Genomic DNA, 51,050 nt, shown 5'->3' on the forward strand with positions numbered 1-51,050 from the left:
TTTCCAGCGTAATGTCCCCATTCCAGATGTAAGTGCAATATTATTAAAAAACCAATAAATTAATTTTGAATTAAGAACTGCAAGAATGTATTTTAAATTTTATCCTGCCATCATAAATGTAGTTGCTTCACAATATACACCACTATTATCATAAAAAAACGGGCGTTATTAACTAATTCAATCCATATGACTTTATCTTTAGAAAATTGCATATTAAACTCATCACTAAGACTGGCTTGTAATTCGTACCATTGATTGGTTCCAGCTTTTTTAGATAAACTTTCTTTGTGAAGTAATAAATGCTGATAAACAGCTAAGTATCGTTCTATTTGAATACCTTTTCTTGCATATGTCAACCATAATTTGTTCCATTCTACTTGATAGCGCTTAACTTAAGAATTGGCTTACATAATCTCGGTAGATTTTGGGTCGGCCTTGCATAATGCTTGTTTAGTATCATTATCAATGATAAATGCTTTGTTAAACCCTGTTGTTACTCCTCGATAAATACTAATATTCCAATCTATTAATGGTGTACCGGCTATTTCCATTTTTTGCATAATTAATTGTTCAATAGTTGACAAAATACTCTAAGGTTTTTCATTTTTTGCATGCAATTTTCCCACAATTTATCTAACGGTGGAAATGTTTTGACAGGCAAGCGATCTATATCTACTGCTTTAGTAATATTGTTACCATGTTCATTGTGCAAGAATAAAATACTTGAGTCAACAATAGCATTCTCAAAACCATCTTTAACCCCGAACATCCATTCTGGATCAAACCGATCAGATTGCAAATTTTGATTGTATAAATCCCAATCAACCACCTTCTTCATACTCACTTCTACTACTGGACCAATGCCTGATTCTTGTAATCTTTTTAGGGCTTGTTGTCGTAGCTCTTTACCCCTCTTCTTTATGTTTGCGTTTAGTTGTTAAGGTTTTGGCAGAAAAATAGTGGTGTCTAACTTCAAATAACTTCTTCTGTAAACCTTGAATACCCATATCAAATAAACCCATTTTCGGCAACTCTATTTCACCCAAAGGCAATAAAGTATCTGCCACAATAAACTTAGTTTCTAAATTTGGCAGAGCTTTGACGCCATAATTGCTGTCTTTATTGTTATTTGGTTTTTGTTCAATGGTGAGGCTGATAAAAAAGCGTAGTTTACAAATTTGAATGGCGTAATCGTCCACTTGATGAAATGTAATACCCCAAAAAACCACCATTCTAAAGTAGAAAATTCTATAATAAAAAATAAGGAGTTTTCACATGAAAAAATCAAGATATACAGAGTTATAAATAGTCAACATACTCAAACAAAACCAATCAGGCATATCTGTGGCTGATCTATGCCGTGAATACGCAATGTCTCAAGCCACATTTTACAAATGGAGATCTAAATACGGTGATACAGATTTTGTCTCTATGGTTAAACGCTTAAAAGAGCTAGAATCAGAAAATGCTCAATTCAAGCGTATGTATGCTGAGAGTGAGTTGAAACTGCAAATTACAAAGGATGCCTTAGCAAAAAAGTTCTAAAGCCATCCCAGTGGCGTGAGGATGGCTTTAAACATCAATGAACAAAATAAGAACACAAGTATCAAACTTATTTACGAAGTTTGTAGCATTAGTAAAAGCACTTATTATTATCAACCAAAACTCAGTGATGACAATGCTTTAATTGCCGATTGTCTACTGCGCTTAACCGCAACGCACAAGCGTTGGGGTTTTAAACTGTGCTATTTATATCTACGTAATGTTAAAGACTACAAATTTAACCATAAACGAGTGTATCGCATTTACCAAGAACTGGAGCTCAATCTAAGAATCAAGCCAAGAAGAAGAATCAAAAGAGATAAACCCGAAGCACTGAGTGTGCCAACAACTATTAACCAAACTTGGTCAATGGATTTTATGTCAGACTCACTCACTGATGGCAGGCACATTAGAACTTTTAATGTTGTCGATGATTACAATCGGGAAGGCTTGAATATTGATGTGGACTTGTCCATGCCAGCAAGACGAGTTATTCAATCATTAGAACGTTTGATTCAGTGGCGGATCTTCACAATGAAGGCATGATTTAGGGAAATGTAGGGTTTCGGTGAGTGTGCAATGCTCTAACCTACTTGGACACAAAGATAGCCTTATAATACAAACCATAAGGAGGTCAGTAATGACACAATATAAATCAAGAAAACAACGAGTGACTTTTACCGTTGAACATTCTGTTCAATACCCCCTTGAGGGGGGAACACTAGATTATGCCAAACTCATGGTGCATGAGAATTACACCAATAAAAAAAATCATGATAATATCAGGAGCTTGCTCCTCAGCAGTTAGCAGATGGAGAAAACAATACCTAGCAGAGCTTGGTGGACAAACACCAGAGTCAGGCAAAGCGCTGACTTCTGAACAACAAACAATACAACTGCTTGAGAAACAACTTTGGCGCGCACAAAGGGACAATGAAATCTTAAAAAAGGCAACAGCCTTGTTCGCTGTGGACAATCACCAAGTGATATGATTATCAAGATAAACAAGGCTTGCCAACAATACAATACTAAAGAATTATGAGCATTACTCAAACTTCCTCACAGTAGTTATTACTATCAAGTCAAAGATAAGCGAGTAAACAACAACACCAACGCTATGATTAAATTAATCAAACAAACTGCTATTGAAGTTGGATACACCTATGGCAAACGCAGAATGCGAGTAGTTTTGAATAACCAAGGTTATAACATTGGTATTTACCAAACTGCAACGCTAATGAAAAAAGCCAATGTAGTTGCCATACGCCCAAGAAAGCGTCATTATTACCCTAATACTAGATTGATGTTTAAAAAGGCAAAAAACCTATTAAATCGTGTGTTTGAGCAGCAATCAATTAATACGCATTGGGTTGGTGATATTACCTATATCAAAACCTATCAAGGTGAAAGATTAATAGACCAATAAACAACGCTCAAGATAATCATAGATTTAAGTAAATTGAACTGCGTCATCCAAGAATCTTCTGCAAAAGCATAAAAGCCAAAACTGGATGTGTGAAATTTTTATAAACCTCAAAATGAGACATTTGCACCAATACTGGTAATACTATTAATACAAGGACAATATTTTTACTAGCGCTAGATTTTGTAATGAGAGGTTTTAAAATAAACAACAGTGATAGCATCGTCAAAGACGACAAGCCAAAGTTAACCACAACGCGTTTAATATCCCAATTATCCATTTCACGAACAACAAAAAGATCTAGTAATACTAAAACTAACCAAACAAATAAGGTTGTCATTATTTGATTTGATTTAGCCATTCTGACACCGTATCAATCTCATTATATTTAGTCAGATCAATTTGCAAAGGGGTGACTGACACATAATGATTAGCAATGGCATGAAAATCTGTGCCTACGCCATTATCGGCCTCTTTACCGTTTTCACCAATCCAGTACAGGGCTGGGTCGTCTTTATCAGCAACACTTTGCTCTGACATATGGCGTTTTCCTAAGCGCGTTGTTTGAAACCCTTTAATATCATTCAAAGCCACATCCGGTACATTGACATTCAGCACAGTATCGTGTGACAACTGAGCATGAGATATTTGGCTAATTAATTGTTTGGCGATAACACCTGCCGTCTCAAAATGCCGACCTTCCCAACTTGCTAGTGATATCGCCACTGATGGTAAGCCTAAAAATCGCCCCTCTATCGCGCCAGCAACGGTGCCTGAATAAATCACATCATCACCCAAATTAGCGCCAAAATTAATCCCTGTCACCACCAAATCAATTTTTTCATTTAAAAAACCACATAAAGCCAAATGCACACAATCACTTGGCGTTGCGTCAATACTATAAACATTATTTGATATCTGAATTGGTCTTAAAGGCTTATCAAGTGTAAGCGAACTACTGGCAGCTGATTTATTTTCACTAGGTGCAACTACAATAACGTCGTGTTCTTGCGCTAAAGATTGGGCGAGTTGCACAATACCTTGGGCTTGGTAACCATCGTCATTACTAATTAAAATCCTCATCTTTAATTAGAAAATATTTTGCATCACGATTGTATTGCAAGGGTAATTTTATCTTTTTTAACACCAACTTTCACCAAGCCACCATTGATTAATTTACCAAACAGTAGCTCATCTGCTAGCGGCTTACGGACTTCTTTTTCAATCAGGCGTGCCATAGGTCGTGCACCTATCTTGGCATCATAACCATGCTTTGCAAACCATTTTCGAGCAGTGTCAGACACAATGAGTGAAACTTGTTTATTCCCTAATGCTTCTCCTAATTCAAATAAGAATTTGTTCACCACATAAACAATAGTTTGCTCGTTAAGTGCATTAAAATAAATAACTTCTGATAAGCGATTTCTAAATTCTGGTGTGCATAATTTCTTCAATTCAGTTTCATAATCCAGTGAATGGTCTTGCTCACTAAAACCCATTGACGTACGTTGAATACTTTGTGCACCAGCATTTGATGTCATCACCAAAATTATATTTCTAAAGTCAATCTCTCGACCATTAGCATCAGTCATCTTGCCGTTATCCATGGCTTGCAGTAATAGATTAAAAATATCCATGTGGGCTTTTTCAATCTCATCAGGCAGTAGCACAGCATACGGATTGGCATTAACTGCTTCAGTCAACAAGCCACCTTCATCATAGCCCACATAGCCTGGTGGCGAGCCAATGAGTTTGGAAATTGAGTGACGCTCTCCATACTCGCTCATATCAAAACACAACAACTTAACGCCCATAATTCGAGCCAATTGCTTGCAAATTTCTGTTTTACCCACTCCTGTTGGACCTGCAAAAAGAAAAGACCCCATTGGCTTATCAACTTGCGCCAAACCTGAGCGTAACAACTTAATCGCCGTAGACAAGCTACTCAGTGCACGATCTTGTCCAAACACGCCCAATTTAAGTTCTGATTCTAAGTTTTTAAGTAAAGATTTATCATCATTAGTCACTTGTTTAGACGGAATACGTGCTAATTTAGCAATAATATTTTCAATATCACCCGCGCCAATATTAATTTTACGTTTTGATTTAGGCTGAATCTGTTGATAAGCATCTGCTTCATCAATCACATCAATGGCTTTATCTGGCAAGCGACGAGACGATCATTCATATAACGATGGGACAATTTAGCAGCAGAGCTTAATGCTGCTGCTGAATATTTAACCTTATGATGCTTTTGGTAATATTTTTTAAGACCTTGTAAAATTTTGACAGTATCTGCCACCGAAGGCTTATCAATATCAATTTTTTGAAAACGACGTGACAGCGCATGATCTTTCTCAAACACTTTCCGATATTCTTCATAAGTGGTTGGCCCCATGCACCTAAGTGTGCCGTCAGCCAAAGCAGGTTTTAACAAATTAGAGGCATCTAATGAGCCACCAGAAACACTATCTGCACCAATTAATGTATGAATTTCGTCAATAAACAAAATAGCCTGAGGAATTTTTTCTAAATCTGTTAGTGCTGCTTTAAGGCGTTTTTCAAAATCACCTCGATATTTTGTACCTGCAATAAGCACGCCAATATCTAATGAATAAATACTAGCTTTCTTTAAAACGTCTGGCACTTTTCCTTCAACAATTTTCAAAGCAATGCCTTGTGCAACGGCTGTTTTACCAACACCAGCAAGACCAACAAACAATGGATTATTTTTACGGCGTCTGGATAACACTTGCACTGTGCGAATAACTCCCTCCTCTCTGCCAAGTAGGGGGTCTATTTGCCCAGATTTAGCTTTTTCACATAGGTTTATTGTATAAGTTGCCAATGAGGATTGTTTGGGTTTTTTCTTGTCTAGTTCAATTTTTGGCTCACTTGTAATAGATTCTGGCACTCTATTTAAAATGCCTCCCATGGCATCTAGGCGTGAAATACTATTAAGTTTTAGCAAATAAACCGCATGAGACTCCTTTTCAGAAAAAATACTCACCAATACATTCATTGCATATACCGTATTTCTTTGTGCGGATTGCGCCTGATAAACACTGCGTTGTAAAACACGTTGAAAGCCTACTGTTGGCACAATATCAATATTAGAATCAAGCGCAATGAGTGATGTATGTGAATCAATATAACCTTCTAATTCATTTTTAAATTCATCGATATCAACCTGCTTATTTCTTAAAAACGTGACCACTTCATCAATATTAAGTAATGCTAAAAGAAAATGCTCAACCGTTACAAACTCCAAGCGATTATTGCGCGCTTGAGTCATAACATAATTAATCTCTTGTTGTAATCCTGTCTCAATCATGGTTTTATTATATCTCCAACTCACGCAATACGCACATTAATGGTTGTTCATTTTTACGTGCAAATTCCCTCTCCCCCTCCCTCTATGTGAATTTTAAGCATAATTGCTTGAGTCGCCTCTTCGCTTTTGGAAAAAAATTGCACAAGCACATCAATCACAAATTCCATGGTTGTGTAATCATCATTTAGCAACAATACTTGAAATTTATTTGGTTTTTTAACTTTGGTTTTGAAGTTTGTACTAGTGTCTTGGTCATAACTAAGTTGCTGATTTTTTCTTTAATAATGCCCACACAAGAACCAACACCACTAATGTTGGTATTGAGGCACTCAAGAAGTGATTATAGTCAAACCTAAGTGATAATACACCGCCAATACGCGAGGCTAACTCAAAAAACAAGCTCATCATCAAGCCTAAGGAAATCTTTTTACCAAGTGATGCATCGCGCAGTGAACCAAAAACGAACAACATTGAAAATAATATCATCGCAATCAAAGTAATGGGCTTCATAAGACGCTTATATATTTCGACCTCAAAAACATCAGCAGTAAGATGATTAATTGTTAAAAAACGTATTTGTTGATAAAGATGCCAAGTGGATAGTTCACGTGGGTCTTTTTTAAGGCTTTCTATCAATTTTTGATTAAACGACACCTGGACACTATATTTCTCAAAATGATTTTCAGAAAACGTTATCAAGTTACCATTCTTACCTAACTGATAACGGACTGACTGACCAAGTTCTAAGTTATCCCCATTAGAAGTAGCGCTATCAGAATGTACGATAGAATCCAACGTATCTGGCGTTCGTAATTTAATAAGGGTGACATCTTGGAACGATTTACCATCAAAATTTTTCTTAACATGGATAAAAAGCCCACTGTCTTTCAGCCAAAATCCTTGTTGATTCTTAAACGTCGTATTTTGCCCTAGTGCTCTAGCGCGCGAACCTTCTGCATACTCAGTCGTTATTGGTGCAATCAGCTCACCTATAACAATAACAATTGCAATAAACACCAGCGCAGCCCGAACAACAATATTTGAAATTTGCATGATTGATACACCTGCACTTCTAATAACAACCAACTGAGAAGTAGATGCCAGATGGCCTAATGCCAAAAGCGAACCTAGTAAAATAATAACTGATGAATGCGAATACATCACTGCAGGGATATCTGAAATCACGTATTTTGTCGCTTCGAATACCGTGTAATCAGCTTGTCCTATAAACTTAACTTCTTCAAGAAAGTTAAAAAACGCATAAATACCTAGCCAAACCAGCATAACGGCTAATGTGTAAAAGGCCATGGTTTTAACAATGTAGCGGTCTAAAATTTTCATTAAAATAGTCGTCTTAAAATAGAATTATTTAGCGTTGACACCATGATGAACAATATTCACTTTGATAGAATCCTTATTCTTGATTTTGGCTCTCAATATACCCAACTTATTGCCCGTCGTGTGCGTGAAATTGGCGTTTATTGTGAATTATTTCCCTATGATGTAGGTAGTGGCTTTATTAAAAAATTCAATCCTAAAGGCATCATTCTTTCAGGCGGACCTGACACAGTAACACTTGATAACTCTGCCAGAGCGCCAAGTATTGTATTTGATCTCAACGTACCGATACTGGGCATTTGTTATGGCATGCAAACCATGGCGATACAACTTGGTGGTCGTGCCACTTCAGCCAACAAACATGAGTATGGTTTTGCCAAAGTTCGTGTTCGAAACCACTCGCCACTACTCAGTGGTATTAGTGATGAAGGTCATGGTTTATTAGATGTATGGATGAGCCACGGAATTGAAGTAGAACAATTACCAGATGGATTTAAACTGATTGCTTCTACAGATAACTGTGATATAGCAGGATTTGCCAATGTAGAAAAACATTATTATGGCTTACAATTTCATCCAGAGGTTACTCATACCAAACAGGGTGAACACATTTTAGAACGCTTTATCAGCGGTATTTGTCAGTGTGAAAAAAACTGGACAACGGATAATATCATCACTGAATTAGTACAAAGCCTTAAAGATCAAATTGGTGATGCTAATGTCTTATTAGGGCTATCTGGTGGTGTGGATTCCTCAGTAGTTGCCATACTTTTGCAACAAGCGGTGGGTGAACAGCTTACTTGTGTATTTGTTGATAATGGTCTCTTACGCCTCAACGAAGGGGATGAAGTTATGCAAACCTTTGCGCAAAATATGGGTGTGAAAGTCATACGTGCTAATGCTCAGGAAAAATTCTATAATGCCCTATCAAATGAAGATGAGCCTGAGGTAAAACGCAAAATTATCGGCCGTGCATTTATTGAAGTGTTTGAAGAAGAAGCTAAAAAACTCGACAACATTCAATTTTTAGCCCAAGGTACGATTTACCCTGATGTTATTGAATCAGCAGGCGCAAAATCTGGCAAAGCCAAAGTCATTAAATCACACCATAATGTTGGTGGCTTACCAGACGATTTACAATTCAAATTGGTGGAGCCTCTTAAAGAATTGTTCAAAGACGAAGTGCGCAAAATTGGCGTTAAGCTCGGTATTCCGCCACATATGCTTTATCGCCATCCATTCCCAGGCCCTGGGCTAGGTGTGCGTATCCTAGGGCAAGTGAAACAAGAATACGCCGATATTTTAAGGCAAGCTGATGCTATTTTCATAGATGAGTTGTATAAAAACGATTTATACGACACAGTCAACCAAGCCTTTGCTGTATTCCTACCCATTAAATCAGTCGGCGTTACTGGGGATGAACGTCGTTATGACTACGTTATTGCACTACGTGCTGTTAAAACCATTGATTTTATGACAGCTCGCTGGGCAAGATTGCCGTATGATTTTCTAGATTTGGTGTCTAACCGAATCATGAATGAAATTTCTCGTATTTCACGTGTGGTTTATGATGTTTCTGGTAAGCCACCAGCAACCATTGAATGGGAATAAACACATCGACTGATATACAGTGGATGATGCTTGCTATTGAACAAGCAAAACAAGCACAAGAAGTAGGTGAGGTGCCTGTTGGTGCGATTTTAATACAAAACAATCAATTAATTGTTAGTGCACACAACCAACCTATTTCAAACAACGACCCAACTGCCCATGCAGAAATACAATTATTACGCGCTGCAGGCAAGCAATTAAACAACTATCGACTGTCTAATACAACCTTATATGTTACCTTGGAGCCTTGTGCTATGTGCTTAGGTGCTATAGTGCATGCGCGTGTATCACGTATCGTGTTTGGTGCTTATGATCAAAAATCAGGTGTTTGCGGGTCGTGTATAGATTTGTCAAGCAGTCAATGTTTTAACCATTCAATTAGTATTCAAGGCGGCATTTTCGCTGACCGATGCAAAGATCTATTACAACAATTTTTTAAGAGTCGCAGAACAAATATCTAATTCCATTTACAAAAAAAAAATGACAGTAAAGTTTCTTTTCATTTTTAGACAATCATAATTTATAACTCAATCGTTGAGTTTTTTATTTTAATAAGTTCATTATCTATTGCTTGTTTGATATTTTTCTGCTATTTCTTTTTGTTTGTTTATATCAAAACTACCATCATTATTTACAGGCATTTTTATTCTTATATCGTAACTAGCAATCTTATTGAAATATAACTTAGTTCGATAGTTAACATCTGTCTTTAATATTTCCTTTTCTAGTTGTATTTTTAAAAAATCTAAGTCTATGCAAGAAACTTGAGGCACAACTTAAGCAACCACATCAATAAAACTAAACTCTTTAGCATCTCTTATAAAGCAATATCCAACACTACCATCTAAATTAAAAAGAACAGATTTTTCAGTACAATACCTTAACTTTTCTGCAATTAAAAAATCTTTATCAATAAACCCCATTACACTACCCTCATCTTTTGAAGATGAATAAACAGGCACATTTCCTTTATGTGAATTGATGGTTGATTTTGTAATTCTTTTCCCTCTAATCAATTGCCCAACTCAAACAAGGCTCATCGTAATCAAAAGTCTTTTTTTGCAAAAATTCCTGAAGTATTTCCAGAGAATAAAGGATATGAACCTTGATTGACATGAGCATAATTTTTTGTATATTTTCCGTTGCCTCTTTGGATATAAAAAATATCAGAAATTAAAAATTTCTTATATGTTATTTCTTCTTTGAGGTTGCTACTACCACTAGTGACATAAGGTGGATTGGTTAAGATTAAATCGTATTCATTTTTAACTGGCTCACTAAGAGTGCCTAAAATAGGATTGGTTTTAAGATTAAAAGTTTCGTTAAATAACTTAGAAAACTCTTTAGTCAAATGTGGGTTTTCTTTAATTAAATCAGAAAATAAATCAGCATATTAGCTTTTGCCAAAATAATAGTTTTCTGTTCATCTTTATCAAAAACCCCTACCCTAATAGTAATTTTAGGAATAACTTCTGTATCGGTAATTTGATATAAATCAGGTAATTTACTTTTAACTGGTTCTAATAAAAATTTTCCAACACCACACGCTGGATCACAAATTACAGCTCCTTCCTTGATTTCATTAGTAGCCATTTTCTCAATACCTCTAATAACCTTAAGCGGTGTAAAAAACTGCCCCAGTTTTTTTGCTAATACTTGCTTTTAAAAAACTTTCAAAAAATTGTGATTTAAAATCATGATTGATATTTTCTAATTTCCAATACTTTTTTAAAAACTGTACTGTATCCAGAAATTGATTTTTGGTCTTTGCTAACAAAAATAGTGCCATTAGTAATTGTTGTGTTGTCTATTGGATTATGAGGGAATAAGTCTTTGATATTTTTTCTAATATTATCTGCGTAATATTGCAAAACCTTATCATCAGTATTATTTTCAACATACATTAGCATTAAAGAATCAAAACTGTAACGATTTTTTAACACTTTTAAATCACTTAAATATTTAAAAATAAACAATTCAACAAAGGTATATAAGCAATTTTTAGGTGTCGCACCCGATACACTCCAAATATCTTGCCAAATTTGTTTGGCTTAATCTGTAGGATTAACAAACTTTAAAGGGGTAATTTGATTATTATTCTCATCAATTGAACTAATAATTTTTTCAATCAATTTAACCAAATTACTGTCTGTTGTTACTTCTATTGGATTCCAATTGTCTGTGACTTCGCTTTTATCTTCATTTAGGATTTCCTGACCTGTTCCTAACATTAACCCGAATGGTTTGCAAAGTGTCAGTAGCAATAATAATTGGTTAATCTAATTTTCTAGCAACCACCACAATTCCTGTTTTATTGCTTTGTTTTGTTTGACTTTTGTATTAAATTCTTTGGGTGTTTTATTTTCAATAATTGCAATTACTTCTTTTTGACAGACGATAATACCATCTACTTTTTTACGCTCAAATATCTTGCCGTAATCAATATTGCGAATAATAATATTTTCTTTTAATGCTCTAATTGAGGTTGCACCAATATTATAAAAATCCCATTTGCCTATTTTTCCAGGTTTTTTATTTAGCCCTCTTTGTAGTAATTCTTCACTCATATTATTAAGTCTTTAATTCCTTATAATCTCTTGTTATTATCAATTACCTTGAGCAATGATACCAATTTTAAACCGTGTACATGCCGCCATTCACATGCAATGTTTGTGCTGTGATATAGGCACCACCATCACTTGCTAAAAACAATACTGCATTGGCAACTTCATCAACTGTACCTAAACGACTCATTGGAATTTGCTGAGATAAAGCTACTCTTTGCTCTTCAGGTAATGCATTAGTCATATCTGTTTCAATAAAACCAGGCGCAACTGCATTAACAGTAATGCCACGAGAACCCACTTCACGAGCCAATGACTTAGTAAAGCCCATGATGCCTGCCTTAGCAGCAGCATAGTTAGTTTGGCCTGCATTGCCCATAGCACCTACAACAGAAGCAATAGAAATAATGCGACCTGCTTTTTTCTTCATCATGCCACGCAATACGGCTTTTGACATTTTATAAACAGAAGTCAAGTTGGTGCTCATAATATCATCCCATTCATCTTCTTTCATACGCATGAGTAGATTATCACGAGTAATACCTGCATTATTAACTAAGATATCGATAGCACCATAAGTGCCAACAATAGACTTTATTACCTCAGCAATTTGATCATTATTAGTCACATTAAGTGTCATGCCTATACCTATCATCCCATTGTCTTTTAATGTGGTACTAATTGCACTTGCGCCTTTATCGCTAGTTGCTGTGCCAATGACGGTTGCACCTGCTGCACCTAAAACCAAAGCAATTGCTTGACCAATACCGCGACTTGCGCCTGTTACTAATACGGTTTTTCCTTTCAAATTATTCATGATAAGATTTCCTCTAAAGTTGTTTCTATACTGGCTGAATCCAATATGGCATTGGCCGTTAATGATTTTTCAATTCTTCTTGTTAGACCTGTAAGTACCTTGCCTGGGCCAGATTCAATTAATTTTTCAACACCCATATTGTGCATCGCTTGAACAGTGCTTGTCCATAACACTGGCCTGTGTAGTTGTGCGACTAATTTGGCTTTTATGTCATCCACGTTAGTTGCTTTAAGTGCATCAAAGTTATGCAACACATCAACACTACTTTGATTAAACTGAACGACATCTACAGCGTTTTTAAACTCAGCTGCTGCATCATTCATTAGTGAGCAATGTGATGGCACACTAACTGGCAATATTACTGCACGTTTGGCACCTGCAGTTTTCATCAATTGACAAACTGCTTCTACAGCTTCTTTATTGCCTGCAATAACCACCTGTCCTAATGAATTAAAGTTAACCGCCTCAACAATACCACGACCTGAATAATCTGTGCATAATTTAACCACAACCATGTCTTCTAAGCCCAGAATAGCCGCCATTGCACCCACCCCTTCAGGCACTGCTGATTGCATCAATTCTGCACGTTTTCTAACCAGTTTAATGCCATCACTAAACCCTAAAGCACCTGATGCTACTAAGGCTGTATATTCACCTAAACTATGCCCCGCCATACAAACAGGTGATAAATCATGTTGATGGGTAAGCGCCAAATAAGTTGCATAGCCTGCAGTCAACATGGCTGGTTGGGTATTTTGTGTTTGATTAAGGGCGTCGTCTTGGTCTTGTTGTGTTAATGCCCAAAGGTCAAAGCCCAACATGTCACTTGCCTCAGTAAATGTTTCTTTTACAATGGAATAATGATTAGCAAGTTCTGACAACATGCCCAAAGATTGTGATCCCTGACCTGGGAATATGATGGCGTATTTCATAAAATTTTAAACAAACGAGATAGCCATATTTTAATTAATAAAAAAGCGCTCGAAAAGCGCTTTTTAAAAATAATATCGATGCTTGAAATTATGCAGTTTCAATCGAAACATATTGGCGCATAAATTTACCTTTTTTAGCAAAGACAACTCTGCCATTCATTGTGGCGAATAACGTGTCGTCTTTACCCTTGCGAACGTTAGTACCTGGATGAAATTTAGTGCCTCTTTGACGGACTAAAATATTACCAGCTAACACAACTTGACCACCAAATCTTTTAACACCTAGACGTTTTGATACAGAGTCTCTACCGTTATTAGTACTGCCGCCTGCTTTTTTATGCGCCATAAATTACTCCTTTACGCCTTAATTTTAACAATTTCAATTTCAGTAAACAACTGGCGATGACCTTGTTGTTTCATTGAATGTTTACGGCGACGGAATTTAAGGATGTGTACTTTTTTCCCCTTGCCTTGTGAAATAATTTTTGCCTCAACAGTTGCTTTAGGCACAAAAGGCGTACCCACTTGAACATTATCACCATCGGCAACCATTAATATCTCTTTAAAAGTAACTGTCTTACCAGACTCAATCTCTAATTTTTCAATTTTTAAAGTTGTGCCTTGTTCAACTCTAAATTGTTGACCACCTGTCTTAATAACTGCGTACATAACTAATCCTAAATATGCTTGGCTAAAAAAGGACGTAATTATACTTGAACGTTTAGCTTTGTGAAGTTTGTTTAATGAAATTCTAACGTATAATTACATTTTTTCTTCAAATGGATTTTAACACATGGTTATTTTTGAAACCAACATGGGCAATATTCACATTCACGTTGACACTAAAAACGCACCAGTTAGTGCACAGAACTTTATTGATTATGCGGATGATGGCTTTTATGACGACACTATTTTTCATCGTGTGATTAAAAATTTTATGATTCAAGGTGGTGGCTTTACAAAAGACATGAGCGAAAAAAATACCAAGGCTAACATCGAAAATGAAGCCAAAAATGGCTTAAAAAATACCAAATATTCACTGGCTATGGCTAGGACTTCTGCACCACACTCTGCCAGTTCACAATTCTTTATCAACACATCTGATAACTCATTCTTAGATTTTCCCGGGCAAGATGGTTGGGGCTATTGCGTATTTGGTGGCGTTGTTGAAGGCTTTGAAATCGTTGACAAAATCAACCATGTTTCTACTGGCAATAAGGGCGGGCATGGTGACGTGCCAAATGACCCCATTATTGTCAATAAGGCATACAGCACCTCATAATGAGCCAAGCACTCATCATAGCAGATTTACACCTTGCTGCTGATGAGGCAGACAAAACCCTTCTTTTTATTAAGTTTTGCCAAGAGCGAGCAGTTATGACTGATCAGCTTTTTATTCTTGGAGATTTGTTTAATGTTTGGCTGGGTGATGACTTATCAATTAATTATTATCAAAAGGTTGTTTTGGCATTAAAAACACTGAGCCTTAAAACTAAAATTTTTATCATGGCTGGTAATCGTGATTTTTTACTAGGTGGTGGCTTTGCCAAGCAAACCAATTGTATTTTGATTGACACGCCTTATTTACTTGAAGTCAATAACCAGCAATATGTACTCACACATGGCGATGAGTTGTGTACTGATGACAAAGCCTACCAGCGTTTAAAGAACGTATTACAACACCCAATCACCAAATTTATTTTTCTGCATTCTGGGGCGAAACTACGCTTAAAAATTAGCACCCAATTGCGCCAAAAAAGCATTAAAGCTCAACAACATAAATCATACGAGATTATGGATGTCAATACGGCAACCGTCAATCAACTAATGCAAAAATACCCTGGTGCAAATCTTATTCACGGACACACACACCGATTAGACACTCATATTAATGATGACTTTACTAGATACGTATTGGGAGACTGGTCAAATAACCAAGGCAATGCAATTGAAATTAATCATCAATTAAATCGCCTTGAAATTAGCACGGCAGTCAACTAAATCAACGGTTGTCACCTTTAGCACTATCTTTTCATCTGGCTTGGGCAAAATTTTAAACTTAATCTGCGTCATCATGTCCAGTTCAGGGATCATAAATAACGCTTTATCGCCACGTGTATCTACCACAACACCTTCGCCTTGCCATGATGGATTATCAAGCAGATAGACGCATTTATAATGGTCATTACTAGAACGCACTGCCCTACCAACACTAGACATGGTAGCATTATGAATGCCAATAATCTTTTTAACATCTTCCTTGCCTAATGTGTCTTTACCTTTGATAAAACAGCTAAGCTGCTGATGTGCGAGCAAATCAAGATACCTTCTAAGTGGACTGGTAATACGTAAATACGCTTTAAGACCTAGACCAAAATGTGGCAAATGCTTGGTGGATGTAGCTGGTCGTTTAAATTTTTTTGTGGCTTTAAACGATTCAGACAAAGACAACGCGTCTTTATTATCCAGTGTTTCTTGTGGAAAATCGCCTTCATCTTGAATTGCATAAGGCATAACAATGTCATTATCAGTAGCAAATTTCGAAATAACACGACCTGCCATTACCATCATTTCAGCTACCAATTCACGACTTTGACTTGATCTTTGTGGCGTAATTGACACTTGACCTTGCTTAAATCTAACATCAACATTGGGTAAATTTAAACTGATTGCGCCACAATTGTCTCTGTATTGTTTATGCACCTTTGTAATGCTTTGTAATTTGGACAAATGCTCATTAGACGCTAACATTCCATCTGCATCATCATAACTGATATTGGTCACTTTAATTGAACTATGAATCACTTCAATATTATCAATCTCACCTGATTCTAAAGTAAACCCTATCGACAAAGCATTTGACGTTTCAGCCAGCCCCAATGCGCACATTTTTGTAGCAGAAATAGGTAGCATATGAATAATTTGCTCGGGCAAATATAAATTAGAAGCGCGTTCTTGTGCGTAAGCGTCCAACTCAGAACCAGCAGCAGCAATCAAAGACACGTCAGCAATATGAATCCAAATCTTATCCCTATCAATACTAATCGCATCATCAGCATCATTTGAATCAGCATTGTCTATTGCATAACTAGATAAATGCGTTAAATCAACCCGCTCAACTTGTGTCATACTAACATCAATTTGTTCGTCCTTAGAAATATCATAACGCGCTGGATAGGGATTAAAACTTGGCTTGAAATAGTCAAGTCTTAATAACAATTTATACGCAGATTCAGGCGTATTTTCTATACCAATATTGGCCAAAATATTGGCGTGCTTAGATTGATTTAGCGCAACTTTTTCAATCTCTTCAATATAGGGTAAATCTTGTTCATCAAAGGTATTATTAGCAATATTATCCACACAGTGTTTAAGACTTTCAGTCTCAATAATTTGAGCATTGCGTTTAGCTTGGATGCTTTCAACTTGAGAAGTTAGGCGTATAAAAACTTTGTCTTTTTGCCAATAAAAATACAGACCGTCTTCAATTAAAACACAACTGCACCAAGCATTCTTAGCACTATATTCGTCAAACAACCATTGTGTTATTTCTTCTAATGTTAGTGTTTCTTCTTGAAAATCTTCAAGAACAGCAATATCTGCATGTGCGCAAGTATCATTTACTTGAGCAAATTCAGGGTGAATAAAACGGAAATCTTTTTCTCGTACCGAACGCGAAGAACCATCAGCAAACTCTAATACAAATTTATGCATTGTTTGACTAACAATACGCGCAGGTTTACTTTTGTAGGCAACTAAAGCGTTAATCAATTTAAATTTTAGTCTCGTGTTTTCACATAAGTAGTAGCATCCATTAAGCCATCAACTGAATGAGACTTAAATTTAACCAACCAGCCATCATCATAACAACTAGAATTAACCAGTTCTGGCTCGTCATCAAGCGCTTCGTTGGCTTTAATAATTTGCAAATCAGCAGGTGCATAAACGCTACTAGCCACTTTGACAGATTCAACCACACAAAATTCATCCTCGATAGAGACTTCATCATCAACGTTGGGTAATTCTACAAATACCATATCACCTAATAATGCTTGTGCATGATCAGTAATGCCCATGGTATAAGTGCCGTCGCCATGATCTAAAATCCATTCGTGGGTTTGTGTGTATTGTCTATCCTCTCTTATTTCGCTCATGCTGTTCTCCTAAATTTTCTCAAGCAGGACTTGCCTACTTATTTAAACCAATACTTTGCCATTACGCACGAATGGTGGTTTAACTATTTTAGCACAAACTTGCTTTTTTCGTATCTCAATTTCACACTTACCAGTACTGCCCTTAGGCACACTTGCTAGTGCAATTGCCTTGCCCATAGTAGGTGAAAATATGCCTGAAGTAACTTCACCTTCACCCAGACTGGTGATTACTTTTTGATGGTCACGAATTACACCCTTGCCTTCTAAAACTAGACCAACAATAGTCCTTTCAACGCCTTTTTCTTTTAATGCTTCTAATGCATCACGACCTATAAACGCACGATTTTCATTAACCAGATCAACCGTCCAAGTGAGTGCCGCTTCAAGCGGTGAAACATCATCACTCATCTCTGAGCCATATAAACTCATACCCGCTTCTAAGCGCAAAGTATCACGCGCACCCAAGCCGCAAGGCTTAACGCCAGCCTCAAGCAACATTTGCCAAGTAAATTTTGCTGAACTTGAAGGCAGTATAATCTCAAACCCATCTTCGCCTGTATAGCCTGTACGTGCAATGAATAATCCACCTAAACTAGCTGCACTAAATGGCTTTAACTCACCACAAACCTCTTCAATCCCTGACATAGCTGCAAATACTTTTGCCCTTGCATTTGGACCTTGTACAGCAATCATTGCTAAATCAGACATACACTCAACTGATACATCAAAACCATTTGCTTGAATGTTAATCCGGGCCATATCTTTTTCAGTAGTGCTTGCATTAATTACCATACGATAATATTCGTCATTTTGATAATAAACAATCAAATCATCCACCACCCCGCCTGACTCATTTAGCATGCAACTATATAACGCCTTACCTTGTGTTTTTAGCTTATCAACATCATTAGTAATCAAAATTTGCAAAAATGCTTTTGCTTGCACGCCTTTAAAATCCACCACACTCATGTGCGAGACGTCAAACATACCTGCATCACGGCGCACTTGATGATGTTCCTCAATTTGTGAGCCGTAATTAAGTGGCATTTCCCAACCTCCAAAATCAACCATCTTTCCTTGCGACTCTATGTGCATTTGATATAAAGGCGTTTGTTTCATTATTTTTTATCCTCTTTAATGTGTTTTTTAATAAAAATTATCGTGATAACAATCAATATAAATGTTAGCCCCATGGTGCCAAATAGCTTGAAATTAACCCAAGATTCTTCAGTCTGCTGGGCAATAATACAAAGTTGCTCCATTATTGTATTTGCACAATCTAGCTCTGTCAATTCAATTTTAGAATCAAGTTCAGTAGTAGTAAATAACTCCTTTCTAGCACCTAAAGCAAGATTAACATAATAAGCATTAACAATAGCAATGCCCGTAAACCCAAGCCCCCACAACCAACTAAGTTGATGCCACACATTTTCTGGCAATTCTAGTTCTTTACCCAACATCCTTTGCAATAAAGTTTTCTTGCCAATCCACATACTCAACACTAGTGCAAAAGCAAACACCCCATACAACACACTAACTTTCCACATTAAAAATGCAGGATTTCTAAGGGCAAGTGTTACACCACCTAAAATCACCAATAAACCAAATGTTATTAAATGGATATTTTCAAACTTGCCCGTTCGATAGCGGGCAATCATTATCTGCAAAAAAGTTGCACCAATCATGGCATAAATTGCCATATACAAACCCATCGTCTTATAGATAAGAAAAAATAGGGCAATAGGAAAAAAATCAAGTAAAAATTTCATCACTTACTCCAAATGCTCTTTTGAGCAATACACCTTATTATTTTGAATGATTGCCTCATTTTCAGGAATATGAACCTTACAAACACTACAAGCAAGCATTTTATTAACCGATGATTTTTGGTCAATACGATCAGCTGGTTTTCTAAACCTTTTTAAAAGCCAAAAGCCCGTCCACACAAATAAAACAATAATAATTAACTTAGCAATTCCCATACAATTCAACTCTGACAAAAAGTGAAATTTTACCAATGCTTAGTATATAATTGCCTCTTTTTATGTGTCGATAATTCACAAACTAAACTGCCCGGGTGGTGAAATTGGTAGACACACAGGACTTAAAATCCTGCGGCTTCACAGCTGTGCCGGTTCGATTCCGGCCCCGGGCACCAACTTCAAGTTAAATCTATGTCTCAGTATGTCTATAATTTGTATATGACACATAACATTTATAGGAACTTAACACTTTGTTTTAGTTTTTATAAATCTACCCACTATTAAAAGATGTTGAATGAATTAAGAATTTAAAGCCAAAAGGTATTAAGCACTGGTGTTATAGATATAAATTCAATGGCAAAGAAACAATGTTGACTATGGGAAAATATCCTGTTGTTAGTCTACCTGAAGCTAGAAAAAATAGAGATTCTTATAGGTTGTTGCTTGATCAAGAACTCAACCCTAATACCGTCAAAAATCAAGAAAAATAGCTAATATAAAGAGAGAACTTGAGTCTAAATCTTTTTCAGAAATGTTTTATGGGTGGCGCAATCAAAATAAAACTGTCTGGAGTCTGAAACACACAAATAAAGTCTTAAAACAAATGTCATTGATCTAGAGCCACAAAATTTACTCGTTGTATTTAGAAGAATTGAAGCAAATGGCACTATTGAAACACTACAAAAAGTAAAAAGTCACGCAAGCAGGGTTTTTCGCTACTGTGTCGGTATTGGCATTATAAAGCATGACCCAACAAGGGATTTACCAGGCAACATATTCAAGAAAGCAAAGACAAACCATTATGCCACGATTACCGATCCTAAAGAGATTGGTGGATTGCTAAAGATGATTAATGTCTACCAAGGTAGTTATCAAATAGAGACAGCTTTAAAAACTGCTCCTTATTTATTCCTGCGACCGAATGAACTGGCTGGGCTCAGATGGAATGAAATAGATTTTAACAATAAACTCATTAGAATTAGTGCAAGTCGTATGAAAACTAATGTATCGCATATTGTTCCATTGTGTACACAGGTCGTTGATTTATTAAAAAATATAAAGACTATTAATTCTGATAGTGCAATGCTCTAACCTACTTGGACACATTTCAAGCCGCTTTTTTCAATTCAGCCATCTTTTGAGCAGGTGTTAAATACCCAATCGCTGAATGAATCCTTTTGTAATTATACAAGTAGATATAACCCTCTACATTTTGCACGACTTCACTATGATTTGCAAAACTTTGATAATTTAATCTCTCAGTCTTCAGACTTCTAAAGAAACGCTCCATGACCGCATTATCCCAACAATTACCTCGCCTGCTCATGCTTTGAGTAATGTTGTTCTTGTTGCAATAATCAATAAAAACTTTAGAAGAGTATTGAGTCCCTTGATCAGAGTGGAACATGTGTTTATTTGTATTGGGCTGGTGTCTAGACACAGCATTACTAAGCGCATCCTTTGCCAACTGAGCATTAGGCTGTTTTGACAATGCCCAACCAACAACTTGTCTTGAGCCTAAATCCAACACACTGGCTAAATAACTCCCACCTTGATAGGTTTTGATATAGGTAATATCACCAATAAAATTAGACTATTGCAGTATTGTGCTACTCATGTTCTTTCTCCTTTTTGGGGATTATAAAATATGAGGGTTTACACAATCTGGTTTACAGGGTCTTTGATTGCTTTAATTTCACCACCGTCGCCTACTTGAGTGCTGGTGGCATGGGCATTGATATAGTCAATTTTATCGACATCAAAGTCTTTTGCCTGATAAATCGCTTTTTACATAGCAAGAACAACTCCCTCGGCATTGAGTTTAACAATATCACAGCCATCACTGCTAGCGCCATAAGCAACCAGCTCTGCAAGAATATTGACACCTCTTTGTTGAGCATGCTCTAAGTTTTCCAAAACGACAATGCCAGCACCACTAGAGAACACAAAACCACCTCTATTTTTAGCAAACGGTATAGATGCGTTTTTAGGATTGTCAGTTGCAGACAAAACTCTCATTGCATCAAATAACACAGCAGATGACCAATGCACCTCATCGCCACCACCTGCAAACATCACAGTTTGCTTGCCTTGTTGAATTTGTTCAAATGCACTACCAATACAGTGGCTAGAAGTGGCACTAATAGAATAGCTCAATCCTTTGATTTTAAATAGGCTTGCTAAATTAGCACTGGCAGTTGAACTCATGGTTTTTAAAATACGGAACGGGTCAATGCCTTTAATACCTTTTTGCTTGAACGTTTCATAGGTATTAATGACATTATCATTTGAAGCACTGCCCGAGCCAACGATAAGCCCTGTATTTTTATTGGATATGTCAGTTTTATTTAAACCTGACATTTCAACAGTCTGTTGTATGGCAATGGCACAAAAAGAAGCAACAGGTGATAAAAACGCAATTGCTTGTGTGTTAGATATTGAGCAGCATCAATATCAACATTACCAATGACTTGCGAGCGCAGGTTCAGTTCTTTTAGTTCATCTGAAAAGATAATTCCAGATTTTTGATTTTTTAAAGATGATAGAACAGACTCCATGTTTGTTACCAACACTGCTAACAATACCCATTCCTGTAATAGCAACTCTATTCAAATTTTATCCTTGGTTAGAAACAACAAAATTAAGCACTTATTTTAAACCTTTATCATGCATAAAAATATCTGGATTTTACTTAGCCTCAAAATTCAAACAACACCTTTTTTAAATGTTGGCAAATTGCTTTTTTTATTTAAGCCCAAATAGATTCTGTGAAGTTTAATTCCCTCTGCAGAAATAGTAAATAATTTTTGAAATAGTGGAAAATTAGAAATTCCATAATTTTATAGTGGTACCTTTCAAAGAAATTTTTAGTGTTGTTCTTTCCACGATTAACAATGACAAAACTACCCTATCATTCTTACCACATCTTTTTAAAACGAGCTTTCTTCCAGTTTTTTCCTTTCAGCATGATCCAACATGTGATTAACTTCTTTGATATGCCTACAATAAACTTTGGAATAATAAATGCTAGAAATAGCAACGAGACAACGAAACTCTAGCTGTTGAGTTTTTTTAAGTGAACAAATATTGTTTTGTAGATTTCATAGGCTGTGTTTAATTGGCGTAATGTCACTGGTTGTTAATCACATCTCTTGCCATGTATAAGGCTGCAATGCTTCTGGCTTCAGTTAAATCCTCATTGTAAACCAAGTTTTCTAAATCGACCATCTTAAATGCGACTACCTCTAATGGTTCCGGTTCATCGCCTTGTGCACTCGCTTTATATAAATCTTGCGCTAGTACAATGTAGGTAATACTAGATTGATAGCCAGGCGCAATGGTCATTTCTTTGATAAAAGTTAATTTGTTAGCACCAAAGCCAATTTCCTCAATTAACTCTCTATTAGCAGCCTCAATAGGTGTTTCGCCATCATCAATCCTTCCCTTGGTTAATGCGAGTTCATATCGATCTGTACCACCAGAATACTCATAAATCATCAACACAGTTTCAGTATCTAACATTGGTATAACTAATACTGCACCATTGCCTGGCGGTTTTAAACGCTCGTATACTCTCTTTGAACCATTTGAAAATTCAATATCCATTTCCTCAATATTGAAAAAACGCGTTGTGGCAATGGTTTTAATATTTAATACTGTAGGCCTCTTACGCATGGTTGGTATTATGCCATTGATTGATACAATAACAGCCAAATATAAAGCCGGTTTTTACGATTGGGCAGTCTTATTAAGACATACAGCCCAGACACAATCATAGCAACAGATGCTAATAAAAATGGTGCTGTTAATGCTTGGGTCATTTGTGCAGTCGTGCCTAGTGTTAATGCTGCCACAGCATAACCAAAATCACGCCAAAATCGATAAATACCCAGTAGTATTCCCCCGTGTTTCTACTGGCGCAAAATCAGCGACAGCAGCGCCCAATTTTGAATATAACATGGCCATACCTATGCCCATTATTCCAGCTTCCAATGTCCATAAAAATACATTATTCGTATATGGAATGCTTAACAAGCCAAGCCCGCATAACCACATACCACTAACAATTAACACTTTGTGCGTCCAACTTTATCAGATAAAGGCCCCGTAATCAACTGAGAACCGCCCCATACAAGTGCATACACTGAAACAATAGCACCACCTTCTATCAGCGTTAGCGACTTAGATAAAAAAACACGGGCAAAAATATCCAAACCATGGCATCTGTAAATTTTACTATCAGTCCTGCTTGATTCAACGACAGCAAAATCTTATCATGCCAACTCGCTTGAATAAACAACTTGTCAAGACTTTGCTATGCCATTAAGGACTCACCTCTTTGGTGCAACTTAGCCCATGGCATGGTTTCCTTGATATAAAAGATGGATGAAAATAACCCAAGCACAATGACCACAATACCAAATATGAACAAACCTTGTCTTGCGCCAATCAGATTAACAATATAAGCAGTTGCCACGCCAGCAATAGCAACATAACCAGAAAATTCGTTAATACCACTGACCAATCCTTTTTGGTTTGATCGTGCTAAATCTAGCTTGCTATTAATGGTCATTGACCAACACAAGCCTTGATTAATGCCTAACAACAAGGTTGACGCCATAATCCAATTCCAATTAGGTGCATATAAAATCATAAACGGCATCGGGATTGCAACAATCCATCCTGCAATTAGCACGCGTTTACGACCATATTGATCACTCAAACGACCTGCTAATAGATTCATCACAACCTTAACCACACCGAACACAACCACAAAAGAAGTTAACAATAAAAACTGCTGCTTACCTAAATTAAACTCTGCATCTGCCAAACCAGGAATAACCACTCTTGTCATACCAATCGCAAAACCTACTAAAAAAACTTGCATTAGTTGAAGAATAATTTGTGATTTATTCTCAAATATGCCATGCTGTATCTCTTGTATTGACATAATTAAATACCCTCTAATTGTTACATATTTAGCCTTATATAATCAATAAGGGTAGGCTTATTTGGTTTGTTTTATATTCTAACTGAGCATACTCCTAAAACCTGATAAGATGCGAGATACAATGACTTTTTGGAGAGCATTGAAAACAATCTATCTTTTATTTACTTTAACTTTATCAACTTTGTCAAACGCTTGGACTATTCAAGGCATGGGCGAATTTTCGCCTGAAAAGCTTAGCAATAACCTACTTATCATTCATGGTCCATCTGGTGAGCCAAGTGTACAGAACCAGGGATTTATGAATAACCCTGGCATTATTATTGGCAAAAAAGGTGTTATTATTGTTGACCCAGGCAGCGCCTATAGTGTAGGTAAAAAAGTGCTTAAAGAAGTTGAAAAAATTACCAAAAAACCTGTTATTGCTGTCTTTAATACACATGTTCATGGCGACCGTTGACTGGGCAATCAAATTATTATCGAAAAATACCCCAGTGTCAAAATTTATGCTTACCCATAAATGATTATTGAGGCTAAAAATGGTGAAGGTGATAACTAGGTCAATCTAATGGCAACTCTAACTGATGGCTTAACAAAAGACACAATTGCCACCTATCCAACTGATGCCACCCAACATTTACAAGTCATCAACTTATAGGCTCAGAGCAATTTAAAATCCACAGCCCTACCATCAAAGCACACACTAATACAGATATTATGATTGAGCATGTCAATAGTAGAACTTTATTCTTAGGTGACAATGGCTTTGTTAATCGCATGGGTCGTTTTGACAACAGCTCCAGCATGCATGACAACATCAAAGTATTGCAATATGCAACGGATTTAGGTCTAGATTATTACGTACCTGGCCATGGCTCGTCAGGCAATGTAAACCATGCTGTTAAGCCATTTTTAGATTACCTACTCATCATCCAAGATGAAGCTAAAAAAGGCTATGAGCAAGACCTGGCTGACTATGAAATTAAACCTATCGCCATTAAACAGCTAACTGCTTATAAAAATTGGCATGGGTTTGATGAGCATTTTGGCAAACATATTGGCAAAATGCTACTTGAGATTGAGGCGCTAGATTTATAAACCTTTTGGGTAGGATGCTAGCTAAAAAAGCCATCCATATGCAACTCAGTTAAATCGCTAAATCCACCGATATGCTTATCGTCAATAACAATTTGTGGCACCATTCTAGCGCCGTTAGTCACTTTTGAGAACTCCACCATAAGTGCACGGTCTTCGTCGATCATTTTTTGCTCAAATGGTAAATTCCATTTGTTTAATAGTTCCTTGGTTTTGACACAAATTGGGCAAGTGTTGGTTGAATAGACTACGATCTTCATGCCAATGCCTCTACTACTAAATCACCCATTTCATTCGTACCAACAACCAAGCCACCTTCTGTTACAATATCTTGCGTGCGATAACCTTTATCTAATACAGTATTAACTGCCACTTCAATTTTACGTGCCAAGTCCACTTGATTGAGTGAATAACGCAACATCATAGCAACTGAAAGAATAGTCGCCAAAGGATTAGCGATATCTTTGCCTGCAATATCAGGTGCTGAACCGTGAATAGGCTCATACATACCAAACCCATCTTGATTAAGCGAAGCTGACGGCAACATACCAATTGAGCCGGTCAACATTGCTGCGCAATCACTCAGCACATCGCCAAATAGATTTGAAGTCACCATCACATCAAATTGCTTAGGCGCTCTGACTAATTGCATCGCAGCATTATCCACATACATATGGGTCAATTCAACATCTGGATAATCTTTAGCCACATCCGTCATCACTTCACGCCATAATTCACATACTTCTAGCACATTTGCCTTATCTACTGAGCAAACACGCTTGTTACGAAGTTGTGCAATTTTAAAGACCGAGTGTCCAATACGTCTGATTTCTGACTCATAATAAGTGGCTGTATTAAACCCATATTTTTGCCCATCACGCACTTCAATACCTCGTGGCTTGCCAAAATAAATACCTGCAACCAGCTCACGAACAATCATCAAATCAAGTCCTGACACCACTTCTTCTTTTAACGTAGAAGCGCTAGCAAGTTGTGGGTATAAAATCGCAGGACGTAAATTAGAAAACAAATCCATTTCTGCGCGCAGCCCCAACAAACCTCGTTCTGGTCGCAAATTACGCTCTAAAGATTCCCACTGGTAACCGCCCACAGCACCTAATAAAATAGAATCACATTGACGTGCAGCATCCAGTGTGGCTTGTGGCAAAGGCGAACCAGTTTCATCATAGGCACTACCACCAACTAGGCTATGTTCAAGCATCATGCCAAGATTAAAATCTGCATTCAAGCGGTCAATCACTTTAAGCGCTTGCGTTATAATTTCTTGACCGATGCCATCGCCTGGTAATATTAATACTTTTGACATGCTTCTTCCTTTACATCAGTTTTAAAAAAAGTTATTTTACTAGATTTCAACCATTTCAAACTCGGCCTTACTAGCACCCAATCTGAGCACACCCAATCGCACACAATGCATCTATATTTTTTCATTTTCATTGCTAATCCTCTCTGTATAAGCCATAAAAAAAGGGAGCCTAAACTCCCTTATTCAACATCAAATTTAATTACAATTCATCGGCATGTTTTGACAAATAATCAGCCACACCTGCAGGTGTATCTTTCATGCCTTCATCGCCCTTGTTCCAACCTGCAGGACAAACTTCACCATGCTCAGTGTGGAAATCAAGCGCATCAACCATACGCAACATTTCATCAACATTTCTACCCAGTGGTAAATCATTCACCACTTGATGACGTACATCAAAATTCTCATCAATTAAGAATGATGCGCGCAGTGCAATACCTGCTGGATGCACAATGCCATAAGCTTCCATAATAGAATGGTCAGTATCAGCCACCAATGGGAAATCAATAACGCCCAAACCACCCTCTGCTGGTGCAGTGTTGCGCCATGCATTATGCGTAAACTGTGAATCTACTGAAACACCAACCACTTCAACACCTTTGTCATTAAACTGCGTCATTCTGTGGTGATGCGCTAGAATCTCTGAAGGACAAACAAAAGTAAAATCTAGTGGGTAAAAGAACAACATAATTTTCTTACCTTTAAGGCTAGAAAGTTGGAAATTATCAACAATCGTACCATCTGCTAAAACAGCAGCAGCTGTAAAATCTGGGGCTTGTTGTGTGACTAAAACGCTCATGCATTTTCTCCTATTATATAATTAAAAAACTCGTTAATTATACAACTGCTTATGCTCATAAATCATATAAAAAGCAAGAGTTTGTTATTGACAAGACAAAATCAGATAGATACTCACGTAAAATACCGCTCTATGCTTAAAATTTACAACACACTAAGTAAACAAAAAGAAGTTTTTCGCCCAATTAATGCCGATAAAGTAGGCATATACGTTTGTGGAATGACGGTTTATGATTATTGCCATATGGGTCATGCACGAGTATTGGTGATGTTTGATATCATCACTCGTCACCTTAGGCGGCTTTTTCCAAATGTTGAATATGTGCGTAATATCACCGACATTGACGACAAAATTATCAAACGCGCTGTTGAAAACAAAGAAGATACACACACATTGACTAATCGTTTTATTAACGCCATGCACGAAGATGAGCGCGCTCTTGGCGTGTTACCGCCTGATGTTGAACCACGTGCAACTGATACGACGGACCAAATGTTTTATATGATAAAGTCGCTGATTGAAAAAGGCTTTGCTTATCAAGCTCATAATGGTGATGTGTATTATTCAGTGCGCCGTTTTAAAAATTATGGGAAACTCTCAAGGAAAAATCTTGATGAGCTTGAGGCGGGTGCGCGGATTGAGGTAGAAAGTGCCAAAAAAGACCCACTGGATTTTGTCCTTTGGAAAATGTCCAAACCCAGCGAACCAAGCTGGTACTCCCCTTGGGGGCAGGGTCGCCCTGGTTGGCATATTGAATGCTCTGCCATGTCCACGCATCACTTAGGCAATCACTTTGATATTCATGGTGGTGGTATGGATTTGGCTTTTCCGCATCATGAAAATGAAATCGCCCAATCTGAAGGTGCGAATGATTGCACTTTTGTTAACACTTGGATGCACATAGGTTTTGTCAATATTGATGATGAAAAAATGAGCAAATCATTGGATAATTTTTTCACCATTCGTGGCGTATTAGAAAGCTATGATGGTGAAACCTTGCGTTATTTCATTATGAGTTCTCATTACCGCAGTCCACTTAATTTTTCAGATGATAATCTTAATAAGGCCAAGTCATCACTATCTCGTTTGTACACCGCCATTCGTGGTCTCAACGCTTCTAGCGCAGCAACTGAGGAAGTATCCATGCGTTTTGACTACTCAATACGATTTAATGAAGCACTTGATGATGACTTTAACACACCCATCGCCTTGAGTGTTTTATTCGAGCTGGCAAAAACAGTCAATTCACAACGTCAAAAGGATGTTGACCAAGCCAATACTTTGGCGCAATTACTCAAAAAACTCGGTGGCTATATTGGTATTTTGCAAATGGATGCAGATAAATTTTTAAAGCAAGGTGTTTCCTTATCAGACAGCGAAGTTGATACAAAAATTACCAGCAGAAATGAAGCCAGAGTTGATAAAGATTTTGCACTAAGTGACCAAATTAGAGACAAGCTAGCTGAGCTTGGCATTGTACTAGAGGATAATGCCAATGGCACAACTTGGCGTAGAAAATAACATTGACTGGCCTTCAATAGACACCATTTTATTAGACATGGATGGCACTTTGCTAGACCTTAATTTTGATTTGCATTTTTGGATGGAGTATATGCCTTTGGTCTTTGCCAATAAATACAACCTGACACACCAACAATCAAAAGATAAAATCTACCCCATTCTTCGAGCGCAAGAGGGTAAGCTACACTAGTATTGTTTGGATTATTGGTAAAAAGTGTTTAAACTAGGCATTGCCAAACTCAAAGAAGACGCGGCTCATTTAATCCAAATACATCCGTTTGTACTAGACTTTTTAGTACAAGCCAAGCAACACAAAAAACGCATTTATTTAGTCACTAATGCCCATAGAAAAACCATTCAATTAAAAATGCGAATCACTAATTTAGCTCAATATTTTGATGCTATTATTTCATCGCATGACTACAATATGGCTAAAGAGGAGCAAGATTTTTGGCACCAGTTAAACAAAGCTATTCATTTGAACAAGCAAAAAAGTATCTTCTTTGACGATTCTTTATCAGTGCTAAATGCCACTAAATAATACGGCATTGGCACCATTGTTGTCATCAATAAGCCCAACTCTAAAATGGACACAAAATCAATAAAAGGATTCATCAATATCGAAACTTTTGAACACGCACTACCCGTCAAGGCACATTTATAAAAATGAATACAAAAATTGGCATTCAGGGTAATAACGACGCACACATAACTCATCTAAATTTAGTAGAAAAATTAAACCTCCAAAATGGAGAAATCGTCATTGAGCATGGGCACGAACATGGTGCTCATCAGCCTTCTCATGACTCACTAAGAGCTGCCCACCCAAATGCAAAAAAAAAATCATGATAATATCAGGAGCTTGCTCCTCAGCAGTTAGCAGATGGAGAAAACAATACCTAGCAGAGCTTGGTGGACAAACACCAGAGTCAGGCAAAGCGCTGACTTCTGAACAACAAACAATACAACTGCTTGAGAAACAACTTTGGCGCGCACAAAGGGACAATGAAATCTTAAAAAAGGCAACAGCCTTGTTCGCTGTGGACAATCACCAAGTGATATGATTATCAAGATAAACAAGGCTTGCCAACAATACAATACTAAAGAATTATGAGCATTACTCAAACTTCCTCGCAGTAGTTATTACTATCAAGTCAAAGATAAGCGAGTAAACAACAACACCAATGCTATGATTAAATTAATCAAACAAACTGCTATTGAAGTTGGATACACCTATGGCAAACGCAGAATGCGGGTAGTTTTGAATAACCAAGGTTATAACATTGGTATTTACCAAACCGCAACGCTAATGAAAAAAGCCAATGTAGTTGCCATACGCCCAAGAAAGCGTCATTATTACCCTAATACTAGATTGATGTTTAAAAAGGCAAAAAACCTATTAAATCGTGTGTTTGAGCAGCAATCAATTAATACGCATTGGGTTGGTGATATTACCTATATCAAAACCTATCAAGGTGGGAGTTATTTAGCCAGTGTGTTGGATTTAGGCTCAAGACAAGTTGTTGGTTGGGCATTGTCAAAACAGCCTAATGCTCAGTTGGCAAAGGATGCGCTTAGTAATGCTGTGTCTAGACACCAGCCCAATACAAATAAACACATGTTCCACTCTGATCAAGGGACTCAATACTCTTCTAAAGTTTTTATTGATTATTGCAACAAGAACAACATTACTCAAAGCATGAGCAGGCGAGGTAATTGTTGGGATAATGCGGTCATGGAGCGTTTCTTTAGAAGTCTGAAGACTGAGAGATTAAATTATCAAAGTTTTGCAAATCATAGTGAAGTCGTGCAAAATGTAGAGGGTTATATCTACTTGTATAATTACAAAAGGATTCATTCAGCGATTGGGTATTTAACACCTGCTCAAAAGATGGCTGAATTGAAAAAAGCGGCTTGAAATGTGTCCAAGTAGGTTAGAGCATTGCAGTTTGAATACCTTTATCACCCTTGCCTCCTTTCTCGCCTTTGTTGTCTATATTACCTATGACCTCAACTTCTGCTAAAGAGAGAAAGTTTTTATCGAGTAGTTGGACTTTAACATAACGACCTTGTGTGCCTTCGTCACCTAAGTCAATTGTTGTGCCGGGGTTAGGATAGGCATGAAAGTCTTGCTGATAGGTGATGGCATTAAAATCAGCATCAGTGGCAACACTGACTCGATAGTTAGTCAATCTGCTGCCTTTACAACAATTAGTACGATTGTAAATAACGATTTGATTAATGGTTTGATCGCTTTGTAAATCAACACGCCACCAAACACACCTTGACGGTTTTGGGTGTTGGTGGTACTTTTGTGGTTATAGTTGCCGCTAGTGTTGCCATCAACCGCTCTCGAAGAAACACCACCCCAACCTGTGGAGGATTGTGTGGTGGGTTTATTGAGGACTAAGCCAGTGGTAACAGCGTGAACAGTGGTGGTTAAATAAGGTGAAGAGTGTTGCTATTAGTAATAAAATACGGGAGAAACTTTTGGTGATGAGCAATGAATTCATTGGGCGTTCTCCTTAATATGGAAATAGAATTTTGTATTGATTTTAAAATTAGTTTAGCACTAATGGCAAGTTGTGTTGAAAGGTTTTGATTAAAAAAAACTAAGCAATCATGAATTTAATGAGGTGTAAGGCGTAATAATAATTGTTTTTTATCAATTACAAAGTAAAAGGCTTGGAGCCAATCAGTGCCTAATAAACCATCAATATTGGAAGGTAGTTTTGCTTGTGGTAGAACAGCAATGAGAAAATCTTGTTTTGTGATTGCACCCACTGTAAATTCTTTAATATTAATTTTATGGGCTGTAATAGTGCCATTTGCAGTACTTAAAGTGATTTTCTCTGCCTGGTTAAAAGATTCATTGCTGCATTTTCTTTTGATACTGCTCCTACATTAGATTGGGCTAATCGTTATCTAAATATCAAAGAGGCTTATTCAGAAGTTAGCACAATCCCTGCCTATGGTACAGTGTCATTTAGAATTAGTGCTGATGCTTGGAATGGCCTAGCCAGTAATTACGGTTGGTGCAGGTGTTGCAGGTAGTATTTCCTGTACTTCGTATGGTAAAGGTGGTATTGGCACAGCATCAAATGATGGTCTTGGCGGTACGCAAAGTGTGAGTGCTACCACAGGTGGGTTGTGGGCGGGGGATGGCGGCACATCAAATGGCGGGGAAATAACCAACTTAGATAGAGAGGCTCGCTCGCTAGGTGTGCTTGAGCTTGGCAAAGGAGAAAATGGTTATAATCCTGATGGTAGTTGGGTTTATGGCATAAACACCGGATCAAGTGGCGGTGGCGGTATAAGAATAACTTATCTAGGATAATAGCTTTAAAGTGAGAACCCATGGTGGATTTATTTATATGGTGGCTAAGGCTAAATCTTATGATTTCTTAAGCGTTGATTAGAAAACCTACCTACAGGTGTGGTATTTTGTCATAATTAGTACTTTATAAATGGCTAAATAAAGGGGTATATGGCTAATTCAACAATGAAAGATAACATTGATCAACTGGGTGATATTCTTATTGAAATATTCCACGTTGTGGGATTGTTTGTGGTGGGTGCAACAATTGTTTGGTCATCAGCTGCTCATGAGTATTTGATTATTATGCAGCATGAGTCGGGTTTTGCATCACTTAAAGATATTTTACTTTTATTTATCTAGAGCTAGGCGCATGACGGATATTTATTTTAAAACCCATAAAATGCCTGTGATTTTTTTGATATTTATTGCCATTACTCGTTTCTTGGTCATTGATATGAAATCTTTGATGGTGAATGATAAGTTTAATTTACTCATTATGGTTGTCTCAATTTTGATATTGCCTGCTGCAGGGGTATTGAAATTCACCGAGAAAAAATATCAAACTCAAAACGAGTATTAGACCACAATGAATTTAAATACCCGAGGTATTATTAATTATTTGCTGTTGCCAGTCTCAGGTGTTTTTTATTTGGTATCAGTGTTTAGAAAATGGCTTTATCGAGTTAATTTTTTTCAGGTTCAAAAATTTAAGTATCCTGTGATTGTGGTGGGTAATATTACAGTGGGTGGTACAGGGAAAACACCAATCGTGATTGCATTGGCGCAATATTTTAAACAACAAGGTAGGCAAGTAGGTATAGTGTCGCGTGGTTATGGTGGTGCGCATCATCAAGGCAGTTTATTGGTAAATAAGGACACCAATGTCCATTTATCAGGCGACGAGCCGTTACTGATTGCCTTGCAAACAGAGTTGCCGGTGATGGTCAATAAGAACAGGGCGCAAGCGGTTAAGGATTTAATCAATCAATGTCAGGTTGATTTAATCATCAGTGATGATGGTTTACAACATTACAAAATGGATAGAGATGTAGAAATTGCTGTGGTTGACGGCACTTGGCGTTTTGGCAATGGATTTTTTTTGCCAGCAGGTCCGTTAAGAGAGTCAACCACCCGACTTAAAAGTGTTGATTTTGTGATAAATAATGCTAGTTTGTGTGCAGGTGAGTTTAGCACTGAACTAGCATTAAAAATGTTTGTTAATGTTAAAACAGGTGAGGAAAAACCACTGGATTATTTTAAAGGTAAATATTGTCATGGTGTTGCTGGCATTGGCCATCCTCAACGTTTTTTTGATGCATTAATTGGATTGAGCATTAATTTAGAGTCCCATATGTTTGCTGACCATTATACTTATCAACAAAGTGATTTAGCGTTTGAGAACAATCATCCAATTCTTATGACTGCTAAGGATTGTGTAAAATGTAGGCGATTCGCACACAATCAAATGTGGTACTTGCAAGTTGAGGCTAATTTGAGCGATGATTTTTTTAAAAAACTAGACGCTAAATTATGATTGACGACACTTTATTAAAATTATTAGTATGCCCTAAAAGCAAAGCCCCACTTAAACAAGTGGGCAATGAGCTTATTTGTGAAGTGAGTGGCTTAGCCTATCCAATTGAGGACGGTATTCCAATTTTGCTAGTTGAAGAGGCGCGTCAATTAGAGCAAGGTATTGATAAAAAGTAATGGATTTTTCCGTTATTATCCCTGCTAGATACGCATCAAGCAGATTGCCAGCCAAACTGCTTAAAGATGTTCATGGCAAGCCTTTGATTCAATTAACCTATGAAAATGCAATCAATAGTAGTGCAAATCGTGTCATTATTGCAACTGATGATAAGCGCATTGAAGCGGTTGCTAATGATTTTGGCGCTTTAACCTGTATGACTGATAAACACCACACTTCTGGCACATCAAGAATTGCACAAGTGCTAGCAGAGTTAGGTATTAATGATGATGAAATTATTGTTAACGCGCAGGGCGATGAGCCAATGCTAAGTCCAAGTGTGATTGATCAAGTGGCTAATAACTTGGCAACCAGTCCTATGCACATGGCAACTTTATATGAGCAAATTGCTAATAAGGCACAGTATCTTGACCCTAACTGCGTTAAGGTGGTTTTTAATAAAGCCGGCAAGGCTTTATATTTTTCACGTGCTGCCATTCCTTTTTTTAGAGAAGCAAAGGATTTTGATTTAAAGTTGTGCTTTAAACACGTTGGTATATATGCTTATCGAGCAGGGTTTATCAAACAATACTTAACCATGAGCAGCTCTTCCTATGAGCAAGTTGAAAAATTAGAACAATTAACGGTACTTAACGAAGGGGTTGATATTCATGTGGCATTGGCTTGCGCTAGTATTGGGCATGGTGTTGATACGCAACGTGATTTAGATAAAGTAAGAAAAGAGTTGAGTTGAATTATGAATATTATTGATGGCAAGAAAATTGCACAGAATTTACGAGCAAGCATTAAATTAAAAGTTGACACACTTGATAGAAAGCCAGGGTTAGCAGTTATTTTAGTTGGCGATGATGGGGCCTCGGCAGTTTATGTTCGTAATAAAGACAACGCTTGTAAAGAGGTGGGTTTTTATTCAGAAAAAATTAACAACCCCGCCAATACCACTCAAGCGGAATTATTATCTGAAATTGAGCGTTTGAACAATAGTGATAAAATTGATGGTATCTTGGTGCAATTACCACTACCTAAACATTTAGATACTAATTTAGTGATTGAAGCTATCTCACCTAAAAAGGATGTAGATGGTTTTCATAGTGAAAACATTGGTAAATTGATGCAGAATAAACCTTTTTTACGACCATGCACACCCAAGGGTGTGATGACGATGTTCGAAACCATTGGCGTGGATTTAGTGGGTAAAAATTGTGTGGTGGTGGGTGCGTCTAATATTGTTGGTCGCCCGATGGCGTGTGAGTTGTTAAATGCTCAAGCAACAGTTACTATTTGCAACAGCAAAACTAAAAACCTTTCTAATAAATTAAAACAGGCAGACATTGTTGTCGTTGCAGTTGGTATTGCTAAGATGATTCAAAGCGACTGGATTAAACCAGGTGCTATCGTGATTGACGTGGGAATTAATCGATTGGATAATAATCAATTGGTTGGCGATGTTGATTTTGAATCTGTTAGGCAAGTTGCTAGCTGGATTACTCCAGTACCAGGTGGTGTTGGACCAATGACCATTGCTACCTTATTAGAAAATACATTAACCGCATATGAGGCAAAAATATGAAATTATTATTAAAAGGACTTAGGAATGGCTTAGGCGCTATTATTGCTTTTATTAGTTGGCTGATTCCAGCTGGAAAAATTAAGCGCACTAGTGCGCAACAGAAAAAAGCAGATGAGCAAACTACTAATATTGAATTATATCAGTTTTTTGGTTGTCCGTTTTGTATCAAAACTCGCCGAATGATTAGACGATTGAATCTAAATATTGTTATGCGTAATGCACAAACTATTGGCAGTGAGTTTCGAGATGAAATGCAACGAGAGACTGGCAAAGTTCAAGTGCCTTGCTTAAAGATTACCAAGGGTGATGAAGTGCAGTGGATGTTTGAATCTAATGACATTAGCACTTATCTAAATAAGCATTTTAGCTAATACTTGTTAAGGCAAAAAGTCTTTTAACTTTGCAATGCTATCTTCTAACTCGGTTTGAGAATTGGCGGTCATGTTAATATGACCAAGTTTTCGGTTTTTACGTTCAGATTTATCATATAAATGTAGGTGCGCATTTGGCATTTCAAGAATGGCATCAATATCTCCAAGCTGACCAATAATATTAATCATTGCACAAAATAGATGCGTTGGCGTAGTATCCCCAAGGGGCATGCCAGTAATAGCACGAATATGATTTTCAAATTGTGAGGTGTTAGCCCCTTCTATGCTCCAATGTCCAGAGTTATGTACCCGTGGCGCCATTTCATTCACCACCAGGCCGTTTTCAGTGTCAAATAGTTCAATGGTCAGAACGCCAACGTAATTAATTTCGTCAAGTAAAGTTTGCATATAATGTTGCGCTATTTCTTGAACCTTTTTGTCAATATTTTGAGCAGGTGCAATGGTTAATCTTAAAATACCCTGATGATGTGTATTTTCAACCAGTGGGTAGTATTTGTGGCTATTGTCAATACCACGTACAGCAATTAGGGACAGTTCACGTTTGAAATTTACAAACCCTTCTAGAATTGACTCAACCCCGTTTATACTTTCCCAAGCCTTGGTAATCTGACTAGTTTCATGAATGAAAAATTGACCCTTACCATCATACCCTTCGGTTGCAGTTTTTAAGATTGCGGGCAAGCCAATTGTTTCAACTGCCGCTTGTAAATCCGCTTCAGAACTTACCATTTGATAGGGTGCGCATGGAATGTTTAGCTGATTAAATAAAGCCTTTTCTCGACCACGATGTTGCGTAATAAATAGGGATTTCTCATTGGGATAAACAGGTATTTTTTTGTTAATTTCTTTAACAATACCAACCTCAGTATTTTCACTCTCAAAAGTAATAACATCAGCAAATTCTACTAAAGAGTCAATATTATCAGAGTTGTTTTTTTTGGCAAACATATGCCCAAGTAATGCAGCGGGTTCGTTAGTAGCGTTGCCAGAAAATCCAAATTGATGATTTAGTGAATAACCACTAAGTGCAAGCATTCTGCCTAGCTGACCTGCACCCAATATGCCTATTTTCATTTGGCTGATGGATTTGGATGGTCTAAAATGTCTTGTGTTTGTTGGGCTCTAAAAGCGAGTATTTTTGCCCTAATAGTGTCATCATCATTTGCAATGATTTGTGCTGCTAAAATACCTGCATTTTTAGCACCTGCCTCACCAATAGCCAGTGTACCAACAGGAATACCGCCAGGCATTTGAGCAATGGACAGCAAAGAGTCTTGACCACTAAGTGCGCGTGATTGGACAGGCACGCCTAACACGGGCACAATGGTTTTGGCTGCGACCATGCCCGGCAAATGTGCAGCACCGCCAGCACCCGCAATAATGACTTTAAGTCCGCGTTCAAGTGCACTGGATGCATAGTCAAACATCAAGTCAGGCGTTCGATGTGCAGAAACCACCTTAACCTCATGTGGTACACCAAGTTCTTTGAGTATATCCACTGCATTTTTCATGGTTGCCCAATCTGATTTTGACCCCATAATAACACCCACTAGTGCACTCATCAGTCTCTCCGGAGTTAAGTATTATTTAGATTATACTTAACTTCAAGCATTGAGGATAGGGCAAAATCTTGATGTAAAAAAGGCAAGTGTCCAGTATTTAATATTAATGTTTTGATGTTATTTTGATGGTACCAACGGCTGATTTTAATAGGCACTAAGGTGTCATATTTGCCCAGCACTACCTCTATGGGTATAGATAGTTTTTTAAGTTGATTATTTAGATCTGTATTGAGTAAGATTTCCAAGCCCTGATTAAGTGCTTGTGTTGTTGCTAGGTATTGTTCAATGGCTTTATTTAGCGCTTTAAGTTTTGATTTGTCTTTGGTTTGCAAGCTAATAAAGCGCTTTAAGCCTTTTGATAGATTCAGTTGCAGAGCGCTTGAAAATTGCTCAAAATTATCTGTGTCTATACCAAATTCCCAAAAGTCTGTTTGGATAAAATTAGGCGTTGATGCAACAAGAATAAGCTTTGAAAGCGTTATTTTATTGGCAATCTTGATGGCAAGTAATCCACCTAATGACCAACCTAATAAAATAGGGTTTTTTGGCAAAATTTTGATAATTTCATCACACCACTCATCAAGCCCACCATCAACATTAGCACTCCTACCATGCCCAGGTAAATCAATAATGGTGATACGACATTGGTTTTTATAATCATCAACCAAAGTGTTAAACAACTCTGAATTAAACCCCCAGCCATGAAGCAACACTAAATCAACCCCAATACCTTGTGTGTTACTGTATAGCATGTTTAAGTTGAGTGAGCAGTTGTTTAATTTGGCTTTGTGTATGGTCGGCACTTAATGTTATTCTTAAACGCGCTGTGTCTTTTGGCACGGTGGGTGGGCGAATGGCACTGACATAAAAGCCTGCATTTAGCAGTTCTTTTGAAAGGTGAATTGCCTTTTCACTACTACCCACAATGAATGGCTGAATGGCACTATTAGAGTTTGTAATGGGTAAATATAACGTTTTAGAAAGGCTCTGAAAATAACGAATATTGGCTAATAATTTAGCATTTTTCTCACCTTGTTTAATCAGTTCCAAACTTTTTAGCGTGGCAACGCATAAAGCGGGTGCAATTGCTGTGGTATAAATATAAGGACGTGATTTTTGGATTAAAAAATCAATCAAATCCTCATTACCAGCTACAAATGCCCCCATTGTGCCTGCTGCCTTACCTAGCGTTGCCATGTAAATCGAATTTTGAGGAATATTTGTCTTAAAAATACCAAATCCATGCGCATCATCTTGCGTTAAAAGTGCACCAGACTCATTGGCAATTTTTTCAATACTTTTAATATTAGCTCGGTCACCATCCATGCTAAATACGTTATCAGTCACAATTAATCCTTGCCCAGTTTGCTTGTCTATTTTTTTCTTTAATGATTCAACATCATTATGCAAGTAGCGCTGAAGTGGTAAACCAATTAAATGATTAGCGTCAATAAGTGAAGCATGGTTAAGTTTGTCTTGCAAGACCCAATCAAGCTCATCTTTAAGTGCAGAAAACACCCCAATATTTGCCATATAGCCCGTTGAAAATAGTAAGGCCTTCTCTTGCTTTGTATAATCAGCCAACGCCTCTTCTAACGCCTGATGCGCCGATGTATGCCCACTAACCAAGTGTGATGCACCAGCACCAACCCCAAATTTATCAACCCCTTGTTTGAATGCCTCTTTAACTTGTGGATGGCTGGCAAGCGATAGATAATCATTTGAACAAAAATTTATCAATGATTTTCCATTGATAATCATTTGAGTATTTTGTGTATTTTCAGATATTTTTCTTAAGCGATAAAGATGATTTTGTTTAAGGTTTGATAATTTTTTTGAAAAATCCATGAATCTATTTTATAGTTTGTAAGGTAGCTTGATAATACAATATAATCAATCTCTTGCTATTTATCTAGACACATCATGAAAAAAACATTCAGCTTTTCACACCCTAAAAAACAAAGACCCAGAGTGGTTGAAGCCATTAAATACGAACTTAAAAAGTATATTAAACGTGAGCGTAATAAAAAACGACCTGAAGAGGTAGATTTTTGGGACTTTGATTGTCGCTATGGTGCTGACGAGGCTTCTTGTGGCGTGATCCATGTTTCTGAAATTAACAAAGTAATTTCAGAGGCTGATGCAGAAGGTTTAGATTCTTTTTTCTTAGAAGTTCTGTCCAAGCCTGGTGTACGAACTAAAAAACCTGAAGAGGAAAAAGAGGAAAAAAACTTTCCGGATTAAGTTCTTAATTTGTCAGACATGAAATTAAATACAATTGCTAAGACAATAAGGATTCCATTTTTATTATTAGCCCTAGTTTGCGTATTTTTAGGGGTGAGTATCACCATAGCAAGCCCAACCACAGTATAAACCACTTGTTGTTCGCGCTTACGATGCTTGGTGCTGTATTTGCGCATATTAGTGTTAATACCCCTTAATGAATATTTCGATTTCAAGAGTGGATTGGATCTAGCAACAACAAGAACACAATTTAGTGGGGGTAGTTGGCGCTCTTCCAGAGAATCCAGAAATGGCCAATACTGTGCTTATTATTGGCGTATTTTTTGCCTTTGAACATGGGAAAGAAGTTATTCCATTAGGTGTTGTTTTGATTGTTACATACACTGATTGGATTAATAAAAATCCCATTTTGTGTTTGATAGCACCGGGAATTGGTTTTGGTTTTCTTATGGTTGTAGGCACTCAATTTGCGCTAGAGGGGGGTAACATGCCAAAATCTTGGCTTATTGCAATCATTCCTTTCTTTTTAGTCAACAACCTTCTTTTACTTAATCAATATCCTGATATTCATGCTGATGCTAATGTTGGTAGAAAGCATTTTCCCATTGCTTACGGTGTAAAAACCAGTAACATAATTTATGGGTTATTTATTGCATTAACAATAATTACAATTGTGTTATTTATTGTTAGCGGCTATTTGCCAGTGCTAAGTTTGGTTGCATTGCCGCCAATACCACTTGCGTTTTTTCCCTAAAAGGTGCAGTGCAGTATGCAGAAGCCATTGGTGATTTTCCTTCTTTGTTTAGCATAAAAATAAACAGCTAAATTTTTAGAGCCAAGCATAATGGCTAAAAAACCAAACCAATCATAAAGTCAACTAACGGCTTTTCTTGTAGTAAAGTAATAAACCAAAGTGAATTACCCATAGCTAGTTAAATTAAGTTTTCCATTGGGGATGAGGCTGAAGCGTAAGCTTTTTTCATCATTCTACCTGCAAGGAAGGATTCACGCCCTGCAATGACAGCGTGTTTCATGGCACTTGCCATTAAGACTGGATTGGTGGCATTGGCGATGGCTGAGTTCATTAGTACGCCATCGCAGCCTAGCTCCATAGCCTTGGCAGCATCTGAGGCGCAACCAATACCAGCATCAACCAGTACGGGTACATTAGCGTGCTCTTTGATGAGTTTAATGTTTGCTGGGTTGGCAATGCCTTGGCCTGAGCCAATGAGTGAGGCAAGTGGCATAATGGCGCAACAGCCGATGCGTTCTAATTCTTTAGCAATGATTGGGTCATCACTGGTGTAAACCATAACATCAAAACCATCATTAACTAGGGTTTGTGTAGCAGATAGGGTTTCAACAATATTGGGGTATAGGGTTTTTTCATCGCCTAATACTTCTAATTTAACCAAATTATGCCCGCCTAAAAGTTCACGTGCTAATTGGCACGTACGTACGGCATCTTTAGCGGTGTAGCAACCTGCAGTATTAGGCAAAATGGTGTATTCATCGAGGCTGATAACGTCTAATAAATTTGGCTCGTTTTTGTCTTGCCCGATGTTGGTTCGACGAATGGCAACGGTAATAATATCAGCCTGAGCGGCTTCAGTTGCTAGTTTTGTTTGCGTTAAATCTTTGTATTTTCCTGAGCCAACCAGCAAGCGAGAGTGATAAGTTTTTCCTGCAATTACCAGTGGTGTGTCAGTCATCATCGTAAGGATTTTTTAAGTAATGGCGGAGAGTGAGGGATTTGAACCCTCGATAGGGGATAAACCCTATACACCCTTAGCAGGGGCGCGCCTTCAGCCACTCGGCCAACTCTCCGTGAGAGAAACATTATACGCTAAGTTGTTAAAATTTAAATGCCGAGTTTTAGAAACCATACTGGTATTTTAGGTTGATTTTTCGGTAGCGTTCTTTAGGGTCAAGTTTGAGTCGTATTTTGCCCCAGTCGCCTTTGAATTTGACTTTTTCCTCTAATGCTTCAAGCTTCATTTTGACATTGAGAATGGCTTGTTCTGATTTGCTCCATTGCTCGTCATAACTAATGGGTATGCCTAGTTGGTATTCATGATAAAGCAGTTGGCTTTTGATGTCATCTGCTTGATTTTTAATATCAAAGACGTTTTCACCTGGCTCATAGCTAATTTCAAGGTTAAGTACTTTAACATCTGATGCTTTGACTGTTTGGATAATATTTGTTGTTTGCGCTAAACTGTAATTGACTAGAACACTAAAGCCAAAGGTTAAAGCGAGTAATGATTTTAGGAAAACCAATGGTAAATTCCTAATGTATTAACGCAAACAAAAACCGTATTAAGCAACACTAGAGAATTATCATTATTTTTAGCACCTTGAACAATCCAACTAATGGCCGATGCCATAAAAAAAAAATAGCCAAATTTAGACCATTCAAAGTTAAGTGCTACTAATAAGCCACCCGTAATGCCAGTAACCGTGCCAAACCAGCCCCAAGCGTTATTCATGAATTTCGAAATCGTGCGTAACTTGGGCGGTTTTCCCTAGCATGATGGCAGCAGAGCAATGTTTATCTGCAGATAAACTGATTGCTTTGGCTACTTTTTTGTCATTTAAGTTGTGCCCCTTAATAACAAAGTGAATATGAATCTCAGTAAATACTTTTGGATGCTCATCTGCACGTTTAGCGGTAATTTCTGCGTAGCAATCTTGCACTTCTTCACGCATTTTTTTTAAAGTTGAAACAACATCAACGGTGGTGCAACCACCCATACCAAGTAGTAGCATTTCCATGGGGCGAATGCCTAAATTTTTGCCACCCAGCCCTTCAGGGCCGTCCATAACCACAGCGTGACCACTGGCTGATTCGCCGACCATCATCATGTTATCAATCCATTTAATGGTTGTTTTCATGCAAAAATCTCTCGTAATGCTTGCCCTGGGTTGGGCTGGCGCATAAAGGCTTCACCCACCAAATAGCTGTGAATATTATTTAATTTCATAAGTGCTACGTTTTCAGCGTTTAAAATGCCACTTTCAGTGATGACCAGAGTATCCCCCTTGATTTCTTTTAATAAGTCTATTGTCGTTTGTAAAGAGACTTCAAACGTGCGCAGATTGCGATTGTTAATACCTATCATTGGCAGGTTAAGTTTGAGTGTGCGTTTAAGTTCTTTTAAGTTGTGCACTTCAATTAATACATCCATACTTAGGGAGATTGCTAATGATGAAAACTCATTCATTTGCGTGTCAGTTAAACAAGCAGTGATGAGTAAAATACAGTCTGAACCCATTACGCGTGCTTCATAAACTTGGTAAGCATCAATAATAAATTCTTTGCGTAAAACGGGTAGTGACACGGTTGCTCTTGCGTCAATTAAGTATTGATTATCACCTTGGAAAAAATCTTTATCAGTAAGGATGGATAAGCAAGTAGCACCCCCTAGCTCATAACTTTTGGCGATTTCAACCGGGTTAAAACCTTTGCGTAAAACACCTTTTGAGGGGGAGGCTTTTTTAATCTCAGCAATCACAGCATTTTGCTTGGCATCTACTTTGGTTTTAAGGGCTTGGTAAAAACCACGTGTTTTTGATGCGTTTTTTGATTGCTCAACAACCTCTGCCAAAGGCATGGTTTTTATACATTGCGCAATTTCTTGTTGCTTTCTAGCAATAATTTTTTTTAAAATATCAGGGGTATTTGTCATGATTAAGTATTTTAAATGAATTGTATAACTTATAATTAAACTTTGAATTTTTAAGCAAGACTTAAGCCATGAAATTACTAGGTTTTGAAGTAGGTATTGATCAGCCATTTTTTTTAATAGCAGGTCCCTGCGTTATTGAATCTGAAGCTTTGGCAATGGAAACAGCGACTTATTTGGCAAAAGTCACCAGTGATTTAGGCATCAACTTTATTTATAAGTCATCCTATGATAAGGCAAATCGAACCAGTGCCAATAGTTTTAGAGGTTTGGGGTTGGAGCAAGGTCTAAGAATTTTGCAAAAAGTTAAAGATGAAGTTAGTGTGCCTGTTTTAACCGATGTTCATGAAGACACACCACTTGATGAAGTGGCAAGTGTGGTTGATATGATGCAAACACCTGCTTTTTTGGTGCGTCAAACTAATTTTATTCAAAATGTTTGTAAACAGGGCTTGCCTGTTAATATCAAAAAAGGCCAATTTCAAGCCCCTTGGGATATGAACAATGTGATTGAAAAGGCTCGTGCCACAGGCAATCAACAAATTACTGTGTGTGATCGTGGCACTTCGTTTGGCTATAACACTTTGGTTTCTGATATGCGTGGTTTGGCAAGTATGCGTAGTACAAATTGCCCCGTGGTGTTTGATGCTACGCATTCAGTACAACAGCCTGGTGGACAAGGCACAACCTCAGGTGGTCAGCGAGAAATGGTGCCAGTTCTGGCAAGAGCGGCCGTTGCTGTTGGTATTAGTGGTATTTTTATGGAAACCCACCCAGATCCTGGGAATGCCAAGAGCGACGGCCCTAATTCTATGCCGATTGATAAAATGGACGAACTGCTTAAAACCTTGCAAGAATTAGACAATATAACTAAGAAAAATGGCTTTTTAGAAGATAATTTGTAAAAACATTTGTCTGTTTATGTGGCTAATCTTAAGGCGCGAAAAAATCTTTTGCGTTGTTGTTGGTCTAATGATAGCGCCGTTTCTTTAATAAAGTTTTTTATCAATTTATCCTTTTGCCGTTTTAATTGCGCTAGTTGTTGGCTTTTTTCCTCATATAAACTTGGTTCGAACACAGGCGCTAATAATAGATTAAAAATATCTGAATATAAGTGCCTGGTTTTCTTATGATTGGTTATTTCTTGTTGTTGAAATAGTTGTAATTTTTCTTTTAATTGTTGTTGTGCATTGGGTAAATACGCCAAGCTGTTTGAGAATTTTATATGTAATGGCTTTTTATGATGACCATGCCAATGTGAAAGCCGATTAGTAAAATATTTAACAGTAGTGAAATGGTTAAAATAATTTTAATTTTTTTACTCATAAAAAGCACCTTGTTGATAATCAGAAAATAAATAAGCGTCTTGGTCTGCTATATCGTTAGTTGAGCCCCAGCCAATAACAATTCCTAGGATTAAAATAAATATCAGTATTATTTTTTTCGGTAGTATTAATAGACTTAACGCCATGACTTCTGAAGGCATGTAGGCGTTTGATTGAGCTTTTCTTTTTTTAATAATATTTTGAATGGCATAAGCAGAGGGTGCTTGAACCTTTAGCTTGTTAAGTTGTAATTGGAGTTCTTTATCGTTATTAAACATAATTTTTATTATAGATTAAGTTTTTGCTTGAGTTGTGCCTTGCCACGCATGAGTAATGATTGCAAGGCCTTAAGTCGGATGTTCATAATTTGAGCAGCTTGTTTGTTGCTCATGTTTTCATAAAAGCATAAAACAATTGCTAAACGCTGTCGCTTAGGCAATGAAATAATGGCTTGTTTAAGATTAAATTGCGCTTATTCTTGTTCTAAATTTTCTTCCAAATCGGACGGGTCTGCGACATGGTCAATATGTTCAATTAATTGTGTTTTAATTTTTTTCTTATAATCTAGGCACAAATTAGCAATCACTCTATAAAACCAAGTGGTAAAAAGACTTTTTTCAGATTGATAACTATTAGGATTGTTCCAAAGTTTTAAAAAGGCTTCTTGGACAATATCTTGAGCATCATTTTGATTGAACAACATGCGATAAGACATAGCATAAAAACGCTGATGATGTCTTTGAACCAAAATATCAAATACCTGATGATGGTGTTTTTGAATCAAAATCATCAAGCATTCGTCATTTTTCTTACTAATAACGCTCATTAAATTATTAGAGAGTTACTTTTAGTAAGCGTAATTAAAACATCCTCCTCATTGGTTGATGTTGATTTCGTCTATAATTCCTCATTTCATTTTGTGTTAATACGCCATCACCATTCGTATCCATTTGAGAGAATTTTGCTTTTTTAAGTGTGATAAATTCATCCAAGGTAATTTTTTTTATCAGCATTATTCACAGGGTCTTGATCACATGTTTTGCCATTATCGCTAAAAGCATAACTACTTGTTGTTAACAATAAAGTTGTTGTTAGGGTTAATATTAATAGTTGTTTTTTCATGGTTATTTCCTTATATTTTAGTTAGGTCACATAAAATATCTTACTGACACTAATTGATACGAGATATTAACTTAAAGTCTTCGGTTGTAAGCCTCAAATATTTACTTTTTACCAAGCATTCTATGCAAGGTGCTATCTTTATCGATAAAATAGTGTTTTAACGCACCGATGATATGCAATGTAATAGAAAATATCATTATTTTTCCACCCAATCCGTGCAAGGTATTACCCAAACTTGCAAGAGATTTACTAAGTGGTATCACTTTTCCTGGATTCCATTCATCCGGATTGATTGCTAGCAACTCCAAGCCAAAGATAGATAAGCCATGTCCACCTGCACCTGACATTAACATACCGGAGATTGGCATCATCACTGTGCCAATAATTAACATCCAGTGAATGGTTTTTGCGCCTATTTGTTCAATTCTTTTATATTGACTGACAGGTACAGGCCAGCCATTTTTAATGCGCCAAATTACCCATATTAAAATAACGTTAAAGAGTAGAATGCCGATTGATTTGTGTATTGGGTATAGAAAAAAACTTTGTTTTCCTCCATGTATATACCCACTACAATTAATGCAATAAAAACAATGGCAACGAGCCAATGTAGTGAGATGGTAATTAAAGAGAGTTTTTGCTTGTTGTCTTTTGTCATTTTGCATGCCTTCAAATCAGTTAAAAAATAATATCCAACTTACGTAGTACGAGCCATATATTAAAAACCTTCGTTTTTTCGTAAATTTTCTTTATAAATGGTATTATTTGAAGATTGTACGATATTTTTTTAAACACCTAGACAAAGCAATCCATGCCTAAAAGTAAGCATCAAATATTACAAAATACTTTCGGGTTTGATGAGTTTCGCCCATTGCAGGAAACAGTGGTGGATAAAATTTTGAATCATGAAGATGTGTTGCTAATTTTACCAACAGGTGGTGGTAAATCGTTGTGCTATCAGTTGCCAGCATTGTTGATGGAAGGAGTTGTGGTTGTGGTGTCACCTTTATTAGCATTGATGCAGGATCAGGTACATGGCTTGGCAGCAAAAAGGAATTCGCGCTGTTATTGTTATGATGTCGTCTATGCAAGATATGGAGCAAACCATACAAGCACAGAATGATTTGCGAAATGACGTGGTGAAACTTGTTCTTGTTGCACCTGAACGTTTGCAAAATGATCAATTTTTGCATTTTTTAGCTACACTTAACATTGCATTTTTTGCCATTGATGAGGCGCATTGCGTGAGTGAATGGGGGCATGAGTTTCGAGCAGATTATCGTCAATTGGGCTTATTAAAATCTCATTTTCCTGAAGTGGGTATTGCTGCTTTTACGGCAATGGCAACCACACAAGTAGAAAAAGATATTGTTAATCAGCTAAAGTTTAAACGTAGTGATAATATTATTCGTGGCAAAATTTATCGAGACAATTTGTTTATTAGTGTTCAATCCCGACAAGGCAACGGACATCAACAATTGCTAGATTTTTTGCAAAACCATGCTTATGAACAAGACATCATTTATACATTGTCACGTAAAAATACCTAGTCATTAAGTGCATTTTTAAGCACCCAAGGACTAAAGGCGCGTGCCTATCATGCTGGCTTGTCAACTCAAGAGTTGTCGCCAAGCATTTAGTGAATTTGTGAATGATGAGATTGATATTATGGTCGCCACGATTGCATTTGGCATGGGGATTGATAAAAGTAACATTCGCTTTGTGGTGCACATGTCCATTCCTAAAACCATGGAAGCTTATTATCAAGAAATGGGTAGAGCGGGTAGGGATGGATTAAAGAGTGATGTTTTATTGGGATCAAAAAATCAAAAAGTGTTAAACAGCAGACATCAAAATTTATCTGTACATGGTATTGGCAATGCTACCAGCAGAACTTTGTGGAAAATTATTGGTGACCGTTTATTGGAGGTAGACGCTTTAATGGTAGGTGAATTCAAAGTTTTAAAATTGACCGACATTGCCAAAAAAATCTTAAAGTCAGAACAAGCAGTAGACATTCGCCAAAGTAATTTACAAACACAAAGTAAGGCATTTAAACAAATCAAAAATCAAGAATATTCGGTAGATGAGAAAATTTTAGAAGCATTGCAGACGCTAAGGCGAGAAATTGCCAAAGAAGAGGGCATGCCAGCTTATATTATTTTTAACAATAAGGCGTTAACAGAAATGGCGCATTTTTTACCTAATAATGAAGAAAAGCTACTACAAATTAATGGCGCGGGGCAAGTCAAGCTTGAAAAATATGGCGCTCGTTTTTTGGATTTATTAGCCACTTTAAGAGCAAACGATTTTCAAGAACCTATTGCCAAAGTTAAGTCCTCTGTTCAAAAATTGCACACCACCTATCAAACAAAACCTTGGGATTAATCAAACAAGACTCATCCATAGAAAACATCTGTCAACAACGCGATTTAGCATTAACCACTGTGCTAAGCCACATTAACAAACTGGCAAATAGTGGCAGAATTGAACGCTCAAAAAGACAGCAATTATTTGCCAAAATTCACACTGATAAGGCAATCAATCATTGGATTTTACAAGGTCTTGAACAAGTAGATTCAATTGAAAAAATACAACACCATTTAAATATTATGGACTAACTAAAAATAAAAAGTATAAACACCCAATATTCTTAAGAATTAAACCAAAAGCAACCAATTAAAGCAACTGTGGTATGTTTTGATTTAAGGCAGATAAGAAGTTTTATGTAATGGTCTTTCTGTGATTATTGTTTTTACGTTGTATAATTACAACTTGATTTAACAAAAGATGAACAAATGGTAAGAATAGCAGTATCGGGTAGTAATGGCAGAATGGGTCAGGCGATTATTGAAGTGATTGAGCAATCAGATGAGGTTGAGTTAGGCGTTAAGATTGATCAGGATAATAATTTAATTGATTATTTGGATAAATTTGATGTGCTTATTGACTTTACTTGTCCAGTAGCCACACTTGGCTATTTAGCAATTTGTGCTAAGGCAGGCAAGAAAATGGTTATTGGTACGACAGGTTTTAATGATAATGAACTAAATCAATTAACCGCCCTTGCACGGAATACACCTATTATGTTTGCGCCTAATATGAGCGTGGGTGTTAATTTATCTTTAAAGCTTTTGGAAATGGCGGCAAAAGTAGTGGGAGAAGAAAGCGATATTGAAATTATTGAGACGCATCACCGCTTTAAGGTGGATGCCCCTAGTGGCACTGCATTAAAGATGGGTGAGGTGATTGCTGATACCTTGGGCAGAGACTTAAAAACGTGCGCCGTTTATGGACGAGAAGGCATTGAGCAGGTAAGAGATAAAAATACCATTGGATTTTCCACAATTCGTGGTGGTGATGTGGTGGGTGAACATACGGTGAGTTTTTTTATGCAAGGCGAGCGTGTAGAAATTACCCATAAGGCTTCATCAAGAATGACCTTTGCACTTGGGGCGCTCCGTGCGGCAATTTGGCTGGATAAAGCACCCTCTAACAAAGGCTGTATTTACTCAATGAAAGACGTATTGGAGATTACTTAAAAAAAAATGCGACTACATGCACATAAAGTGCCACTCATTTTATTGGCAATTTATACAGTTTTGCTTACTATATTAGCAATTAGTCCTTATGATAGAGCCACTTGGTGAGCGGAAAATATTCCAGTTTTGACTGTTGTGGGTGTTTTAGTGCTTACTTATTCTAGCTTCAAATTTTGCTTATGTGTTAATGGGTTTATTTTTGTGTTATCACACTATTGGTGGGCACTTTACTTTTGAACTAGTGCCATTTGATTGGAGTAATCATCTATTATCAACATTGGGTTTTGATTTTGTTATCCCTGAAGGGCGAAATAATTTTGACCGCTTAGGGCATTTTTTGGTTGGTATTTTCTCCTATGCTGTGGTTGAGATTAGTGTGCGTAAAAAGTGGGTGAGCAACAACTTTATGGCTTGGCCATTGGGTGTATTTGCCCTAGGTTTTTGGGCGGCAAGTTATGAAATAATTGAAATGGTTTATGTCATTACTGAAGGTGGAGAGTCGGGAGCAACTTTTTTAGGCTCTCAAGGTGATATTTGGGATACTCAAAAAGATATGTTGCTTTGATATATTAGGCGCTTGTATATTTGGGTTATTAGCGCTGTTTAATCAGCGTAATTAGCAGGAGAGGCATTAAAAAAATTATGTTATATGCTATTATTTCACAAGATGTTGAGGATTCGCTAGAGAAAAGAGTGTTAGTACGTCTAGAACATATTAAGCGATTAGAGGCTTTAAAAAAACAAGGGCGCTTAATTTTGGCAGGTCCTCATCCTGCCATTGATACTAATGATCCAGGTAGCGCCGGCTTTACAGGCTCGTTAGTGGTGGCAGAATTTGATTCTTTAGAGGCTGCAAAAGTTTGGGCAGATGCAGATCCTTATATCGAGTCTGGTGCCTATGCTAGCATTATTGTTAAACCATTTAAGAAGGTATTGCCATGAGTTTACTACTACGTCCTTTATTTGAAAAAATCAGTTCAACTTATACGTATCTTTTGGCAGATATGCAAACTTTGGACGCTATTATCATTGATGCGGTAGATGAAACTAAGCAACGTGATATTGGCTTGATTGAAGAATTGGGTTTGAATCTTAAATATATTCTTGAAACACATGTGCATGCTGATCACATTACCAGTTCTTGTCCATTAAAACAGCACTTTACACAGGCTAAAATTGTATACTAGGTT

87 protein-coding genes, 2 tRNA genes and 6 pseudogenes (1 of these 95 only partly in view) are annotated in these 51,050 nt (G+C 37.1%); 38 read left to right on the forward strand and 57 right to left on the reverse strand.

Annotated elements, in window-relative coordinates:
• The 5 genes from CVFO_RS09560 to CVFO_RS08140 all read right to left on the reverse strand — a co-directional run.
• Positions 1-87 carry the 5' portion of a hypothetical protein gene (locus CVFO_RS09560; protein WP_201340448.1) on the reverse strand. 207 nt of this gene lie to the left of the window's left edge, so only the first 87 of its 294 coding nucleotides appear in the window; its start codon is at positions 85-87; the stop codon falls past the left edge of the window.
• Between the two features lie 23 nt (positions 88-110).
• Complete coding sequence (locus CVFO_RS08905; protein ID WP_225879256.1) at positions 111-356, reverse strand: hypothetical protein; 246 nt, start codon at positions 354-356, stop codon at positions 111-113.
• Positions 357-404: 48 nt separating this feature from the next.
• Positions 405-551: a hypothetical protein gene (locus CVFO_RS08130; protein ID WP_201339515.1), complete on the reverse strand. Its 147-nt coding sequence runs from the start codon at positions 549-551 to the stop codon at positions 405-407.
• 11 nt (positions 552-562) lie between these two features.
• The gene (locus CVFO_RS08135) at positions 563-838 is read right to left on the reverse strand and encodes a hypothetical protein (RefSeq protein ID WP_201339516.1); all 276 of its coding nucleotides are present in this window, start codon (positions 836-838) and stop codon (positions 563-565) included.
• Positions 839-905: 67 nt separating this feature from the next.
• Positions 906-1,232, reverse strand: a complete 327-nt coding sequence (locus CVFO_RS08140) for a hypothetical protein (protein ID WP_201339517.1) — start codon at positions 1,230-1,232, stop codon at positions 906-908.
• Positions 1,233-1,305: 73 nt separating this feature from the next.
• Here CVFO_RS08140 and CVFO_RS08150 point away from each other — a divergent pair.
• The 4 genes and pseudogenes from CVFO_RS08150 to CVFO_RS08165 form a co-directional block, all read left to right on the forward strand.
• Positions 1,306-2,067, forward strand: a pseudogene (locus tag CVFO_RS08150) (transposase); the annotation flags it as partial.
• A 115-nt stretch (positions 2,068-2,182) separates the two neighbouring features.
• Positions 2,183-2,350, forward strand: a complete 168-nt coding sequence (locus tag CVFO_RS08155) for a hypothetical protein (RefSeq protein ID WP_201339518.1) — start codon at positions 2,183-2,185, stop codon at positions 2,348-2,350.
• Entirely contained in the window at positions 2,289-2,534 is a 246-nt protein-coding gene (locus tag CVFO_RS08160) for a transposase (protein ID WP_201338905.1), read from the forward strand. Before CVFO_RS08155 ends, CVFO_RS08160 begins: the two co-directional genes overlap by 62 nt.
• 125 nt (positions 2,535-2,659) lie before the next feature.
• A complete protein-coding gene (locus CVFO_RS08165) occupies positions 2,660-2,968 on the forward strand; it encodes an IS3 family transposase (protein ID WP_201339519.1) in 309 nt (102 codons plus the stop codon).
• Positions 2,969-3,011: 43 nt separating this feature from the next.
• Here the strand turns inward: CVFO_RS08165 and CVFO_RS08170 are convergent, their stop codons facing one another.
• The 5 genes and pseudogenes from CVFO_RS08170 to lptG form a co-directional block, all read right to left on the reverse strand.
• Complete coding sequence (locus CVFO_RS08170; RefSeq protein ID WP_201339520.1) at positions 3,012-3,326, reverse strand: hypothetical protein; 315 nt, start codon at positions 3,324-3,326, stop codon at positions 3,012-3,014.
• A complete protein-coding gene (surE, locus tag CVFO_RS08175; protein ID WP_201339521.1) occupies positions 3,305-4,048 on the reverse strand; it encodes a 5'/3'-nucleotidase SurE in 744 nt (247 codons plus the stop codon). Before surE ends, CVFO_RS08170 begins: the two co-directional genes overlap by 22 nt.
• Positions 4,049-4,071: 23 nt before the next feature.
• Positions 4,072-6,299 (reverse strand): annotated as a pseudogene (locus CVFO_RS08180) (AAA family ATPase).
• Between the two features lie 53 nt (positions 6,300-6,352).
• Entirely contained in the window at positions 6,353-6,466 is a 114-nt protein-coding gene (locus CVFO_RS08185) for an ATP-dependent Clp protease adaptor ClpS (RefSeq protein WP_245394580.1), read from the reverse strand.
• Between the two features lie 91 nt (positions 6,467-6,557).
• Positions 6,558-7,640, reverse strand: a complete 1,083-nt coding sequence (gene lptG, locus CVFO_RS08190) for an LPS export ABC transporter permease LptG (RefSeq protein WP_201339522.1) — start codon at positions 7,638-7,640, stop codon at positions 6,558-6,560.
• A 45-nt stretch (positions 7,641-7,685) separates the two neighbouring features.
• Between lptG and guaA the strand changes: the two genes are divergently transcribed.
• Complete coding sequence (gene guaA, locus CVFO_RS08195; protein ID WP_201339523.1) at positions 7,686-9,248, forward strand: glutamine-hydrolyzing GMP synthase; 1,563 nt, start codon at positions 7,686-7,688, stop codon at positions 9,246-9,248.
• On the forward strand, positions 9,239-9,709 hold the full coding sequence (gene tadA, locus CVFO_RS08200) for a tRNA adenosine(34) deaminase TadA (RefSeq protein ID WP_201339524.1): 471 nt from the start codon (positions 9,239-9,241) through the stop codon (positions 9,707-9,709). The genes guaA and tadA overlap by 10 nt, the downstream gene beginning before the upstream one ends.
• A gap of 99 nt (positions 9,710-9,808) precedes the next feature.
• On the opposite strand, the gene CVFO_RS08205 is transcribed toward tadA, so the two are convergent.
• The 11 genes from CVFO_RS08205 to rplU all read right to left on the reverse strand — a co-directional run bounded on the left by CVFO_RS08205 (position 9,809) and on the right by rplU (position 14,230).
• Positions 9,809-10,021 (reverse strand): hypothetical protein, encoded by a 213-nt coding sequence (locus CVFO_RS08205; protein ID WP_201339525.1) that lies wholly within the window; start codon positions 10,019-10,021, stop codon positions 9,809-9,811.
• A gap of 3 nt (positions 10,022-10,024) precedes the next feature.
• A complete protein-coding gene (locus CVFO_RS08210; RefSeq protein WP_201339526.1) occupies positions 10,025-10,264 on the reverse strand; it encodes a restriction endonuclease subunit S in 240 nt (79 codons plus the stop codon).
• 29 nt (positions 10,265-10,293) lie between these two features.
• Positions 10,294-10,599: a restriction endonuclease subunit S domain-containing protein gene (locus CVFO_RS08910; protein WP_225879258.1), complete on the reverse strand. Its 306-nt coding sequence runs from the start codon at positions 10,597-10,599 to the stop codon at positions 10,294-10,296.
• A gap of 17 nt (positions 10,600-10,616) precedes the next feature.
• The gene (locus CVFO_RS08915; protein ID WP_245394581.1) at positions 10,617-10,841 is read right to left on the reverse strand and encodes a DNA methyltransferase family protein; all 225 of its coding nucleotides are present in this window, start codon (positions 10,839-10,841) and stop codon (positions 10,617-10,619) included.
• Between the two features lie 101 nt (positions 10,842-10,942).
• The gene (locus CVFO_RS08920; protein ID WP_225879259.1) at positions 10,943-11,191 is read right to left on the reverse strand and encodes a hypothetical protein; all 249 of its coding nucleotides are present in this window, start codon (positions 11,189-11,191) and stop codon (positions 10,943-10,945) included.
• A 108-nt stretch (positions 11,192-11,299) separates the two neighbouring features.
• Complete coding sequence (locus CVFO_RS08925) at positions 11,300-11,479, reverse strand: hypothetical protein (RefSeq protein ID WP_225879260.1); 180 nt, start codon at positions 11,477-11,479, stop codon at positions 11,300-11,302.
• A gap of 48 nt (positions 11,480-11,527) precedes the next feature.
• A complete protein-coding gene (locus CVFO_RS08930) occupies positions 11,528-11,815 on the reverse strand; it encodes a hypothetical protein (protein WP_225879261.1) in 288 nt (95 codons plus the stop codon).
• A gap of 67 nt (positions 11,816-11,882) precedes the next feature.
• The gene (gene fabG, locus CVFO_RS08220; protein ID WP_201339527.1) at positions 11,883-12,629 is read right to left on the reverse strand and encodes a 3-oxoacyl-ACP reductase FabG; all 747 of its coding nucleotides are present in this window, start codon (positions 12,627-12,629) and stop codon (positions 11,883-11,885) included.
• On the reverse strand, positions 12,626-13,561 hold the full coding sequence (fabD, locus tag CVFO_RS08225) for an ACP S-malonyltransferase (RefSeq protein ID WP_201339528.1): 936 nt from the start codon (positions 13,559-13,561) through the stop codon (positions 12,626-12,628). Before fabD ends, fabG begins: the two co-directional genes overlap by 4 nt.
• Positions 13,562-13,649: 88 nt before the next feature.
• Positions 13,650-13,907: a 50S ribosomal protein L27 gene (rpmA, locus tag CVFO_RS08230; RefSeq protein WP_201339529.1), complete on the reverse strand. Its 258-nt coding sequence runs from the start codon at positions 13,905-13,907 to the stop codon at positions 13,650-13,652.
• 11 nt (positions 13,908-13,918) lie between these two features.
• Positions 13,919-14,230: a 50S ribosomal protein L21 gene (gene rplU / locus CVFO_RS08235; protein ID WP_201339530.1), complete on the reverse strand. Its 312-nt coding sequence runs from the start codon at positions 14,228-14,230 to the stop codon at positions 13,919-13,921.
• A 124-nt stretch (positions 14,231-14,354) separates the two neighbouring features.
• Here rplU and CVFO_RS08240 point away from each other — a divergent pair, with 124 nt between their 5' ends.
• Positions 14,355-14,843, forward strand: coding sequence for a peptidylprolyl isomerase (locus CVFO_RS08240; RefSeq protein ID WP_201339531.1), 489 nt, complete (start codon positions 14,355-14,357; stop codon positions 14,841-14,843).
• The gene (locus CVFO_RS08245) at positions 14,843-15,562 is read left to right on the forward strand and encodes a UDP-2,3-diacylglucosamine diphosphatase (RefSeq protein WP_201339532.1); all 720 of its coding nucleotides are present in this window, start codon (positions 14,843-14,845) and stop codon (positions 15,560-15,562) included. The genes CVFO_RS08240 and CVFO_RS08245 overlap by 1 nt, the downstream gene beginning before the upstream one ends.
• On the opposite strand, the gene CVFO_RS08250 is transcribed toward CVFO_RS08245, so the two are convergent.
• The 5 genes from CVFO_RS08250 to CVFO_RS08270 are packed head-to-tail and all read right to left on the reverse strand — an operon-like array spanning position 15,527 to position 19,697.
• Positions 15,527-17,332, reverse strand: coding sequence for an RNB domain-containing ribonuclease (locus tag CVFO_RS08250; RefSeq protein WP_201339533.1), 1,806 nt, complete (start codon positions 17,330-17,332; stop codon positions 15,527-15,529). The two genes, CVFO_RS08245 and CVFO_RS08250, sit on opposite strands and share 36 nt — an antisense overlap.
• Positions 17,333-17,340: 8 nt before the next feature.
• The gene (gcvH, locus tag CVFO_RS08255; RefSeq protein WP_201339534.1) at positions 17,341-17,715 is read right to left on the reverse strand and encodes a glycine cleavage system protein GcvH; all 375 of its coding nucleotides are present in this window, start codon (positions 17,713-17,715) and stop codon (positions 17,341-17,343) included.
• Between the two features lie 42 nt (positions 17,716-17,757).
• Positions 17,758-18,837, reverse strand: a complete 1,080-nt coding sequence (gcvT, locus tag CVFO_RS08260; RefSeq protein WP_201340449.1) for a glycine cleavage system aminomethyltransferase GcvT — start codon at positions 18,835-18,837, stop codon at positions 17,758-17,760.
• A complete protein-coding gene (locus CVFO_RS08265) occupies positions 18,834-19,484 on the reverse strand; it encodes an inner membrane-spanning protein YciB (RefSeq protein ID WP_201339535.1) in 651 nt (216 codons plus the stop codon). Before CVFO_RS08265 ends, gcvT begins: the two co-directional genes overlap by 4 nt.
• A gap of 3 nt (positions 19,485-19,487) precedes the next feature.
• Complete coding sequence (locus CVFO_RS08270; protein ID WP_201339536.1) at positions 19,488-19,697, reverse strand: PP0621 family protein; 210 nt, start codon at positions 19,695-19,697, stop codon at positions 19,488-19,490.
• An 89-nt stretch (positions 19,698-19,786) separates the two neighbouring features.
• Here CVFO_RS08270 and CVFO_RS08275 point away from each other — a divergent pair.
• The 3 genes from CVFO_RS08275 (at position 19,787) to CVFO_RS09565 (ending at position 20,789) form a co-directional block, all read left to right on the forward strand.
• Positions 19,787-19,873 (forward strand) — tRNA-Leu (locus tag CVFO_RS08275).
• A 147-nt stretch (positions 19,874-20,020) separates the two neighbouring features.
• Positions 20,021-20,188 carry an Arm DNA-binding domain-containing protein gene (locus tag CVFO_RS08280; RefSeq protein WP_225879364.1) on the forward strand — a complete coding sequence of 56 codons (168 nt, stop codon included), beginning with the start codon at positions 20,021-20,023 and terminating at the stop codon, positions 20,186-20,188.
• Positions 20,189-20,306: 118 nt separating this feature from the next.
• A complete protein-coding gene (locus CVFO_RS09565) occupies positions 20,307-20,789 on the forward strand; it encodes a tyrosine-type recombinase/integrase (protein WP_425352131.1) in 483 nt (160 codons plus the stop codon).
• 16 nt (positions 20,790-20,805) lie between these two features.
• Here CVFO_RS09565 and CVFO_RS08290 read toward each other — a convergent pair.
• The 8 genes and pseudogenes from CVFO_RS08290 to CVFO_RS09275 form a co-directional block, all read right to left on the reverse strand.
• Positions 20,806-21,291 (reverse strand): annotated as a pseudogene (locus CVFO_RS08290) (IS3 family transposase); the annotation flags it as partial.
• Positions 21,292-21,353: 62 nt separating this feature from the next.
• Positions 21,354-21,479: a hypothetical protein gene (locus CVFO_RS09570; RefSeq protein WP_201340452.1), complete on the reverse strand. Its 126-nt coding sequence runs from the start codon at positions 21,477-21,479 to the stop codon at positions 21,354-21,356.
• A 6-nt stretch (positions 21,480-21,485) separates the two neighbouring features.
• Complete coding sequence (locus CVFO_RS08300; RefSeq protein ID WP_245394583.1) at positions 21,486-22,058, reverse strand: beta-ketoacyl synthase N-terminal-like domain-containing protein; 573 nt, start codon at positions 22,056-22,058, stop codon at positions 21,486-21,488.
• A 768-nt stretch (positions 22,059-22,826) separates the two neighbouring features.
• Positions 22,827-23,372 carry an ADP compounds hydrolase NudE gene (nudE, locus tag CVFO_RS08305; RefSeq protein ID WP_201340454.1) on the reverse strand — a complete coding sequence of 182 codons (546 nt, stop codon included), beginning with the start codon at positions 23,370-23,372 and terminating at the stop codon, positions 22,827-22,829.
• A gap of 8 nt (positions 23,373-23,380) precedes the next feature.
• Entirely contained in the window at positions 23,381-23,551 is a 171-nt protein-coding gene (locus tag CVFO_RS09260; RefSeq protein ID WP_342591011.1) for a hypothetical protein, read from the reverse strand.
• Between the two features lie 13 nt (positions 23,552-23,564).
• The gene (locus CVFO_RS09265; protein ID WP_342591012.1) at positions 23,565-23,771 is read right to left on the reverse strand and encodes a hypothetical protein; all 207 of its coding nucleotides are present in this window, start codon (positions 23,769-23,771) and stop codon (positions 23,565-23,567) included.
• Entirely contained in the window at positions 23,765-23,911 is a 147-nt protein-coding gene (locus tag CVFO_RS09270; RefSeq protein ID WP_342591013.1) for a hypothetical protein, read from the reverse strand. Before CVFO_RS09270 ends, CVFO_RS09265 begins: the two co-directional genes overlap by 7 nt.
• A 101-nt stretch (positions 23,912-24,012) precedes the next feature.
• A complete protein-coding gene (locus CVFO_RS09275) occupies positions 24,013-24,648 on the reverse strand; it encodes an MFS transporter (RefSeq protein ID WP_342591014.1) in 636 nt (211 codons plus the stop codon).
• Between the two features lie 139 nt (positions 24,649-24,787).
• Here CVFO_RS09275 and CVFO_RS08935 point away from each other — a divergent pair, with 139 nt between their 5' ends.
• Positions 24,788-25,105, forward strand: coding sequence for an MBL fold metallo-hydrolase (locus CVFO_RS08935; RefSeq protein WP_225879262.1), 318 nt, complete (start codon positions 24,788-24,790; stop codon positions 25,103-25,105).
• A gap of 230 nt (positions 25,106-25,335) precedes the next feature.
• Entirely contained in the window at positions 25,336-25,743 is a 408-nt protein-coding gene (locus CVFO_RS08940) for an MBL fold metallo-hydrolase (RefSeq protein ID WP_342591038.1), read from the forward strand.
• 17 nt (positions 25,744-25,760) lie between these two features.
• Here the strand turns inward: CVFO_RS08940 and CVFO_RS08320 are convergent, their stop codons facing one another.
• The 3 genes from CVFO_RS08320 to CVFO_RS08330 all read right to left on the reverse strand — a co-directional run bounded on the left by CVFO_RS08320 (position 25,761) and on the right by CVFO_RS08330 (position 27,866).
• Positions 25,761-26,000 carry a glutaredoxin domain-containing protein gene (locus tag CVFO_RS08320; protein ID WP_201339538.1) on the reverse strand — a complete coding sequence of 80 codons (240 nt, stop codon included), beginning with the start codon at positions 25,998-26,000 and terminating at the stop codon, positions 25,761-25,763.
• Complete coding sequence (gene leuB, locus CVFO_RS08325; RefSeq protein ID WP_201339539.1) at positions 25,997-27,067, reverse strand: 3-isopropylmalate dehydrogenase; 1,071 nt, start codon at positions 27,065-27,067, stop codon at positions 25,997-25,999. Before leuB ends, CVFO_RS08320 begins: the two co-directional genes overlap by 4 nt.
• 199 nt (positions 27,068-27,266) lie before the next feature.
• Entirely contained in the window at positions 27,267-27,866 is a 600-nt protein-coding gene (locus CVFO_RS08330; protein WP_201339540.1) for a peroxiredoxin, read from the reverse strand.
• 132 nt (positions 27,867-27,998) lie between these two features.
• Here CVFO_RS08330 and cysS point away from each other — a divergent pair, with 132 nt between their 5' ends.
• The 6 genes and pseudogenes from cysS to CVFO_RS08355 form a co-directional block, all read left to right on the forward strand.
• Positions 27,999-29,387, forward strand: coding sequence for a cysteine--tRNA ligase (gene cysS, locus CVFO_RS08335; protein WP_201339541.1), 1,389 nt, complete (start codon positions 27,999-28,001; stop codon positions 29,385-29,387).
• Complete coding sequence (locus CVFO_RS08945; RefSeq protein ID WP_225879264.1) at positions 29,362-29,577, forward strand: HAD family hydrolase; 216 nt, start codon at positions 29,362-29,364, stop codon at positions 29,575-29,577. The genes cysS and CVFO_RS08945 overlap by 26 nt, the downstream gene beginning before the upstream one ends.
• A gap of 24 nt (positions 29,578-29,601) precedes the next feature.
• Positions 29,602-29,928: an HAD family hydrolase gene (locus CVFO_RS08950; protein WP_225879265.1), complete on the forward strand. Its 327-nt coding sequence runs from the start codon at positions 29,602-29,604 to the stop codon at positions 29,926-29,928.
• A gap of 125 nt (positions 29,929-30,053) precedes the next feature.
• Positions 30,054-30,236: a hypothetical protein gene (locus CVFO_RS08345; RefSeq protein ID WP_201339542.1), complete on the forward strand. Its 183-nt coding sequence runs from the start codon at positions 30,054-30,056 to the stop codon at positions 30,234-30,236.
• Positions 30,233-30,451: a transposase gene (locus tag CVFO_RS08350; RefSeq protein WP_201339543.1), complete on the forward strand. Its 219-nt coding sequence runs from the start codon at positions 30,233-30,235 to the stop codon at positions 30,449-30,451. The genes CVFO_RS08345 and CVFO_RS08350 overlap by 4 nt, the downstream gene beginning before the upstream one ends.
• A gap of 65 nt (positions 30,452-30,516) precedes the next feature.
• A pseudogene (locus CVFO_RS08355) lies at positions 30,517-31,305 on the forward strand (IS3 family transposase); the annotation flags it as partial.
• 16 nt (positions 31,306-31,321) lie between these two features.
• Here CVFO_RS08355 and CVFO_RS08360 read toward each other — a convergent pair.
• Together CVFO_RS08360 and CVFO_RS08365 are read right to left on the reverse strand one after the other, a co-directional pair.
• Positions 31,322-31,669, reverse strand: a pseudogene (locus tag CVFO_RS08360) (galactose-binding domain-containing protein); the annotation flags it as partial.
• Positions 31,670-32,015: 346 nt separating this feature from the next.
• Complete coding sequence (locus CVFO_RS08365) at positions 32,016-32,279, reverse strand: retroviral-like aspartic protease family protein (protein WP_201340401.1); 264 nt, start codon at positions 32,277-32,279, stop codon at positions 32,016-32,018.
• A gap of 235 nt (positions 32,280-32,514) precedes the next feature.
• On the opposite strand from CVFO_RS08365, the gene CVFO_RS08370 reads away from it, so the two are divergent.
• From CVFO_RS08370 to CVFO_RS08405, 8 genes are all read left to right on the forward strand, one after another.
• On the forward strand, positions 32,515-32,724 hold the full coding sequence (locus tag CVFO_RS08370) for a hypothetical protein (RefSeq protein ID WP_201339544.1): 210 nt from the start codon (positions 32,515-32,517) through the stop codon (positions 32,722-32,724).
• Between the two features lie 150 nt (positions 32,725-32,874).
• Complete coding sequence (locus CVFO_RS08375; RefSeq protein WP_201339545.1) at positions 32,875-33,066, forward strand: hypothetical protein; 192 nt, start codon at positions 32,875-32,877, stop codon at positions 33,064-33,066.
• Positions 33,067-33,076: 10 nt separating this feature from the next.
• A complete protein-coding gene (locus tag CVFO_RS08380; protein ID WP_201339546.1) occupies positions 33,077-33,286 on the forward strand; it encodes a hypothetical protein in 210 nt (69 codons plus the stop codon).
• Positions 33,287-33,292: 6 nt separating this feature from the next.
• Entirely contained in the window at positions 33,293-34,240 is a 948-nt protein-coding gene (lpxK, locus tag CVFO_RS08385) for a tetraacyldisaccharide 4'-kinase (RefSeq protein ID WP_201339547.1), read from the forward strand.
• On the forward strand, positions 34,237-34,416 hold the full coding sequence (locus CVFO_RS08390; RefSeq protein ID WP_201339548.1) for a Trm112 family protein: 180 nt from the start codon (positions 34,237-34,239) through the stop codon (positions 34,414-34,416). Before lpxK ends, CVFO_RS08390 begins: the two co-directional genes overlap by 4 nt.
• The gene (gene kdsB / locus CVFO_RS08395) at positions 34,416-35,150 is read left to right on the forward strand and encodes a 3-deoxy-manno-octulosonate cytidylyltransferase (RefSeq protein ID WP_201339549.1); all 735 of its coding nucleotides are present in this window, start codon (positions 34,416-34,418) and stop codon (positions 35,148-35,150) included. Before CVFO_RS08390 ends, kdsB begins: the two co-directional genes overlap by 1 nt.
• 3 nt (positions 35,151-35,153) lie before the next feature.
• The gene (folD, locus tag CVFO_RS08400; RefSeq protein WP_201339550.1) at positions 35,154-35,987 is read left to right on the forward strand and encodes a bifunctional methylenetetrahydrofolate dehydrogenase/methenyltetrahydrofolate cyclohydrolase FolD; all 834 of its coding nucleotides are present in this window, start codon (positions 35,154-35,156) and stop codon (positions 35,985-35,987) included.
• A complete protein-coding gene (locus CVFO_RS08405) occupies positions 35,984-36,358 on the forward strand; it encodes a glutaredoxin domain-containing protein (RefSeq protein ID WP_201339551.1) in 375 nt (124 codons plus the stop codon). Before folD ends, CVFO_RS08405 begins: the two co-directional genes overlap by 4 nt.
• Before the next feature lie 6 nt (positions 36,359-36,364).
• Here the strand turns inward: CVFO_RS08405 and CVFO_RS08410 are convergent, their stop codons facing one another.
• From CVFO_RS08410 to CVFO_RS08425, 4 genes are read right to left on the reverse strand one after another with little or no spacing between them, the layout of a single operon-like run.
• A complete protein-coding gene (locus CVFO_RS08410; RefSeq protein ID WP_201339552.1) occupies positions 36,365-37,453 on the reverse strand; it encodes a 5-(carboxyamino)imidazole ribonucleotide synthase in 1,089 nt (362 codons plus the stop codon).
• Positions 37,450-37,941 carry a 5-(carboxyamino)imidazole ribonucleotide mutase gene (gene purE, locus CVFO_RS08415; protein ID WP_201339553.1) on the reverse strand — a complete coding sequence of 164 codons (492 nt, stop codon included), beginning with the start codon at positions 37,939-37,941 and terminating at the stop codon, positions 37,450-37,452. Before purE ends, CVFO_RS08410 begins: the two co-directional genes overlap by 4 nt.
• A gap of 14 nt (positions 37,942-37,955) precedes the next feature.
• Positions 37,956-38,693 (reverse strand): alpha/beta fold hydrolase, encoded by a 738-nt coding sequence (locus CVFO_RS08420; protein ID WP_201339554.1) that lies wholly within the window; start codon positions 38,691-38,693, stop codon positions 37,956-37,958.
• Positions 38,680-39,789 (reverse strand): aminotransferase class I/II-fold pyridoxal phosphate-dependent enzyme, encoded by a 1,110-nt coding sequence (locus CVFO_RS08425; RefSeq protein WP_201339555.1) that lies wholly within the window; start codon positions 39,787-39,789, stop codon positions 38,680-38,682. The genes CVFO_RS08420 and CVFO_RS08425 overlap by 14 nt, the downstream gene beginning before the upstream one ends.
• 75 nt (positions 39,790-39,864) lie before the next feature.
• On the opposite strand from CVFO_RS08425, the gene CVFO_RS08430 reads away from it, so the two are divergent.
• Positions 39,865-40,185, forward strand: coding sequence for a DUF6172 family protein (locus CVFO_RS08430; RefSeq protein WP_201339556.1), 321 nt, complete (start codon positions 39,865-39,867; stop codon positions 40,183-40,185).
• Here the strand turns inward: CVFO_RS08430 and CVFO_RS08955 are convergent.
• On the reverse strand, positions 40,182-40,361 hold the full coding sequence (locus CVFO_RS08955) for a hypothetical protein (protein WP_225879266.1): 180 nt from the start codon (positions 40,359-40,361) through the stop codon (positions 40,182-40,184). The genes CVFO_RS08430 and CVFO_RS08955 overlap by 4 nt on opposite strands.
• Positions 40,362-40,474: 113 nt before the next feature.
• Between CVFO_RS08955 and CVFO_RS08960 the strand changes: the two genes are divergently transcribed.
• Entirely contained in the window at positions 40,475-40,939 is a 465-nt protein-coding gene (locus tag CVFO_RS08960) for a prenyltransferase (protein ID WP_225879267.1), read from the forward strand.
• A gap of 178 nt (positions 40,940-41,117) precedes the next feature.
• Here CVFO_RS08960 and CVFO_RS08440 read toward each other — a convergent pair whose 3' ends face one another.
• The 6 genes from CVFO_RS08440 to trpC form a co-directional block, all read right to left on the reverse strand.
• Positions 41,118-41,900 carry a thiazole synthase gene (locus CVFO_RS08440; protein ID WP_281064401.1) on the reverse strand — a complete coding sequence of 261 codons (783 nt, stop codon included), beginning with the start codon at positions 41,898-41,900 and terminating at the stop codon, positions 41,118-41,120.
• A gap of 20 nt (positions 41,901-41,920) precedes the next feature.
• Positions 41,921-42,012: transfer RNA gene (locus CVFO_RS08445), tRNA-Ser, on the reverse strand.
• Between the two features lie 48 nt (positions 42,013-42,060).
• Positions 42,061-42,465 (reverse strand): hypothetical protein, encoded by a 405-nt coding sequence (locus CVFO_RS08450; protein ID WP_201339557.1) that lies wholly within the window; start codon positions 42,463-42,465, stop codon positions 42,061-42,063.
• Positions 42,453-42,674, reverse strand: coding sequence for a hypothetical protein (locus CVFO_RS08455; RefSeq protein ID WP_201339558.1), 222 nt, complete (start codon positions 42,672-42,674; stop codon positions 42,453-42,455). The genes CVFO_RS08450 and CVFO_RS08455 overlap by 13 nt, the downstream gene beginning before the upstream one ends.
• A complete protein-coding gene (locus CVFO_RS08460; RefSeq protein ID WP_201339559.1) occupies positions 42,667-43,080 on the reverse strand; it encodes an OsmC family protein in 414 nt (137 codons plus the stop codon). Before CVFO_RS08460 ends, CVFO_RS08455 begins: the two co-directional genes overlap by 8 nt.
• The gene (gene trpC, locus CVFO_RS08465) at positions 43,077-43,874 is read right to left on the reverse strand and encodes an indole-3-glycerol phosphate synthase TrpC (RefSeq protein WP_201339560.1); all 798 of its coding nucleotides are present in this window, start codon (positions 43,872-43,874) and stop codon (positions 43,077-43,079) included. Before trpC ends, CVFO_RS08460 begins: the two co-directional genes overlap by 4 nt.
• A 68-nt stretch (positions 43,875-43,942) precedes the next feature.
• Here trpC and kdsA point away from each other — a divergent pair, with 68 nt between their 5' ends.
• Positions 43,943-44,776, forward strand: a complete 834-nt coding sequence (gene kdsA, locus CVFO_RS08470) for a 3-deoxy-8-phosphooctulonate synthase (RefSeq protein WP_201339561.1) — start codon at positions 43,943-43,945, stop codon at positions 44,774-44,776.
• A gap of 14 nt (positions 44,777-44,790) precedes the next feature.
• Here kdsA and CVFO_RS08475 read toward each other — a convergent pair whose 3' ends face one another.
• From CVFO_RS08475 to CVFO_RS08505, 7 genes and pseudogenes are all read right to left on the reverse strand, one after another.
• Positions 44,791-45,078: a hypothetical protein gene (locus CVFO_RS08475; RefSeq protein ID WP_201339562.1), complete on the reverse strand. Its 288-nt coding sequence runs from the start codon at positions 45,076-45,078 to the stop codon at positions 44,791-44,793.
• Positions 45,079-45,189: 111 nt separating this feature from the next.
• Positions 45,190-45,474: a hypothetical protein gene (locus CVFO_RS08480; protein WP_201339563.1), complete on the reverse strand. Its 285-nt coding sequence runs from the start codon at positions 45,472-45,474 to the stop codon at positions 45,190-45,192.
• A gap of 8 nt (positions 45,475-45,482) precedes the next feature.
• A pseudogene (locus CVFO_RS08485) lies at positions 45,483-45,647 on the reverse strand (sigma factor-like helix-turn-helix DNA-binding protein); the annotation flags it as partial.
• 21 nt (positions 45,648-45,668) lie between these two features.
• Positions 45,669-46,022: a sigma-70 family RNA polymerase sigma factor gene (locus tag CVFO_RS08490; protein ID WP_201339565.1), complete on the reverse strand. Its 354-nt coding sequence runs from the start codon at positions 46,020-46,022 to the stop codon at positions 45,669-45,671.
• 34 nt (positions 46,023-46,056) lie between these two features.
• Complete coding sequence (locus tag CVFO_RS09575; RefSeq protein ID WP_225879268.1) at positions 46,057-46,209, reverse strand: EF-hand domain-containing protein; 153 nt, start codon at positions 46,207-46,209, stop codon at positions 46,057-46,059.
• Positions 46,181-46,318 carry a hypothetical protein gene (locus CVFO_RS08500; RefSeq protein ID WP_201339567.1) on the reverse strand — a complete coding sequence of 46 codons (138 nt, stop codon included), beginning with the start codon at positions 46,316-46,318 and terminating at the stop codon, positions 46,181-46,183. Before CVFO_RS08500 ends, CVFO_RS09575 begins: the two co-directional genes overlap by 29 nt.
• A gap of 101 nt (positions 46,319-46,419) precedes the next feature.
• The gene (locus tag CVFO_RS08505) at positions 46,420-46,983 is read right to left on the reverse strand and encodes a cytochrome b (protein ID WP_342591015.1); all 564 of its coding nucleotides are present in this window, start codon (positions 46,981-46,983) and stop codon (positions 46,420-46,422) included.
• A 146-nt stretch (positions 46,984-47,129) separates the two neighbouring features.
• Between CVFO_RS08505 and CVFO_RS09280 the strand changes: the two genes are divergently transcribed.
• The 8 genes from CVFO_RS09280 to CVFO_RS08965 all read left to right on the forward strand — a co-directional run bounded on the left by CVFO_RS09280 (position 47,130) and on the right by CVFO_RS08965 (position 51,047).
• Positions 47,130-47,441 (forward strand): DEAD/DEAH box helicase, encoded by a 312-nt coding sequence (locus tag CVFO_RS09280; protein ID WP_342591016.1) that lies wholly within the window; start codon positions 47,130-47,132, stop codon positions 47,439-47,441.
• Positions 47,353-47,868, forward strand: coding sequence for a DEAD/DEAH box helicase (locus CVFO_RS09285; protein ID WP_342591017.1), 516 nt, complete (start codon positions 47,353-47,355; stop codon positions 47,866-47,868). Before CVFO_RS09280 ends, CVFO_RS09285 begins: the two co-directional genes overlap by 89 nt.
• 49 nt (positions 47,869-47,917) lie before the next feature.
• A complete protein-coding gene (locus tag CVFO_RS09290; RefSeq protein WP_342591018.1) occupies positions 47,918-48,706 on the forward strand; it encodes an HRDC domain-containing protein in 789 nt (262 codons plus the stop codon).
• Positions 48,697-48,939, forward strand: coding sequence for a helix-turn-helix domain-containing protein (locus CVFO_RS08515; RefSeq protein WP_201339568.1), 243 nt, complete (start codon positions 48,697-48,699; stop codon positions 48,937-48,939). The genes CVFO_RS09290 and CVFO_RS08515 overlap by 10 nt, the downstream gene beginning before the upstream one ends.
• A gap of 177 nt (positions 48,940-49,116) precedes the next feature.
• Positions 49,117-49,860, forward strand: a complete 744-nt coding sequence (gene dapB, locus CVFO_RS08520; protein ID WP_201339569.1) for a 4-hydroxy-tetrahydrodipicolinate reductase — start codon at positions 49,117-49,119, stop codon at positions 49,858-49,860.
• A 157-nt stretch (positions 49,861-50,017) separates the two neighbouring features.
• Positions 50,018-50,425 carry a DUF2238 domain-containing protein gene (locus CVFO_RS08525; protein ID WP_281064420.1) on the forward strand — a complete coding sequence of 136 codons (408 nt, stop codon included), beginning with the start codon at positions 50,018-50,020 and terminating at the stop codon, positions 50,423-50,425.
• A gap of 77 nt (positions 50,426-50,502) precedes the next feature.
• Positions 50,503-50,802 carry a YciI family protein gene (locus CVFO_RS08530; RefSeq protein WP_201339571.1) on the forward strand — a complete coding sequence of 100 codons (300 nt, stop codon included), beginning with the start codon at positions 50,503-50,505 and terminating at the stop codon, positions 50,800-50,802.
• A complete protein-coding gene (locus CVFO_RS08965) occupies positions 50,799-51,047 on the forward strand; it encodes an MBL fold metallo-hydrolase (protein ID WP_225879270.1) in 249 nt (82 codons plus the stop codon). Before CVFO_RS08530 ends, CVFO_RS08965 begins: the two co-directional genes overlap by 4 nt.
• Positions 51,048-51,050: the final 3 nt, after the last annotated feature.

Origin of the sequence: Isorropodon fossajaponicum endosymbiont JTNG4, from assembly GCF_016592615.1 — a bacterium.
In the GTDB taxonomy this organism is placed as follows: Bacteria; Pseudomonadota; Gammaproteobacteria; order PS1; family Pseudothioglobaceae; genus Ruthia.

Coding starts and splice junctions, on each gene's coding strand:
- CVFO_RS08925 (WP_225879260.1), bottom strand. CDS start 11,479: ATGTTAGGAACAGGTCAGGAAATCCTAAATGAAGATAAAAGCGAAGTC.
- CVFO_RS08380 (WP_201339546.1), top strand. CDS start 33,077: ATGACGGATATTTATTTTAAAACCCATAAAATGCCTGTGATTTTTTTG.
- CVFO_RS08915 (WP_245394581.1), bottom strand. CDS start 10,841: ATGGCTACTAATGAAATCAAGGAAGGAGCTGTAATTTGTGATCCAGCG.
- CVFO_RS08490 (WP_201339565.1), bottom strand. CDS start 46,022: ATGAGCGTTATTAGTAAGAAAAATGACGAATGCTTGATGATTTTGATT.
- CVFO_RS08945 (WP_225879264.1), top strand. CDS start 29,362: ATGGCACAACTTGGCGTAGAAAATAACATTGACTGGCCTTCAATAGAC.
- trpC (WP_201339560.1), bottom strand. CDS start 43,874: ATGACAAATACCCCTGATATTTTAAAAAAAATTATTGCTAGAAAGCAA.
- CVFO_RS09275 (WP_342591014.1), bottom strand. CDS start 24,648: ATGTCAATACAAGAGATACAGCATGGCATATTTGAGAATAAATCACAA.
- CVFO_RS09290 (WP_342591018.1), top strand. CDS start 47,918: ATGCTGGCTTGTCAACTCAAGAGTTGTCGCCAAGCATTTAGTGAATTT.
- CVFO_RS08420 (WP_201339554.1), bottom strand. CDS start 38,693: ATGCTATACAGTAACACACAAGGTATTGGGGTTGATTTAGTGTTGCTT.
- tadA (WP_201339524.1), top strand. CDS start 9,239: ATGGGAATAAACACATCGACTGATATACAGTGGATGATGCTTGCTATT.
- rpmA (WP_201339529.1), bottom strand. CDS start 13,907: ATGGCGCATAAAAAAGCAGGCGGCAGTACTAATAACGGTAGAGACTCT.
- gcvH (WP_201339534.1), bottom strand. CDS start 17,715: ATGAGCGAAATAAGAGAGGATAGACAATACACACAAACCCACGAATGG.
- CVFO_RS08480 (WP_201339563.1), bottom strand. CDS start 45,474: ATGTTTAATAACGATAAAGAACTCCAATTACAACTTAACAAGCTAAAG.
- CVFO_RS08530 (WP_201339571.1), top strand. CDS start 50,503: ATGTTATATGCTATTATTTCACAAGATGTTGAGGATTCGCTAGAGAAA.
- CVFO_RS08270 (WP_201339536.1), bottom strand. CDS start 19,697: ATGGGAATTGCTAAGTTAATTATTATTGTTTTATTTGTGTGGACGGGC.
- CVFO_RS08375 (WP_201339545.1), top strand. CDS start 32,875: ATGGCTAATTCAACAATGAAAGATAACATTGATCAACTGGGTGATATT.
- CVFO_RS08345 (WP_201339542.1), top strand. CDS start 30,054: ATGAATACAAAAATTGGCATTCAGGGTAATAACGACGCACACATAACT.
- CVFO_RS08165 (WP_201339519.1), top strand. CDS start 2,660: ATGATTAAATTAATCAAACAAACTGCTATTGAAGTTGGATACACCTAT.
- kdsA (WP_201339561.1), top strand. CDS start 43,943: ATGAAATTACTAGGTTTTGAAGTAGGTATTGATCAGCCATTTTTTTTA.
- guaA (WP_201339523.1), top strand. CDS start 7,686: ATGAACAATATTCACTTTGATAGAATCCTTATTCTTGATTTTGGCTCT.
- CVFO_RS08185 (WP_245394580.1), bottom strand. CDS start 6,466: ATGGAATTTGTGATTGATGTGCTTGTGCAATTTTTTTCCAAAAGCGAA.
- CVFO_RS08965 (WP_225879270.1), top strand. CDS start 50,799: ATGAGTTTACTACTACGTCCTTTATTTGAAAAAATCAGTTCAACTTAT.
- CVFO_RS08455 (WP_201339558.1), bottom strand. CDS start 42,674: ATGAATAACGCTTGGGGCTGGTTTGGCACGGTTACTGGCATTACGGGT.
- CVFO_RS08440 (WP_281064401.1), bottom strand. CDS start 41,900: ATGATGACTGACACACCACTGGTAATTGCAGGAAAAACTTATCACTCT.
- fabD (WP_201339528.1), bottom strand. CDS start 13,561: ATGAAATACGCCATCATATTCCCAGGTCAGGGATCACAATCTTTGGGC.
- CVFO_RS08500 (WP_201339567.1), bottom strand. CDS start 46,318: ATGAAAAAACAACTATTAATATTAACCCTAACAACAACTTTATTGTTA.
- dapB (WP_201339569.1), top strand. CDS start 49,117: ATGGTAAGAATAGCAGTATCGGGTAGTAATGGCAGAATGGGTCAGGCG.
- fabG (WP_201339527.1), bottom strand. CDS start 12,629: ATGAATAATTTGAAAGGAAAAACCGTATTAGTAACAGGCGCAAGTCGC.
- leuB (WP_201339539.1), bottom strand. CDS start 27,067: ATGTCAAAAGTATTAATATTACCAGGCGATGGCATCGGTCAAGAAATT.
- CVFO_RS08160 (WP_201338905.1), top strand. CDS start 2,289: ATGAGAATTACACCAATAAAAAAAATCATGATAATATCAGGAGCTTGC.
- CVFO_RS08320 (WP_201339538.1), bottom strand. CDS start 26,000: ATGAAGATCGTAGTCTATTCAACCAACACTTGCCCAATTTGTGTCAAA.
- CVFO_RS08960 (WP_225879267.1), top strand. CDS start 40,475: ATGGCCAATACTGTGCTTATTATTGGCGTATTTTTTGCCTTTGAACAT.
- lptG (WP_201339522.1), bottom strand. CDS start 7,640: ATGAAAATTTTAGACCGCTACATTGTTAAAACCATGGCCTTTTACACA.
- CVFO_RS08240 (WP_201339531.1), top strand. CDS start 14,355: ATGGTTATTTTTGAAACCAACATGGGCAATATTCACATTCACGTTGAC.
- lpxK (WP_201339547.1), top strand. CDS start 33,293: ATGAATTTAAATACCCGAGGTATTATTAATTATTTGCTGTTGCCAGTC.
- CVFO_RS08930 (WP_225879261.1), bottom strand. CDS start 11,815: ATGAGTGAAGAATTACTACAAAGAGGGCTAAATAAAAAACCTGGAAAA.
- nudE (WP_201340454.1), bottom strand. CDS start 23,372: ATGCGTAAGAGGCCTACAGTATTAAATATTAAAACCATTGCCACAACG.
- CVFO_RS08460 (WP_201339559.1), bottom strand. CDS start 43,080: ATGAAAACAACCATTAAATGGATTGATAACATGATGATGGTCGGCGAA.
- CVFO_RS08140 (WP_201339517.1), bottom strand. CDS start 1,232: ATGGTGGTTTTTTGGGGTATTACATTTCATCAAGTGGACGATTACGCC.
- CVFO_RS08130 (WP_201339515.1), bottom strand. CDS start 551: ATGGAAATAGCCGGTACACCATTAATAGATTGGAATATTAGTATTTAT.
- CVFO_RS08135 (WP_201339516.1), bottom strand. CDS start 838: ATGAAGAAGGTGGTTGATTGGGATTTATACAATCAAAATTTGCAATCT.
- surE (WP_201339521.1), bottom strand. CDS start 4,048: ATGAGGATTTTAATTAGTAATGACGATGGTTACCAAGCCCAAGGTATT.
- CVFO_RS09280 (WP_342591016.1), top strand. CDS start 47,130: ATGCCTAAAAGTAAGCATCAAATATTACAAAATACTTTCGGGTTTGAT.
- CVFO_RS08430 (WP_201339556.1), top strand. CDS start 39,865: ATGAAAAAAACATTCAGCTTTTCACACCCTAAAAAACAAAGACCCAGA.
- kdsB (WP_201339549.1), top strand. CDS start 34,416: ATGGATTTTTCCGTTATTATCCCTGCTAGATACGCATCAAGCAGATTG.
- CVFO_RS09575 (WP_225879268.1), bottom strand. CDS start 46,209: ATGCTGATAAAAAAAATTACCTTGGATGAATTTATCACACTTAAAAAA.
- CVFO_RS08300 (WP_245394583.1), bottom strand. CDS start 22,058: ATGTCAGGTTTAAATAAAACTGACATATCCAATAAAAATACAGGGCTT.
- rplU (WP_201339530.1), bottom strand. CDS start 14,230: ATGTACGCAGTTATTAAGACAGGTGGTCAACAATTTAGAGTTGAACAA.
- CVFO_RS09285 (WP_342591017.1), top strand. CDS start 47,353: ATGGCTTGGCAGCAAAAAGGAATTCGCGCTGTTATTGTTATGATGTCG.
- CVFO_RS08170 (WP_201339520.1), bottom strand. CDS start 3,326: ATGGCTAAATCAAATCAAATAATGACAACCTTATTTGTTTGGTTAGTT.
- CVFO_RS08955 (WP_225879266.1), bottom strand. CDS start 40,361: ATGCGCAAATACAGCACCAAGCATCGTAAGCGCGAACAACAAGTGGTT.
- CVFO_RS08410 (WP_201339552.1), bottom strand. CDS start 37,453: ATGAAAATAGGCATATTGGGTGCAGGTCAGCTAGGCAGAATGCTTGCA.
- CVFO_RS08265 (WP_201339535.1), bottom strand. CDS start 19,484: ATGAAATTTTTACTTGATTTTTTTCCTATTGCCCTATTTTTTCTTATC.
- purE (WP_201339553.1), bottom strand. CDS start 37,941: ATGAGTGCACTAGTGGGTGTTATTATGGGGTCAAAATCAGATTGGGCA.
- CVFO_RS08505 (WP_342591015.1), bottom strand. CDS start 46,983: ATGCAAAATGACAAAAGACAACAAGCAAAAACTCTCTTTAATTACCAT.
- cysS (WP_201339541.1), top strand. CDS start 27,999: ATGCTTAAAATTTACAACACACTAAGTAAACAAAAAGAAGTTTTTCGC.
- CVFO_RS08245 (WP_201339532.1), top strand. CDS start 14,843: ATGAGCCAAGCACTCATCATAGCAGATTTACACCTTGCTGCTGATGAG.
- CVFO_RS08350 (WP_201339543.1), top strand. CDS start 30,233: ATGATAATATCAGGAGCTTGCTCCTCAGCAGTTAGCAGATGGAGAAAA.
- CVFO_RS08425 (WP_201339555.1), bottom strand. CDS start 39,789: ATGGATTTTTCAAAAAAATTATCAAACCTTAAACAAAATCATCTTTAT.
- folD (WP_201339550.1), top strand. CDS start 35,154: ATGAATATTATTGATGGCAAGAAAATTGCACAGAATTTACGAGCAAGC.
- CVFO_RS08405 (WP_201339551.1), top strand. CDS start 35,984: ATGAAATTATTATTAAAAGGACTTAGGAATGGCTTAGGCGCTATTATT.
- CVFO_RS08390 (WP_201339548.1), top strand. CDS start 34,237: ATGATTGACGACACTTTATTAAAATTATTAGTATGCCCTAAAAGCAAA.
- CVFO_RS08330 (WP_201339540.1), bottom strand. CDS start 27,866: ATGAGCGTTTTAGTCACACAACAAGCCCCAGATTTTACAGCTGCTGCT.
- CVFO_RS08155 (WP_201339518.1), top strand. CDS start 2,183: ATGACACAATATAAATCAAGAAAACAACGAGTGACTTTTACCGTTGAA.